The organism is Streptomyces sp. PA03-3a, from assembly GCF_033792735.1.
Classification (GTDB): domain Bacteria; phylum Actinomycetota; class Actinomycetes; order Streptomycetales; family Streptomycetaceae; genus Actinacidiphila.
Genome location: NZ_JARAVM010000041.1, coordinates 1 through 53,848, shown reverse-complemented (window position 1 = coordinate 53,848; position 53,848 = coordinate 1). Strand labels below are relative to the sequence as shown.

The 53,848-nt window shown below is 71.7% G+C and carries 56 protein-coding genes and 7 pseudogenes (1 of these 63 cut by a window edge); 22 read left to right on the top strand and 41 right to left on the bottom strand.

Annotation, left to right across the window (positions count from 1 at the left end; all coding sequences use genetic code 11):
• A protein-coding gene (locus PV342_RS34815) for a hypothetical protein (protein ID WP_400806829.1) crosses the window boundary here: on the bottom strand, positions 1–52 show its 5' portion. It extends 329 nt beyond the left edge of the window; only the first 52 of its 381 coding nucleotides appear in the window; it begins with the start codon at positions 50–52; the stop codon falls past the left edge of the window.
• A gap of 129 nt (positions 53–181) precedes the next feature.
• On the opposite strand from PV342_RS34815, the gene PV342_RS34810 reads away from it, so the two are divergent.
• Entirely contained in the window at positions 182–1,366 is a 1,185-nt protein-coding gene (locus tag PV342_RS34810; protein WP_400806832.1) for an amidohydrolase, read from the top strand.
• A gap of 85 nt (positions 1,367–1,451) precedes the next feature.
• Complete coding sequence (locus tag PV342_RS34805) at positions 1,452–2,012, top strand: hemerythrin domain-containing protein (RefSeq protein ID WP_361012666.1); 561 nt, start codon at positions 1,452–1,454, stop codon at positions 2,010–2,012.
• A 208-nt stretch (positions 2,013–2,220) separates the two neighbouring features.
• Here the strand turns inward: PV342_RS34805 and PV342_RS34800 are convergent, their stop codons facing one another.
• Positions 2,221–3,186, bottom strand: coding sequence for an LLM class F420-dependent oxidoreductase (locus PV342_RS34800; RefSeq protein WP_500320188.1), 966 nt, complete (start codon positions 3,184–3,186; stop codon positions 2,221–2,223).
• Between the two features lie 173 nt (positions 3,187–3,359).
• Positions 3,360–3,533, bottom strand: a complete 174-nt coding sequence (locus tag PV342_RS34795) for a hypothetical protein (protein ID WP_500320186.1) — start codon at positions 3,531–3,533, stop codon at positions 3,360–3,362.
• A 374-nt stretch (positions 3,534–3,907) separates the two neighbouring features.
• On the opposite strand from PV342_RS34795, the pseudogene PV342_RS34790 reads away from it, so the two are divergent.
• Positions 3,908–4,066, top strand: a pseudogene (locus tag PV342_RS34790) (SDR family oxidoreductase); the annotation flags it as partial.
• A gap of 246 nt (positions 4,067–4,312) precedes the next feature.
• Positions 4,313–6,613 (top strand): catalase, encoded by a 2,301-nt coding sequence (locus PV342_RS34785; RefSeq protein ID WP_500320185.1) that lies wholly within the window; start codon positions 4,313–4,315, stop codon positions 6,611–6,613.
• 78 nt (positions 6,614–6,691) lie between these two features.
• On the opposite strand, the gene PV342_RS34780 is transcribed toward PV342_RS34785, so the two are convergent.
• The 5 genes and pseudogenes from PV342_RS34780 to PV342_RS34760 form a co-directional block, all read right to left on the bottom strand.
• Positions 6,692–7,036 carry a DUF3140 domain-containing protein gene (locus PV342_RS34780; protein WP_500320183.1) on the bottom strand — a complete coding sequence of 115 codons (345 nt, stop codon included), beginning with the start codon at positions 7,034–7,036 and terminating at the stop codon, positions 6,692–6,694.
• Between the two features lie 3 nt (positions 7,037–7,039).
• Positions 7,040–7,254 (bottom strand): annotated as a pseudogene (locus PV342_RS34775) (hypervirulence associated TUDOR domain-containing protein).
• Between the two features lie 207 nt (positions 7,255–7,461).
• Positions 7,462–7,857: a DUF2267 domain-containing protein gene (locus PV342_RS34770; RefSeq protein WP_361012171.1), complete on the bottom strand. Its 396-nt coding sequence runs from the start codon at positions 7,855–7,857 to the stop codon at positions 7,462–7,464.
• Between the two features lie 80 nt (positions 7,858–7,937).
• Positions 7,938–8,327 (bottom strand): DUF2267 domain-containing protein, encoded by a 390-nt coding sequence (locus tag PV342_RS34765; RefSeq protein ID WP_500320181.1) that lies wholly within the window; start codon positions 8,325–8,327, stop codon positions 7,938–7,940.
• A gap of 104 nt (positions 8,328–8,431) precedes the next feature.
• Complete coding sequence (locus tag PV342_RS34760; RefSeq protein WP_400808806.1) at positions 8,432–8,866, bottom strand: Hsp20/alpha crystallin family protein; 435 nt, start codon at positions 8,864–8,866, stop codon at positions 8,432–8,434.
• A 125-nt stretch (positions 8,867–8,991) separates the two neighbouring features.
• Between PV342_RS34760 and PV342_RS34755 the strand changes: the two genes are divergently transcribed.
• A complete protein-coding gene (locus PV342_RS34755; RefSeq protein ID WP_500320179.1) occupies positions 8,992–9,669 on the top strand; it encodes an HSP18 transcriptional regulator in 678 nt (225 codons plus the stop codon).
• 479 nt (positions 9,670–10,148) lie between these two features.
• Here the strand turns inward: PV342_RS34755 and PV342_RS34750 are convergent, their stop codons facing one another.
• A complete protein-coding gene (locus PV342_RS34750) occupies positions 10,149–10,526 on the bottom strand; it encodes a MerR family transcriptional regulator (protein ID WP_400806879.1) in 378 nt (125 codons plus the stop codon).
• 76 nt (positions 10,527–10,602) lie between these two features.
• Here PV342_RS34750 and PV342_RS34745 point away from each other — a divergent pair, with 76 nt between their 5' ends.
• Both PV342_RS34745 and PV342_RS34740 read left to right on the top strand, forming a co-directional pair.
• A complete protein-coding gene (locus PV342_RS34745; RefSeq protein ID WP_500320177.1) occupies positions 10,603–11,331 on the top strand; it encodes an SDR family oxidoreductase in 729 nt (242 codons plus the stop codon).
• Positions 11,332–13,002: 1,671 nt separating this feature from the next.
• Complete coding sequence (locus PV342_RS34740; RefSeq protein WP_400806886.1) at positions 13,003–13,644, top strand: carbonic anhydrase; 642 nt, start codon at positions 13,003–13,005, stop codon at positions 13,642–13,644.
• 217 nt (positions 13,645–13,861) lie between these two features.
• Here the strand turns inward: PV342_RS34740 and PV342_RS34735 are convergent, their stop codons facing one another.
• From PV342_RS34735 to PV342_RS34700, 8 genes are all read right to left on the bottom strand, one after another.
• A complete protein-coding gene (locus PV342_RS34735) occupies positions 13,862–14,092 on the bottom strand; it encodes a DUF6480 family protein (protein ID WP_386996668.1) in 231 nt (76 codons plus the stop codon).
• A gap of 95 nt (positions 14,093–14,187) precedes the next feature.
• Positions 14,188–14,820: a UdgX family uracil-DNA binding protein gene (locus PV342_RS34730; protein ID WP_386996671.1), complete on the bottom strand. Its 633-nt coding sequence runs from the start codon at positions 14,818–14,820 to the stop codon at positions 14,188–14,190.
• Positions 14,821–15,876: 1,056 nt separating this feature from the next.
• A complete protein-coding gene (locus PV342_RS34725) occupies positions 15,877–16,032 on the bottom strand; it encodes a DUF6131 family protein (RefSeq protein WP_018562256.1) in 156 nt (51 codons plus the stop codon).
• Between the two features lie 30 nt (positions 16,033–16,062).
• Positions 16,063–16,389 carry a plasmid stabilization protein gene (locus PV342_RS34720; RefSeq protein ID WP_361008022.1) on the bottom strand — a complete coding sequence of 109 codons (327 nt, stop codon included), beginning with the start codon at positions 16,387–16,389 and terminating at the stop codon, positions 16,063–16,065.
• 97 nt (positions 16,390–16,486) lie between these two features.
• Positions 16,487–16,963, bottom strand: a complete 477-nt coding sequence (locus PV342_RS34715; protein ID WP_361008020.1) for a hypothetical protein — start codon at positions 16,961–16,963, stop codon at positions 16,487–16,489.
• 19 nt (positions 16,964–16,982) lie between these two features.
• Positions 16,983–17,819, bottom strand: coding sequence for a Rieske (2Fe-2S) protein (locus tag PV342_RS34710; RefSeq protein ID WP_400806895.1), 837 nt, complete (start codon positions 17,817–17,819; stop codon positions 16,983–16,985).
• A 98-nt stretch (positions 17,820–17,917) separates the two neighbouring features.
• Positions 17,918–19,099, bottom strand: a complete 1,182-nt coding sequence (locus PV342_RS34705) for a PP2C family protein-serine/threonine phosphatase (protein WP_400806898.1) — start codon at positions 19,097–19,099, stop codon at positions 17,918–17,920.
• A 79-nt stretch (positions 19,100–19,178) separates the two neighbouring features.
• Positions 19,179–20,903: a PP2C family protein-serine/threonine phosphatase gene (locus PV342_RS34700; protein WP_500320173.1), complete on the bottom strand. Its 1,725-nt coding sequence runs from the start codon at positions 20,901–20,903 to the stop codon at positions 19,179–19,181.
• Between the two features lie 189 nt (positions 20,904–21,092).
• On the opposite strand from PV342_RS34700, the gene PV342_RS34695 reads away from it, so the two are divergent.
• Together PV342_RS34695 and PV342_RS34690 are read left to right on the top strand one after the other, a co-directional pair.
• Positions 21,093–21,749 (top strand): HemK2/MTQ2 family protein methyltransferase, encoded by a 657-nt coding sequence (locus PV342_RS34695; protein WP_400806904.1) that lies wholly within the window; start codon positions 21,093–21,095, stop codon positions 21,747–21,749.
• On the top strand, positions 21,730–21,954 hold the full coding sequence (locus PV342_RS34690; protein WP_386996685.1) for a CDGSH iron-sulfur domain-containing protein: 225 nt from the start codon (positions 21,730–21,732) through the stop codon (positions 21,952–21,954). The genes PV342_RS34695 and PV342_RS34690 overlap by 20 nt, the downstream gene beginning before the upstream one ends.
• Here the strand turns inward: PV342_RS34690 and PV342_RS34685 are convergent.
• A complete protein-coding gene (locus tag PV342_RS34685; protein WP_500320171.1) occupies positions 21,951–22,064 on the bottom strand; it encodes a sigma factor-like helix-turn-helix DNA-binding protein in 114 nt (37 codons plus the stop codon). The genes PV342_RS34690 and PV342_RS34685 overlap by 4 nt on opposite strands.
• Positions 22,065–22,808: 744 nt before the next feature.
• Between PV342_RS34685 and PV342_RS34680 the strand changes: the two are divergent.
• Positions 22,809–23,302, top strand: a pseudogene (locus PV342_RS34680) (flavodoxin family protein); the annotation flags it as partial.
• 9 nt (positions 23,303–23,311) lie between these two features.
• Here PV342_RS34680 and PV342_RS34675 read toward each other — a convergent pair.
• On the bottom strand, positions 23,312–24,502 hold the full coding sequence (locus tag PV342_RS34675; RefSeq protein WP_018562247.1) for a zinc-dependent alcohol dehydrogenase: 1,191 nt from the start codon (positions 24,500–24,502) through the stop codon (positions 23,312–23,314).
• A gap of 193 nt (positions 24,503–24,695) precedes the next feature.
• Here PV342_RS34675 and PV342_RS34670 point away from each other — a divergent pair.
• Positions 24,696–25,161 (top strand): annotated as a pseudogene (locus PV342_RS34670) (FAD-binding oxidoreductase); the annotation flags it as partial.
• 411 nt (positions 25,162–25,572) lie between these two features.
• The gene (locus PV342_RS34665) at positions 25,573–27,381 is read left to right on the top strand and encodes a thiamine pyrophosphate-requiring protein (RefSeq protein ID WP_500320216.1); all 1,809 of its coding nucleotides are present in this window, start codon (positions 25,573–25,575) and stop codon (positions 27,379–27,381) included.
• A 386-nt stretch (positions 27,382–27,767) separates the two neighbouring features.
• Here PV342_RS34665 and PV342_RS34660 read toward each other — a convergent pair whose 3' ends face one another.
• The 4 genes from PV342_RS34660 to PV342_RS34645 form a co-directional block, all read right to left on the bottom strand.
• Positions 27,768–28,772, bottom strand: coding sequence for an ABC-2 membrane transporter-related protein (locus PV342_RS34660; RefSeq protein WP_400806907.1), 1,005 nt, complete (start codon positions 28,770–28,772; stop codon positions 27,768–27,770).
• A complete protein-coding gene (locus PV342_RS34655; protein ID WP_400806909.1) occupies positions 28,769–29,689 on the bottom strand; it encodes an ABC transporter ATP-binding protein in 921 nt (306 codons plus the stop codon). The genes PV342_RS34660 and PV342_RS34655 overlap by 4 nt, the downstream gene beginning before the upstream one ends.
• Positions 29,690–29,730: 41 nt before the next feature.
• Entirely contained in the window at positions 29,731–29,991 is a 261-nt protein-coding gene (locus PV342_RS34650; RefSeq protein WP_400806911.1) for a hypothetical protein, read from the bottom strand.
• A gap of 489 nt (positions 29,992–30,480) precedes the next feature.
• On the bottom strand, positions 30,481–31,122 hold the full coding sequence (locus PV342_RS34645; protein ID WP_329189677.1) for a hemerythrin domain-containing protein: 642 nt from the start codon (positions 31,120–31,122) through the stop codon (positions 30,481–30,483).
• 72 nt (positions 31,123–31,194) lie between these two features.
• Here PV342_RS34645 and PV342_RS34640 point away from each other — a divergent pair, with 72 nt between their 5' ends.
• Entirely contained in the window at positions 31,195–31,818 is a 624-nt protein-coding gene (locus PV342_RS34640) for a TetR/AcrR family transcriptional regulator (protein ID WP_400806914.1), read from the top strand.
• A gap of 9 nt (positions 31,819–31,827) precedes the next feature.
• Here PV342_RS34640 and PV342_RS34635 read toward each other — a convergent pair whose 3' ends face one another.
• On the bottom strand, positions 31,828–32,694 hold the full coding sequence (locus PV342_RS34635) for a helix-turn-helix domain-containing protein (protein ID WP_400806917.1): 867 nt from the start codon (positions 32,692–32,694) through the stop codon (positions 31,828–31,830).
• 178 nt (positions 32,695–32,872) lie between these two features.
• Positions 32,873–33,106 (bottom strand): hypothetical protein, encoded by a 234-nt coding sequence (locus PV342_RS34630; RefSeq protein ID WP_400806919.1) that lies wholly within the window; start codon positions 33,104–33,106, stop codon positions 32,873–32,875.
• A gap of 889 nt (positions 33,107–33,995) precedes the next feature.
• Between PV342_RS34630 and PV342_RS34625 the strand changes: the two genes are divergently transcribed.
• Positions 33,996–35,060 carry an NAD(P)-dependent alcohol dehydrogenase gene (locus PV342_RS34625; RefSeq protein ID WP_500320214.1) on the top strand — a complete coding sequence of 355 codons (1,065 nt, stop codon included), beginning with the start codon at positions 33,996–33,998 and terminating at the stop codon, positions 35,058–35,060.
• 112 nt (positions 35,061–35,172) lie between these two features.
• Here PV342_RS34625 and PV342_RS34620 read toward each other — a convergent pair.
• Positions 35,173–36,470: pseudogene (locus tag PV342_RS34620) on the bottom strand (MFS transporter).
• 268 nt (positions 36,471–36,738) lie between these two features.
• Between PV342_RS34620 and PV342_RS34615 the strand changes: the two are divergent.
• Entirely contained in the window at positions 36,739–36,942 is a 204-nt protein-coding gene (locus PV342_RS34615; protein WP_400806926.1) for a hypothetical protein, read from the top strand.
• Positions 36,943–36,978: 36 nt separating this feature from the next.
• Here PV342_RS34615 and PV342_RS34610 read toward each other — a convergent pair whose 3' ends face one another.
• Both PV342_RS34610 and PV342_RS34605 read right to left on the bottom strand, forming a co-directional pair.
• Positions 36,979–37,194: a hypothetical protein gene (locus tag PV342_RS34610; RefSeq protein WP_400806928.1), complete on the bottom strand. Its 216-nt coding sequence runs from the start codon at positions 37,192–37,194 to the stop codon at positions 36,979–36,981.
• An 82-nt stretch (positions 37,195–37,276) separates the two neighbouring features.
• On the bottom strand, positions 37,277–37,660 hold the full coding sequence (locus PV342_RS34605) for a winged helix-turn-helix transcriptional regulator (RefSeq protein ID WP_400806931.1): 384 nt from the start codon (positions 37,658–37,660) through the stop codon (positions 37,277–37,279).
• 288 nt (positions 37,661–37,948) lie between these two features.
• Here PV342_RS34605 and PV342_RS34600 point away from each other — a divergent pair, with 288 nt between their 5' ends.
• Both PV342_RS34600 and PV342_RS34595 read left to right on the top strand, forming a co-directional pair.
• The gene (locus PV342_RS34600) at positions 37,949–39,643 is read left to right on the top strand and encodes a SpoIIE family protein phosphatase (protein WP_500320167.1); all 1,695 of its coding nucleotides are present in this window, start codon (positions 37,949–37,951) and stop codon (positions 39,641–39,643) included.
• A gap of 238 nt (positions 39,644–39,881) precedes the next feature.
• A complete protein-coding gene (locus tag PV342_RS34595; RefSeq protein WP_500320165.1) occupies positions 39,882–40,427 on the top strand; it encodes a hypothetical protein in 546 nt (181 codons plus the stop codon).
• A gap of 96 nt (positions 40,428–40,523) precedes the next feature.
• Here PV342_RS34595 and PV342_RS34590 read toward each other — a convergent pair whose 3' ends face one another.
• The 3 genes from PV342_RS34590 to PV342_RS34580 all read right to left on the bottom strand — a co-directional run bounded on the left by PV342_RS34590 (position 40,524) and on the right by PV342_RS34580 (position 43,137).
• Entirely contained in the window at positions 40,524–41,024 is a 501-nt protein-coding gene (locus tag PV342_RS34590) for an SPW repeat protein (RefSeq protein ID WP_400806940.1), read from the bottom strand.
• A 156-nt stretch (positions 41,025–41,180) separates the two neighbouring features.
• A complete protein-coding gene (locus tag PV342_RS34585; RefSeq protein WP_500320163.1) occupies positions 41,181–42,320 on the bottom strand; it encodes an SRPBCC family protein in 1,140 nt (379 codons plus the stop codon).
• Positions 42,321–42,324: 4 nt separating this feature from the next.
• Positions 42,325–43,137: a histone protein gene (locus tag PV342_RS34580; protein WP_500320161.1), complete on the bottom strand. Its 813-nt coding sequence runs from the start codon at positions 43,135–43,137 to the stop codon at positions 42,325–42,327.
• Between the two features lie 168 nt (positions 43,138–43,305).
• On the opposite strand from PV342_RS34580, the pseudogene trhA reads away from it, so the two are divergent.
• A pseudogene (gene trhA / locus PV342_RS34575) lies at positions 43,306–44,049 on the top strand (PAQR family membrane homeostasis protein TrhA); the annotation flags it as partial.
• 96 nt (positions 44,050–44,145) lie between these two features.
• Here trhA and PV342_RS34570 read toward each other — a convergent pair.
• The 5 genes from PV342_RS34570 to PV342_RS34550 form a co-directional block, all read right to left on the bottom strand.
• A complete protein-coding gene (locus PV342_RS34570; protein WP_500320160.1) occupies positions 44,146–44,754 on the bottom strand; it encodes an alkaline shock response membrane anchor protein AmaP in 609 nt (202 codons plus the stop codon).
• 19 nt (positions 44,755–44,773) lie between these two features.
• Complete coding sequence (locus PV342_RS34565; protein ID WP_500320158.1) at positions 44,774–45,262, bottom strand: DUF6286 domain-containing protein; 489 nt, start codon at positions 45,260–45,262, stop codon at positions 44,774–44,776.
• A gap of 244 nt (positions 45,263–45,506) precedes the next feature.
• The gene (locus PV342_RS34560) at positions 45,507–45,845 is read right to left on the bottom strand and encodes an Asp23/Gls24 family envelope stress response protein (RefSeq protein WP_500320156.1); all 339 of its coding nucleotides are present in this window, start codon (positions 45,843–45,845) and stop codon (positions 45,507–45,509) included.
• Positions 45,846–45,913: 68 nt separating this feature from the next.
• A complete protein-coding gene (locus PV342_RS34555; RefSeq protein WP_400806953.1) occupies positions 45,914–46,105 on the bottom strand; it encodes a hypothetical protein in 192 nt (63 codons plus the stop codon).
• A gap of 79 nt (positions 46,106–46,184) precedes the next feature.
• Positions 46,185–46,679 carry an Asp23/Gls24 family envelope stress response protein gene (locus PV342_RS34550; protein ID WP_386996732.1) on the bottom strand — a complete coding sequence of 165 codons (495 nt, stop codon included), beginning with the start codon at positions 46,677–46,679 and terminating at the stop codon, positions 46,185–46,187.
• A gap of 151 nt (positions 46,680–46,830) precedes the next feature.
• On the opposite strand from PV342_RS34550, the gene PV342_RS34545 reads away from it, so the two are divergent.
• The 3 genes from PV342_RS34545 to PV342_RS34535 all read left to right on the top strand — a co-directional run bounded on the left by PV342_RS34545 (position 46,831) and on the right by PV342_RS34535 (position 48,481).
• Positions 46,831–47,463: an RNA polymerase sigma factor gene (locus tag PV342_RS34545; RefSeq protein ID WP_400806956.1), complete on the top strand. Its 633-nt coding sequence runs from the start codon at positions 46,831–46,833 to the stop codon at positions 47,461–47,463.
• Entirely contained in the window at positions 47,454–48,113 is a 660-nt protein-coding gene (locus PV342_RS34540) for an Asp23/Gls24 family envelope stress response protein (RefSeq protein ID WP_400806959.1), read from the top strand. Before PV342_RS34545 ends, PV342_RS34540 begins: the two co-directional genes overlap by 10 nt.
• A 239-nt stretch (positions 48,114–48,352) precedes the next feature.
• Positions 48,353–48,481 (top strand): hypothetical protein, encoded by a 129-nt coding sequence (locus tag PV342_RS34535; protein ID WP_386996736.1) that lies wholly within the window; start codon positions 48,353–48,355, stop codon positions 48,479–48,481.
• A 153-nt stretch (positions 48,482–48,634) separates the two neighbouring features.
• Here the strand turns inward: PV342_RS34535 and PV342_RS34530 are convergent, their stop codons facing one another.
• Both PV342_RS34530 and PV342_RS34525 read right to left on the bottom strand, forming a co-directional pair.
• Entirely contained in the window at positions 48,635–49,036 is a 402-nt protein-coding gene (locus PV342_RS34530) for a hypothetical protein (protein WP_500320155.1), read from the bottom strand.
• 315 nt (positions 49,037–49,351) lie between these two features.
• A complete protein-coding gene (locus PV342_RS34525) occupies positions 49,352–50,395 on the bottom strand; it encodes an iron-containing redox enzyme family protein (protein ID WP_500320154.1) in 1,044 nt (347 codons plus the stop codon).
• A gap of 100 nt (positions 50,396–50,495) precedes the next feature.
• Here PV342_RS34525 and PV342_RS34520 point away from each other — a divergent pair.
• Positions 50,496–50,654: pseudogene (locus PV342_RS34520) on the top strand (HAD family hydrolase); the annotation flags it as partial.
• Positions 50,655–50,818: 164 nt separating this feature from the next.
• Here the strand turns inward: PV342_RS34520 and PV342_RS34515 are convergent.
• The 3 genes from PV342_RS34515 to PV342_RS34505 form a co-directional block, all read right to left on the bottom strand.
• Positions 50,819–51,730, bottom strand: a complete 912-nt coding sequence (locus PV342_RS34515) for an endonuclease/exonuclease/phosphatase family protein (RefSeq protein ID WP_500320212.1) — start codon at positions 51,728–51,730, stop codon at positions 50,819–50,821.
• A gap of 82 nt (positions 51,731–51,812) precedes the next feature.
• Positions 51,813–52,931, bottom strand: a complete 1,119-nt coding sequence (locus PV342_RS34510) for a D-alanyl-D-alanine carboxypeptidase family protein (RefSeq protein ID WP_500320152.1) — start codon at positions 52,929–52,931, stop codon at positions 51,813–51,815.
• Positions 52,932–53,102: 171 nt separating this feature from the next.
• A partial coding sequence (locus PV342_RS34505) for a sensor histidine kinase (RefSeq protein WP_500320151.1) occupies positions 53,103–53,848 on the bottom strand: 746 nt, incomplete at its 5' end.

Below are 53,848 nucleotides of genomic sequence, written 5' to 3'. Positions count from 1 at the left end.
CCTTGTGGCGGCTGGGGCCCTCACCGTGCGGAGGATGCTGCTTCTTCGCCATGACACTCCCCTTCCCAAACATTACTTATCGCGCATTTCCCGCCTTTGTGGGCGCGTTCCCTGGCACCGGCGGCTCATGCCTGACGCGGTGGCCGGACGGGTAGGCGACGGCACATCCAGGAGGTCTCCGATGGACGAGCAATGGGAACAGGTGTACGCACGCGTCACGGAGCAGCTCACCGCCCGCGCCGAAACCCTGTGGGAGGTGGCGGCAACGCTCCATGCGGACCCGGAACCGGCGTTCGCGGAGGAAAGGGCGGCCCGGCTGCTGACCGGCCACCTGGAAAGCGAGGGCTTCACCGTGCGGCGCGGGGTGGCGGGTCTTCCGACGGCCTTCGTCGCGACCGCCGGCGACGGTGGCCGCCCGCGGGTGGCCCTGCTGCTGGAGTACGACGCGCTGCCCGGGCTCGGGCACGCCTGCGGCCACAATCTGATCGCCGCGGCCGGGCTCGGGGCGGGTCTCGCGCTCCGCGCCGCCGTGCCGGACGTGGGCGGGTCACTGCTCGTTGTGGGCACCCCGGCCGAGGAGCGCGGCGGAGGCAAGGTCGTCATGGCGGAGGCGGGCGTCTTCGACGGGGTGGACGCGGCCCTGATGTTCCACCCCGGCGTGCACAGCTGGTCGTGGGCACCGCTGACGGCCTCGGCCCAGATCCGTGTCGCCTTCCACGGCCGGGCCGCCCATCCCACCGGCAATCCGACCGAGGGGATCGACGCACTCGCCGCGCTGATCCAGTTCTTCAACACCCTGGCCGTGCTCGGCCGGCATCTGCCCGCCGGCTCGCACGTCCAGGGCATCGTCACCGAGGGCGGCAAGGTCACCAACGTCATCCCCGAGTACGCGGAAGGACTCTTCGGCCTGCGCGGGGCCACCACGGCCGCCCGGGACGAGCTCGCGGAACGCCTGTCCGACTGCGCGCAGGGCGTGGCCCGGGCCACCGGCGCCCGGGCGGAGGCCTCCCGCGTCGACGCCGGGTACGACCACTTCCGCAACAACGCCGTCCTGTCGTCGCGGTTCACCGCTCATCTGGCCCGGGCAGGCGTGCAGGCCGGCGAGCCGGTGCCGAGCGTATATCTGGGTTCCTCGGACGTCGGCACGGTCAGCAACCTCCTGCCGACCATCCATCCGTTCGTGGCGATCATGGACGGCGACGGCTCCGACCACACCCCGCAGTTCGCGGCCGCCGCGGCCGGCCCCCGGGCCCGCGAGGCCATGCTCGCCGCCGCCCAGGCACTGGCCTGCACCGCCGCCGACGCACTGGTCGATCCCGGCGTCACCGCCGCGGCCTGGGCGGAGCATCGTCATCCGGATGACTGACGGAAGAGGGGCGTGCCCCGCCTGGGACAGGGAAGCCGCCCGGGGAGAGGCCCTCCATCGCAGACCGCACGGAAGGAGTCACGTGATGGGACACGGCGGAAACGTCATCGCAGAGCTCACGGCAGACCACCGCGAGGTGGAGGAGTACTTCGCCCGTCTGCGGGCCCTGCCCGCGGGCGACAAGGAACGCAGGAACGTGCTGGACGAGGTCACCATCGAGCTGGTGCGGCATTCGGTGGCCGAGGAGATGTACCTCTACCCGGCCGTCCGGGAGCACCTGCCCGGAGGGGACGCCCTGGCCGACAAGGAGATCGAGGAGCACGCCGAGGTGGAGCAGGTCCTGAAGGACCTGGAGGACGTCGACATCGACGACGCCCGCTTCGACCAACTGGTGGGCAAGCTCATCACCGACGTGACGGAGCACGTCCAGGAGGAGGAGCGGCAGTTGTTCCCGAGCCTGGCGCAGGCCTGCTCGCCCGAGCAGCTCAATGACCTCGGGGACAAGGTACGCAGGGCCAAGAAGATCGCCCCGACCCGGCCGCACCCCAGCGCACCGGACACCCCGCCCGGCAACAAGCTCCTGGCGCCGGGTGCCGGTCTGGTGGACCGGGCCCGCGACTTCGTCACCGGCCGCGGCAAGTCCTGACACGGCCGGCCACTCCTGGGCCGCTCGGACGGGATGCCGTCCGAGCGGCCCAGGGCCTTACGTGCGCCTGCGGGCGAGTGAGGTCACATGGGTCCCAGAGGTCCCATGAGCCTCGTCCACCCTGGCGGCCCTGGACGTGTGATCGTCCGGGCGCCGCCCCCTCGGCGGAGGAGATGCGGCGCCGCGTCCCTGCGCGAGGCGGCCGGCGTCAGAGGTCGCGCAGCGCCGGCAGGAGGGTCTTCTCGGCCCAGGCCAGGAAGGCCGGCTGTGTGCCGCCGCCGACCTGGACGAGCGCGATCTCGGTGAAGCCCGCCTCCACGTAAGGGCGGACCGCCTCCGCGAAGGCCTCCGGGTCGTCCCCGCAAGGGATGGACTCCGCGACGTCCTCCGGACGAACGCTCTCGGTGGCCGATGCGAACGCCGCGGTGCCGGGCAGTTCGGAGTTGACCTTCCATCCGCCTGCGAACCAGCGGAACTGCTCATGCGCCCGGCGCACGGCGGTGTCCCGGTCGGGGTCGTAGGACACCGGCAGTTGCCCGACCCGCGGTTTGCCCGCGCCGCCGTGCTCGTCGAAGGCGCTCACCAGGTCCGCGTCCGGCTCCGTGGCGATCATCAGGTCGGCGAGGCGGCCCGCGAGTTCACAGGACTGCGTGCCGGACACCGCGACCCCGATCGGCGGCGGCCGGTCGGGCAGATCCCACAACTTCGCCGACTCCACGTCGAAGTGCTCGCCGCGGTGGTTGACGTAACCCCCGCCGAACAGGGCCCGGATGATCTCGACGGCCTCGGCCAGCATCTTCTGCCGGACGTCGGCGGCGGGCCATCCGCCGCCCACCACGTGCTCGTTGAGGTTCTCGCCCGACCCCAGCCCGAGCCGGAACCGGCCGTCGGACAGCAACTGCATCGTCGCCGCCTTCTGCGCGACGACGGCAGGGTGGTAACGGACGGTCGGACAGGTCACGTACGTCATCAGAGGAATCCGCGAGGTGGCCTGCGCGGCCGCGCCCAGCACGCTCCAGGCGTAGGGGGCGTGGCCCTGCTCGTCCAGCCACGGGAAGTAGTGGTCGGAGGTCACCGAGAAGTCGAAGCCGGCCTCCTCGGCCCTCACCACGTGGTCTACCAACTCCTTCGGCCCTGCCTGCTCGGTCATCATCGTGTATCCGAATTGCGTCATATGAGGCGGCTGCCCGGTCGGTCGAGCTGAAAACGGCCTCGCGCGCTGGTGTGCGACGGCGCATCGGGGGCAGCCGGAAGATGCGGCGAGGCAGACCGCATGGCGGGTGAATGCCCCGGACGCCGGGCCCCCCTCCCGGCGTCCGGGATACCCCACCTTCGGGTCGCCCGCTCTCAATCGGGCGGCTCTTGCGGCGGCACGTCACGTGGTGCCTCGGGGACGTCGCTCTCCGAACGCCCTCGTTCTGCGGCGCCGGAGTCGGGTCCGCGGCCCTGCCGCGGGTCCTGGCGGTCCTCGGCGGGCGGCGTCGTACGTCGCGCCTCGTCGGCTTCTTCGTTGCGCTTCATGCTCTTCTCCTTCGCCGTGGAGTCAGTCCCGCTCCGGAGTCTTGGGCGGCCCTGCGGGCGGACCGTCGGCGCCCTTGTCGTCCTCGTCCCGCCGGGCGCGTTCCCGTGGCTCGGCAGGCGGTGACGGTGCCAGGGGTGTCCCGGGGATCAGGTTCTCCGGCGACGTGGCGTCGGGCTCTTCGTCCCTGTTCCGGTCGGGTGCTCGGTGACGCTCTGGTGTGTCCATGGCTTTCGGCTGCCCTGCGGGGCAGCGGTCATACCTGCGCCGGGCGCGGGACGCCGCCGGGAACCCGAGGATGCCGCACGGCACCGTCGAACGCGAAAGGCGGCGGCCCCTGTCAGGGATCCAGCGGCCCGGTCATCCCTGAGCAGGGCGGCGCCCAGGGCCAAGGGGCGCGTCCGCGCCGGACGCGGTATGCGGCGGCTCCGGCCGCTACGTCACCGGCGCCTCCTGGTCGGTCGACGGGGGGATGCTGCGGATGGGACCCATGGCCGGCTCCCATCTCAGGGACGACGCGTGGCGGCGCCCCTGAGGTGCCGCGCGGTGCGGCAGGCCGAAAGCGGCGCAGCCGTCTCCCATGGCGGACCTCACGGAGCGCGCCTCTGTCGGCGTCATCCGGTGCGGGGTCTCCCCCGGCGCCGGCGTCGCGCGGCCGACGAGCAGTCGGGGTGACATCCGCCGCGAACGGCGGACATCCGTCAGGGTCCCGTTTGTCCTCAGGTGACACCGGTTACCCGCAGGCGACAGGGTTTCCCCGAGGACGAAGCAGGAGAGTGCCATGGCCAACGAGCCAGGCCCGGTGAAGAAGATCGTCGACAAGGTCACGGACTTGGCCGCCGAGCTCACCCCGGCCGGGCGTGCGGAGATCCCGGGCGTGCCGGGCAGCATGCCACCCACGGTGGACGAACCGGTGGAGCCGCATCAGCCGCTGCCGTCCAAACCCGACCAGAGCGTACCCACGCCGCTCAGCGCGACGGGCCGCCCGGACGGCCCGTCCAAGACCGTCCGGGCTCAGGACGGGGCGTTCCTCACCACGGCGCAGGGCGCGCGACTGCCGGACACCGACCACTCGCTCAAGGCGGGACCGCGTGGTCCGGTGCTGCTGCAGGACCATCATCTGCGCGAGAAGGTCATGCACTTCGACCACGAGCGGATCCCGGAGCGCGTGGTGCACGCCCGGGGAGCGGCCGCCCACGGCGTCTTCCGCGGTTACGGCACGGCGGCCGAGGTCTGCAAGGCAGCCTTCCTCGCGAAGGACGTCGACACGCCGGTCTTCGTGCGGTTTTCCACGGTCCTTGGTTCGCGCGGCTCCGCCGACACCGTGCGCGACACCCGCGGGTTCGCCACCAAGTTCTACACGTCCGAGGGCGTGTTCGACCTGGTCGGCAACAACATCCCGGTGTTCTTCATCCAGGACGCGATCAAGTTTCCGGACATCATCCATGCAGGCAAGCCCCACCCGGACCGGGAGATCCCACAGGCGCAGAGCGCCCACGACACCTTCTGGGACTTCGTCTCACTGCACACCGAGGCCACGCACCACACGCTGTGGAACATGTCCGACCGCGGCATCCCGCGTTCCTTCCGCACCATGGAGGGGTTCGGCGTCCATACCTTCCGCCTGGTCAGCGCCACCGGCGCCACCACCCTCGTGAAGTTCCACTGGAAGCCCAAGGCCGGCGTGCACTCCCTGGTGTGGGAGGAGGCACAGATGATCAGCGGCATGGACCCGGACTTCCACCGCCGCGACCTGGCCGACGCCATCGAGGCGGGTGCCTTCCCGCAATGGGAGCTGGGCATCCAGACCTTCCCCGACACCCCGGAACAGACATTCCAGGGAATCGATCTGCTGGACCCGACGAAGATCGTCCCAGAGGAGCTGGCACCGGTGCAGCCCGTCGGGCTGCTCACCCTCAACGCCAACCCCACCAACTTCTTCGCCGAGACCGAGCAGGTCGCCTTCCACGTCGGCCACCTGGTTCCCGGCATCGACATCACCGACGACGCGCTGCTGGCCGGACGTCTCTTCTCCTACCTCGACACCCAGATCACCCGGCTGGGCGGACCCAACTTCCCGCAGATCCCGATCAATCGGCCGCACGCCGCGGTCAACGACATGCTGCGGGACGGATTCCACCAGGACGCGGTGCACACCGGCGTCGCCCCGTACAAGCCCAACTCCCTGGACGGCGGTTGCCCGTTCTTCGCCGGCGCCGGGGACCACGCCTACATCGAGCACCCCGTCCCCGTCGCACCGGCTACGAAGGTGCGCGAGGCCTCGGCCTCGTTCGACGACCACTTCAGCCAGGCCCGGTTGTTCTGGCTGAGCATGAGTCCGGCAGAGCGCGAGCACATCATCGCGGCCTACACCTTCGAGTTGGGCAAGTGCTACGAGCAGGCCGTCAAGGAGCGCGCCCTCCTGGTGCTGGCGAACATCGATCCGTATCTGTGCCTACAGGTCGCCCAGGGACTGGGTCTGCCCACCCCGCAGGCCACGGAGCCGCTCGCCGACGCACAACCGAGTCCCGCGCTGTCCCAGGTCGGCCACACCTGGCCGACGGCCGGGCGCGTCATCGGCATCGTCACGGACGGCACCGGCGACCTGGGCGCGCTGGACACCGTCCGCCGCTCGGTGCTGGCGAACGACATGGTTCCGTTGGTCGTCGCACCCACGGGCGGCACGCTCACCGCCGAGGGCGCCGATCCGGTCACCGTGCAGCGCAGTTTCGCCACCGCGCGCTCCGTGGAGTTCGACGCCGTGCTGCTGGCCGGAACACCCGGACCCGCCGCCGACGCCCAGGGCGGCCGTGACGCCAAGGCGGGAGCCCCTGCTCTCGCCGCAGCGCCTATCGACCCCCGCATCGTGCTGATGCTGCAGGAGGCCTACCGGCACGCGAAACCGATCGGGGGCTGGGACGACGCGGCTTCCGCCCTGCAGGCGGCCGGCATCCCCGACAATGCGCTCGGCGTCGTGACCGGCTCCGACGGCGAGGGGGTGCTGCGCGAGGTCACCGCGCTGCTGGGCACTCACCGCGTGTGGGACCGGTTCCCCGCTCCGGCGGAGAGCGGCGGGGTGTGAGCGGTTGCCTCGGGTCACGAGGGTGGGTCGCCTCAGCCGGTTCCCGCCGGCCGAGGTGGCCCGTCCTCGGCGGACCGGTCAGTTCAGCGGATCGTGCCCCCAGTTCATCAGCGAGTACCGCCACCGGGTGTCCGTCACGTCGCCGCCGGGACGCTGCTTGACGTGACGGTGGACATAGCCGACGACCTTGCGCATGTGCGCGAGGTCGCCGTCGCTCAGGTCGCCCCTCTTGGTACGCAGTAGCCCGACGATCCGCCGGCCCGATGCGTGCCCGACGCTTTCGCCTCCGTCGTCGCTCTGACCTACGCTCTTCGACTCTTCGGTGGCGAGCCACTTCTCGAGCCGGGCCGCAGTCATGTTGACCGCCTCTTCGAAGGCGTCCACCGTTCGGTCCCGGTCAGCGTGCTTCTGCGCCTGGGCCATGGCTCATCCCTCCTTGCCGAGCGCTCCGGGCTTGTGCACCGCGGAGCGACCGCTCTTGTCGCTCTCCACCTCGTACTGCGGTTCCTCGCTCGACGCGTCGACGGTCCGGCCCGCTGCCCGGGTCCGTTTCGGATCTTCTTCTTGACCTTTCCCGTCACCTTCTGGCCGTGGCTCTTCCAGGACACTTCGTCGCCCCTGCCGAGATTCCGTTCGCTCATGGCATCCTCCTCGGCTGTCGCCCCCGCCACTGGTGCGCCTGCCCACGCCACTACGCACGATTCGCCGTGATTGACCATGTTCGGGCATGGTGACCGACAGGCGCGCCTCGGTCACTCCCGGAGTGAGTTGCTCGAGTGGCGACCCTGGAGAGTGCGGCGGTGGTCGCGGGCCTGACCGGGCGCGACTGGCTCACACCCGGCCACGCCCTACCCTGTCGGCATCAGTTCGGCGCGGCCGAAGAGCAAACCGTAGCCGCTGGGCAGCTGTGCGAGGATCCGGCTGACGAGGTCCTCCCCGGCCAGGCGCGCGAGTACCGCGAAGACGGTCCCGGCGTCCCATCGTGCGGTGGCCGGCGTTCCGCCGGTGCGGCCGGCCAGGTCGCTGACGAAGTCGAAACCGGTGAGCGGTTCCGGCCGGGGGACTTGGGCGGTGAACTCGAGCGCGGCCTCGACGGGAAGCCGGGCGGCGAGGGCAACGCGTTCATCGCCGATCAGCTGTCGTCCCAGTCCGGCCAGCACCTCTTGAACGGCCTGCTCGGCCCGGTCACGGGTGGGGTATGCGCCTTCGTAGCGGACGTGCTCGACCATCGCATCGAACGTCATCGCCGTGGCGTGCATCGGAGTGCCTTTCTCTCTCTGTGGTGCCGGGGGGCGGGAGGGTGCGCCCCGCCCCCGTCGTGAGGTCAGGTCGGCGCGAGGCGGCCGAACAGCAGGTCGTAGCCGGGCGGCAATTGCAGCAGGAGCCGTCGCAACAGGTCCGGTCCGGCCTCGTCGGCGGCCACGCTGAGGACCGCGCCGACATCCCACCTCGCGGTCTGTTCGGTCGCGCCGTCGATCCAGGCGGCGGTCGCCCGCACGAACCGCTCCGCGTCCAGCGGTTCGACGGCCTGAAGCGGGTTGAGCAGGATGAGTGCGTAGGTCTCGGGCAGCCGGGCGGCGAGTTCGGCGCGGTCCTCGCCGACCACGTGTGCACCGAGCAGTCCGAGGACCACGCGGGCTGCCCGGTCCGCCTCCTGCGGTGTGAGGTATTCGCCGCGTTCCTGGACCTGCGCCAGGAACGCTTGCGGTCGCATGGTCACAGTTCCCCCTTGGTCGATGCGGAGGACGGAACCGTGAAGGGAGGGGAACGTTCCGTCCTCCGCCGCCTGCGCCCCGGGTGGGTCTCCCGGCCCGGAGATCAGCCGCTGATCTGCCTGCGGTCGCCGGTGGACGTGATCGCGATCTTGCGGGGCTTGGCCCGCTCGGCGATCGGGATGCGCAGGGTCAGGACGCCTGCGTCGTAGTCCGCCTCGATGTGCTCGGTGTCCAGGGTGTCCGCGAGCATCAGCTGCCGGGAGAAGACACCGAGGGGCCGTTCGGACAGCTCCATCTGCACATCGTGGGCCTTGGCCACCGGGCGGCGCTCGGCCTTGACCGTCAGCATGTTGCGCTCGACGTCGATGTCGATCGCGTCCGGGATCACACCGGGGAGGTCCAGTGCGATCACGTAGTGCTCGCCCTCGCGGTAGGCGTCCATCGGCATCGCCTGGGGCCTCGACCAGGTGCCGGACGTGCCCAGCAGCTGCTGGGTCAGACGGTCCAGCTCACGGAACGGGTCGGTGCGCATCAACATCGTGAAACACCTCCAAGGGTTCGGGCAGTGACTGCCAATGCGCTTCACCTGATTCCCTTGTAGCATGTCGTCCAAGCGATGACAAATCTTGAGTCGTCAAACGGATGACGAAAGGAGCGGTCGTCATGGATGCCGACGAGCCCCGTGCGCCGAGGAACGCCGAGGACAACAGACCCGTACCGCTTCCGGCTGCTACGACCGCTCTCGGTGCCATCGATCAGGCCCTGCGCGAGGCCCGTGCCGCAGACACGAGACCGGCACCGGTCCACGATGACGACGTCGGTGAGGCGCTCGCCTCGCTGCTGCTTCTGCGGGAGGTGCGCGAGCAGCTCGCCGGCTGGGAGAGGGGCCTGATCGAAACCGCCCGAGCCGCCGGCGCCAGCTGGGCGGACCTCGCCGGCCCCCTCGGGGTCGCCAGTCGTCAGGCCGCCGAACGCCGCTACCTGCGACTGCAGCCGGGAGCAGCGGGAAGCACTGGCGAGGATCGCGTCAAAGCCACCCGCGACCGCCGCGCCGCCGACCGCACCGTCACTGCCTGGGCGCGCGACAATGCCGCAGACCTGCGCCGCCTGGCCGCTCACGTCACCGGGCTGGCCGATCTTCCGCCCGGCGCCCGCTCGGCCATCGCCGACATCGACGAAGCTCTCGCCCACAACGACGCGGCGCGCCTGATGGCACCTCTCGCGGCCACCTGCCACCACCTGCAGCCCGGGCATCCGGAGGTCGCCGCGCGCGTCGACGCTGTCACACGGCACGCTGAGCGGCTGCGTCAGGAAAGCGACCAGCGGCGCGGCGGCGACTGACCCTCGGAAAATCCACCGGCTGACGGCTCCCAGCCCGCACCCGCGACGAGGTCGACCTCGTGGTGGTCACGGCGAAGGTCCCCCACCGGTCGCTGGTGAACACGGCTCTGCGGGCGAACGCCGGCACCAGCCTGCGCCGCCGGCCGAGCAGCCCGGTCGTCGTCCCCAGGACGTTGGCGGATCAAGACGCTCGCCGGCCGCGCGGGCACGGGCGTGACGAGGTTGCGGCTGCTGACCGGTGAAGAGCTGCTCCCACCGGGCGCGATGGGCAGCCCTTGGCGGCTCGTGGCCGGCGACTGCCCGCCGCCACGCGGCCCGCTTCGACCTGAAAGACCTGCAGAACCGGACCACCGCGCTGGTCTGCGCCCTGCCCGACACCGAAACCGCGTCGGCCGCCCGATGACGGTTCCCCCACGACGACTCAGCGCCGGGCCGGACAGCGAGGTCAGATCGCTGGGGAGACGCCTGGCCGACCGCGCCTACGGGTGTGTGTCCGTGACAGCGATGACCTCGTCGAGGCGGTCCAGGGCGGCCTGCAGGTCGCCGATCTTGCCTCGGATGCGCTCGCGCTCGGCGCGCAGCATGGCTCGTTGTTCGGCATCGGTGTGCCCGGAGACCCAGCACGGAAGGAGTTCGGTGATCCTTCGGCTGGTCAGGCCGGCGGCGAACATCTGCTGGAAGAAGCGGACCAGAACGATGGCGTCCTGCCGGTACAGGCGCTGGCCGGACGGGCTGCGCTCCGCGATGAGCAGCCCCTGCTGCTCGTAGTAGCGCACGGCGCGGACCGAGACTCCGGCACCCCGTGCCACCTCGCCGATGCGGATCAGCCGCTCGGCCGCGGTCCCTGTGGCAGTCATGGTGATTCCTCTCACCCCTGGCTCTGACGACCAGCACTTGCCTCTGACGTCAACGTCAGGTTTTAGCGTACCGGGCATGGACATCAACAACTCCGTCGCCCTTGTCACCGGAGCCAACCGCGGCCTGGGCCGCGCTTTCGGCCAGCGCCTGCTCGAACGGGGCGCCCGCAAGGTCTACGCGACGGCCCGCCGACCGGAGACCGTCAACCTGCCCGGGGTCGAGGTGCTGCCCCTCGACATCACCGATCCCGCATCCGTGAGGGCCGCCGCCGAGGCCGCCTCGGACGTCTCGCTGCTCGTCAACAACGCGGGCATCTCGACGGGGACCGACCTGGTGACCGGTTCGCTGGACGCGGTGCGGCACGAACTGGAGACCAACATGTTCGGCCACCTGGGAATGATCCGGGAGTTCGCCCCGACGCTCGCCAAGAACGGCGGGGGTGCGATCGTCAACGTCCTCTCCGCCATGTCGTGGTTCGGGAGTAAGGGTGCCAATGCCTACCACCTGACCAAGGCCGCCGCCTGGGCCATGACCAACGGCGTCCGACTGGAGCTCGCCGAGCAGGGCACGCTCGTCACGGCGGTGCACCTCGGCCTGGCCGACACCGACATGGCCGCGGGCTGGCCCGTGGCCAAGATCGCTCCGTCGGACCTGGCCGACGCGGCGCTCGACGGTGTCCAGGCGAATTCCGCCGAGGTCCTCGCCGACCAGTGGAGCCGGGACGTCAAGTCCCGTCTGCCGCTGACGCCGGAAGAGTTCGACGCCGCGATGGGCCGCGCCCTGGCGGCGCTGATGACGGCCTGAGGAGCCCCGCGGGCCGCACGGACTTCGGTCGGCTGCCTCTCGGCCTCGGCCGGTGCCGCCCTGCTGTCCGGGCGGCTCTGCCGCCCAATCCCGGGGATGCCCCCCGTCACACCGCCGTAGGGGGTGTGACGGAGGGCATCCGAATGATGATCTTGGGCGAGCGCAGCGACGACGACTCCCTCGAAATACTGACAGCGAGGTCCGGCGACGGCGCCAGGCTGTCCACCTGCGGGGCTGCTCGCGAGCAGCCCGATGACCGGCTGGCGGGTTCTGGCAACAGCCGGGCCGCACTGTCGTGGCAGCCGAGTTCGAGGTAGCGGGTGCTCCAGGAGCCGAGGTCGGGCGTAGTGGCAAGGTCGCTGCAGTCAGAGCTCGTTGCCGTGACCGGCCGCGCGGCCGGTCAGCGGCTGCGGGTGCGGGTGCGGCCAGGCGTGCGGCTCGCGGGCCGCACGCCCCAGGCGCCACCGGCCGCCGACGGACCTGAGCAAACCCGAGCTCGCGTCCGTGCCACAGATGCGACACGGGTCGAGCCCGCCCGGCTGGGGCCCGGGCCTCGCGGAGTACTCACACGACCAGCCGGGCGGACGCTGGGCGGCCCCGCCGCGAACCAGGGGAAGGACTCGGCAGGACCGCGACGGCGAGCCCGTCCGGCCGGCCGCGAGGACCACTCGCATAGCCGGGCGGGCAAGTGCGGCCCTGCCCTGGGGGCAGCTTTGGCAAGCGGTGGACAGGGCCACGTCTCCAGCATGCGCCTGCAGCCGGAACATGGCGAGGCCTCCACCGCGCCCCCAGACGATCGAAGCGTCCTTCATCTCCCGGTAAGTCCACCGACGGGTGGAGGCGCGTCGTGCGGGACCGGCCCTCCAGGATGCAGGCCCGTACGGCGCCTTGCGCGCTGAGCATGTGCAGCATGTGGGCGAAAATGAGCCGGGCCCCCGCCGCTCGCACGACGGAGGCCCGGCTCTCGGATGAGGGGCGTCGGGGGGATGAACGATCCCTCATGCACTGCACCAGCCTGGTCACTGTGGGACGCCGGCACTAGCCAGGCGGTGCACACGGGTGACGAGCGGCGCCGCCGCAGCGGCCGGGTCTCGTTGCAGCGGGCCCGCGGCCGTGGGCGACCCCGCCCTGTGGGCTGAATCTCGTTCCGCTTGGACGGGGTCGCACTTCCACACTGCGCTTCGATCGCCCGAGGAGCATCCTGGGGCGGTCGAGCCCGCATAGTCGTGATGCCGCCCTACGGCACCAGCGGTCGGGCCGTCCGCGCGGACGACGCTGTGGCCGCAGCCTCCCGCAGGGACCCACAGGCGGGTGCCCGGCTCAGCGACGAACCGGGGACCACCGTGACCAGCACCGCTTACCCGGTCCACCAGGGGAAATCCGAAGCCTTCGCCCGGCTGATCGAACACGCTGCGGCAAAGACACCAGGAGTGAAGATCGAGCTCGCGGGGCCGGGCGCGTGCATCTCCTTCGACCCGACCGGAAGACCCTCCTGAACACCGGTGCCCGAAACGCGGACACCGCCGCGATCCCGGCTCGCGCCGCCAACGCCACGGTCACCGGCGTCCTCAGGCGGAGGCCGAGGCGGAGGCCGAGGCGGAGGGCGAATTCTGCAGCCCCATGCCGCGATGCTGCAATGCGACGGCGGGTACCGGCTCGTAGGCTGCCGCCATGACCACGATCCCGACCGCGATGCCTCACGACGCCTTCGCTCTCCTACTGGAAGGCAATCAGCGCTTCGTCACCGGCGCCCCCGAGCACCCCAATCAGGACGCCGCCCGTCGCACTGAGACCGCCCCCGCCCAACAGCCTTTCGCCGTGATGTTCGGGTGCTCCGACTCACGGCTGGCAGCCGAGATCATCTTCGACCGAGGCCTGGGCGACCTGTTCGTGGTCCGCACCGCGGGTCACGTCATGGGCGCGGAGGTGATGGGCAGCATCGAGTACGGCGTGGGCGTTCTGGGCTGTCCTCTGGTCGTGGTGCTCGGGCACGACTCGTGCGGGGCTGTCGGCGCCGCGTGCGCCGCGCTGGAGGACGGCATGTCACCAGCCGGGTACATCAGGGACGTCGTCGAGCGGGTGACACCCAGCGTGCTGGCGGCACGAGCCGCGGGACGGGTCGAGCCGGAGGAGATCCTCGCCGAGCACGTCAGGCACACCGTCGACCTGCTCCTGGACCGCTCCCGGGTACTCGCCGAGAAGGTCTCGGCCGGGCAGGCCGCCGTGGTGGGCCTTTGCTACCGCCTTGCCGACGGCAGCGCGAAGCTGGTCGCGGCCCGCGGCCTCGACGTGGCGGTCCCCGCCCTGCCCTGACCGAGGCCGCCGGCGCTGCCGTGGACTGACCGGTCCTGACCGGCTGGGGCTGCCGTCGGGCACCCGATGGAGAAGAGCTGGTCTCCGCCACACCACCACGGGCGGAGACCAGCTCAACCGGAAGAGGGCCGCGAGAGGCTATTACGACCCTCGGGACTGCTGCCCTGCTCCCTCCAGCATGGGTCACCCTCGGTCCGGAGGCGCCCCTGAGGTCCGGCTACGACGACAGGGCGACGATCATGGCGATGACCCCGGCGAGGAAGATCGCGACGACGCCCAGTATGAGCACCAGGGGTGCGAACCCCCACGCATTGTGGAGTTCCGGGCGCTCGGGGACGGAGATCCCTTCGGTGGTGCTGCTCTCCGCCGGAGGCGTCTCCGTTGGCGGCACCTTGTGCTCGATGCCGCTGTAGGGGGCGGAACGGTTGCCTGCGTGCGGCGTACTCATGGCGCACCTCCCTGGGGAACGTGGTCAGTGCATCTGCTCTGTGACTTCCCGCGTGGGGTCCCGGAAAACGGAGTTCCGCCGTCCGGGCGCCCGGGTCAGCCGATGGCGTCGGCGACCACGCGCAGGTCCGCGACCAGCCCGGCGTACATCTCCTCGCGGTTCTCGCCTGCCCGCAGCACGGCCGAGGGGTGCACGGTGGCGAGGACGTGGGCGCCGTCCAGGGAGACACCGGGCGTGAGGAGCTTCCCGCGCTGCCTGGTGACCCGGAACTCGGGCCCCATCAGAGCCTTCGCCGCGGTCGCACCGAGCGCGACGACGATCCTCGGGGTGATCCGTTCCAGTTCGGCGTACAGCCACGGCTTGCAGGCGGCGACCTCGCGCAGCGTCGGCTGCTTGTGGATCCGCCGCTTGCCACGCTCGGAAACGGTGAACTTGAAGTGCTTGACGGCGTTGGTGACGTAGGCGTCGGCGGGATCGATGCCGGCCTCCTCCATCGCCTTGTCCAAGACCTTTCCGGCCGGGCCGACGAAGGGGCGGCCCTGCCGGTCCTCCTGGTCTCCCGGCTGCTCACCGACCAGGACGACACTCGCAGAGGGTTCCCCCTGGCCGAAGACCGTTTGAGTCGCGTCCGCGTACAACGGGCACCCCCGGCAGCCCGCGGCGGCACTGCTGAGGGCGGCGAGGTCCGCGTCCTCGGGGACGTAGGGCGAGGCGTCGTATTCCGCCATGCCGAACGCCTACCCCTGCGTCCCGGTACGAAGCTCCCCGGCCGGGTAGCCGCACCCCCTGACGGAACGACGACACGCCATGACGGTCGTGGTGACCGGGGCGAGCGGGGTGTCGGCACGGTCCCCGCGGCCCGCGGGGACCGTGTCGCGATGCTGGCCCGCGGCCACGCCGGACTGGCCGCGGCGGCCGACGACGTGGTGCGGGCCGGCGGTGAGGCTCCGACCGTGCCGGTCGACGTGTCCGACGGCGACGCGGTGGAGGCGGCCCGCGTCCCCCGTCGAGGAAGCGTTCGGCCCCAGTCGACGTGTGGGTGAACAGCGCTTTCACCGGAATCTTCGCGCCCTTCACCGCGATCGCACCGGACGAGTTCCGGCGGGTCACCGAGGTCACTTATCTGGGCTGTATGCACGGCACGCAGGCTGCGCTGCGGCGCATGATTGGTGGGCTCCACGCCGGCCTACCGCGGCATCCCCCTGCAGTCGGCTACTGCGGTGCCAAGCACGCCATCCAGGGCTGGAACGAGTCGCTGCGCTCTGCTGCACTCCGGCTCCCAGGTGCGTACGCCGATGGTGCAACTGCCGGCGCTCGACACCCCGCAGTTCGACTGGGTACTCAGCCGGCTGCCACACCGGGCCCAGCCCGTGCCGCCGATCTACCGGCCGGAGGTGGCTGCCGGGCGATCGTCCACGCCGCGGACCACCCCCGTAGGCGCGAGTACTGGGTCGGAGGGACCACCGCGGCGACGCTGCTGGCCAACGCGGTCGCGCCGGGCCTCTTGGACAGGTACCTGGCTCGTACCGGCTTCAGCTCGCAGCAGACCGCCGAGGAGCGCGATCCCGGGGCTCCGATGAACCTGTGGTCACCGGCCGACGGTCCCGAGGGACACGATTTCGGCGCGCACGGCCGCTTCGGGGGAGCAGGCACACTCGCGGAGCGCTCAGTCGTGGGCCTCGCGTCACCACACGGCCGTGGGGGCCGCGGCAGTGGCCGCCGCGGCCGCCGTGGCGGTCGCGCGCGGCCTCCGCGATGCCTGACCGAGTGGGTCGCCGCGCGACCTACCAGTAGTGCCGTCGTCCGCCGACGGAGTGCCCCACGGCGCCCAACACCCAGAGCACGAGGCCGATGACGACCAGGATCAGTCCGATGGTCCAGAGGATCGAGATCCCGGCGAGGAAGCCGATGATCAGAAGGATGATGCCGAGAATGACCATGATGTCCTCCGCTGGTCGGCCCGCGTGCGGTCAGCTGCCGCCGAGGGCGCGTTGGAGTTCGGCCTTGTTCATGTGCGAGCGGCCGTCGACGTTGCGGCGTTTGGCCTCGGCGTAGAGCTGCTCGTAAGTGGGTCCCTGCGAGCCCTTGCCGGAGCGCTGCCCGCCGCGCTTGCCCGAGGACATGTCCTGGGTGGAGCTGCGACTGGCGGTCTTCGACTCGCCCGCGCGGGCGCGTGCCTTGTTGACCGTGCGGGCGGCGATCTCCTCGGCCCGCTTCTCGCTCTCGCCCCGGTCCTTCGCGCTCTCCTTGATGTGCTCGTACTGCCGCTCGCGCTTGCGGCTCGATCCTGCGGGCATTTCCTTCACCCCATTTGCTCGGCTTGGTCCTGAGGGACGGGTACCCCGTACCGGCGGATCATCACCAGGTTCACCACGATGACCCTCGTCGGGCCGGTCAGCCCAGGCCCGCGCCGACGGCGTCGCGTCGCACGGTCTCGACCGTGTCGATCTGCTCCTGCGCGCGGTCCAGCAGCGCCCGCAGCCGGTCCTCGTCGAGCTCCATCTTGGGCGTGAGCGTCAGAAGCGACTGCCACAGAAGGCTCTTGCCCTCGATGCCCAGGCGCAGTGCCTCGAGTTCGATGACCGTGCTCAGGCCGGAGCGACGGGTGACCCGTCCGTTGAGCTTGAGCAGGCGTGCCTTCTCGGCGAGCCACCCCGCGTAGACCTTGTGCCGGCGTGCCGGTACGTCGAGGTCGGCCATCAGGTCGAGGAGGCTCTGCCGGTCCTCTTCGATCTCGTCGGCCAAGCGTCGCAGCTCGCCGGCGTGCGGAGAGGAGCGGTGGTGCTCGGCGAGGTGGCGGGAGATCAGTTGACCGGTGGTGGAACCGGCCAGATGGTCGTTCATGTAGATCTCGAGGGCTTCGTGACTCACGGCGGCTCCTCCTCGTCGCTCACTCCCGGTCCAGCCGGACCTCCACGTGACCGTCCGGGGATATCCGGCAGTCGAAGCGGGGCTGCGGCGCGGTCGCCGGGCCCTGGATGTTGGCTCCGTCCGAGAGGCGGAACTGACTGCCGTGCCACGGGCATTCGAGGCAGCCCTCGAGGACCTTGCCCTCGTGCAGGGGGCCGTCCATGTGGTTGCAGCGACCGGCCAGGGCGTGGAACCGCCCGTCGTACTCCCGGACCACGACCACCGACACCTCGTCTGCCATCCGCCGGACCGGTTCGCCGACAGGGAAGTCCTCCGGCACCCCGATGCGGTGCCAGCCCGGCTCCACCAGCACGGGCACCGCCTCCGCGTGGTTCATTCCCGCACCCTGCCGGTACGCGAGGTGGCCGCCGAGCACACCGCCCATCGTGGCAAGTGACATACCGCCGAAGCCCAGGGCCCGGCCGAGCACGGGGCGTCCCTTGATGCGGTACACGAGCGAGGCCGCGTAGGCGCTGACGGCGGCGATGTTGGCGGTCGCGTGGACCAGGCCCACGCGGGCCTGGCGGGGGCGTTGCTCCGCCCAGTCCACCCAGCCGGCGAGGGCCGCGGGCCCGGCGGCGACCAGGCCCACCGCTACCAGACGGCGCGCGGCGCGGCTCTCGCCGGGGAGCAGGTCGAGGATCCCGGCGCAGGTCCAGGCGCCGATCGGCACCTGCACCAGCACCGGGTGCACGGGGTGGCCGAGCCACAGGCCGCGCAACACGTCTCGCCCCCGGCCCAGGGGTACCGCGCGCACGACCTTCCGGGCGCCGGCGGCGAGTCCGTCGAGCCACGCCTGCCCTTCCAGGGTGTCCATCGCAGCGGGGATGGGACCGTTGGGGGAGCTTTGCTTCGTAAGCCTTGTAAGCCTCATGTTGAGCGGCTTTCCTTCACACTCCAGGGCAAACCCGGCGCTCATCGCTCTCCGGGCCGGGGCGTCTGCGCACGCCAGTCGAGGCACACGACCGTGGCGTCGTCCTGGAGATGACCGTGGCAGGCCACGGACACGGCGGAGGTCATCACCTGGACCACTTCGCGGGGGTGCTCGGCGGCGGAGTCACGCAGCACGGCGGGCAGGTCCACGCTGCGGGCCTCGCGCTCCTGCATGCCGTCGGTGTAGAGCACCAGCCGGTCGCCGGGTCGCAGGTCGACGTCCTGGACGCGGAAGGGCGGCGCGGAGGGGACGCCGAAGGGGAGGTTGATCCGCAGGTCGAGTTCCTCCACGGTGCCGTCACGCAGACGCAGTGGCCAGGGGTGTCCGGCGTTGACCAGTCGGCAGCCGGTCCCGTCCACGGCGATGCGGAGGAGTTGCCCGGTGGCGTGGCCGTGGCTGCCGTGCTCGAGGAGCGCCGTGTGCATTTCCAGGGCCTGTTCGGCGAGGTCGTGCCCGGCGCGGCGGGCACGGCGCGAGGCGTTCACGAGGACGGTGGCCAGCAGGGCGGACTCGACGTCGTGGCCCATGGCGTCGGTGATGGACAGGTGCAGCGTGTCGTGGTCGACGGTGTAGTCGTAGGTGTCGCCGCCGACGGAGTCCGCCGGCACCAGTGCCGCGGCGACGGTGAACTCGTCCGCCTCGCATGATGCGGCGGACGGCAGCAGCCCGCGCTGGATCTCGGCGGCCAGGGTGAGCGGTGTCGTGCGCTTGCCCCAGTGGTAGAGATCGGTGAACCGGCGGTCGGTGACGACGATGTAGGCCAGCGCGTGCGCGGCGTCGGCGACCTGGGCCAGCACCTCGTCGGTGCCGTCGGGCAGGGTCAGCTCCAGCACGCCGATGGTGTCGCCGCGGTTGGTGACGGGCGCGACCACCCGCTGCCCGGCCCCGTCGACGGGTGCCCGCATCACCCGCTGGCTGCGCAGGACGTCGTGGTAGATGCTGCCGTGCAGGGGGATCTGCTCGGCGCTGGTGCCGCCCCGTGAGGCGACATCCTCGCTCACCCGCACCATCTTCTGGCCGATGACGTCGGGGAGCAGGAACGACACCGATCCGGCTCCGAACCGCTCCCTGAGATTGCGCGCCACGACGTCCAGGGACCGCATCGGCGCGGCCGCCTCAGCCGCCGCGAGGACGTCGTCGAGTCCGAACTGGTCATTCGACACGGTGGCCTCCCTCGCTCCCTGCGCTCCTTCCCCGGAGCGCGGAGATGTCACCCGGCCGTGGACGGGAAGGAGCGACCGGTCAGTCCGCGGGGTCGGGCGTGCGCAGGGCGAGGAAGGCGACGTCGTCGTCGTTGTCCGTGGGCCGTGCCCGGTCCAGCAGCGCGTCGCTGAACGGGTCCAGGGGGCGCCGGGCGAGGGAGGCCGCGTGTTTGCGGAGCCGGTCCAGGCCGTCGTCGATGGAGTGCCGGGTGGATTCGACCAGTCCGTCGGTGTAGAGCACGAGGGTGGACCGCGGGGGCAGGGTGACGACGGCGTCCTCGCGTGGCCTGGTGGTGCCGGTGCCGAGCAGGATGCCGTGGCCACCGGTGAGGAAGCGCGTGCGTCCGTCGTGGTCCACCAGCAGCGGCGGCGGATGTCCGGCGTTGGTCCACCGCAGGCGCCACAGACCGTCGTCCCCGCTGGTGAGCCGCGCGAGGAGCACCGTCGCCATCGGCACCTCGGCGATGTGCATGACGGCCTGGTCGAGCTGGCTGACGACGTCGCTGGGCGCCTCGGGGTGCGACCAGGCGAAGGCGCGCAGCATGTTGCGGATCTGGGCCATGCCGCCGGCGGCGTCGAGGTCGTGTCCCACGACGTCGCCGATGGCGAGCGCGGTGGCCCCGTCCATGAGTGGGAAGGCGTCGTACCAGTCACCGCCGACCTGTGAGGCCTGGGGGGCGGCCACGTACCGGGCCGTCATATGCAGCCCGGGGATCGTGGGCATCTGCGGCAGCAGGTGGCGTTGCATCGTCTCGGAGACCTTGCGCTGCCGCTGGTAGAGGCGGGCGTTGTCGAGCGCGAGGCCCGCCCGGCGGGTCACGTCCTCCAGCAGCGACAGGTCGGAGGCGGTGAAGGTGTCCGGGCGCGCGGCCCGCCCGAGTGTGAGCGCTCCGAGCACGTCCCGCAGACCGCGGATCGGGGCGATGGCCGCGGAGTGCATGCCGGTCTCCTCGAAGAGCCGGTGCTGTTCCACGGCGATGCCCGAGTCCGGTGGGCCGTGGTACGTCGACGGTGTGGCGATGGTGGAGGCCGCGCCGCGCAGCGCGCGGGACAGCGGCATCGGGGAGTCCTGCGGCAGCGGCGGCATCGGCCCCTGCAGGTCCGATCGCTCTACGAGGCCACCGTCCGCGTACTGCACGACCAAGGCGCGCCGCACCTCGTCGTTCTCCGTGAGCAGGTCGACGACGGCCCAGTCGGCGAGCAACGGGACGGTCAGCGCAGCCAGGCGGTGCAAAGCCTCGACCACGTCCAGGGTCGAGGTGAGCTGAGTGGTCGTCTCTGCCAGCAGCGCGAGGCGGTCCAGTTCCGTCAGGGCCCTGGGAGACTCGTCCGCGTTCTCCGGGTGCTCCGTGACCTCGTGTCGCCGGTAGAGCATCACGAGGGCTCCGAGCCCTCCCGGGCCGAGGTCGTAGGGGGTCAGGAACCAGGAAAGCCCGAGAAGGCTGCCGTCGCCTCGGGCGAACCACCCCACCTCGCTGTGCCCAGTGCGCTGTCCGAGGAGGGCGTCGCGCATCTCGCAGCGGGACCGGTCCAGAGTGCGGCCGTGGCTGTCACGGTGCAGCAGGTCGTGGGCGTCATGACCGAGGAGATCCGGACCGGACCGCCCCAGAAGGCTTTCCGCTGCGGCGTTGACCGCGATGATCAATCCCTCGCCGTCCACCACATAGGCAGGCGCCATCACGCCTTCCAGCAGGCCGCCCGGCAGGGTGACGGACAGCGCCCGGGATCCGGCTGGGGATCCCGCTTCCGGTACGACGGCGTCCATGCTCTCCCGTCCTCAGGTGCGACCTCGGGCTCTTGGACTACCCCTGGAGCAGGATCCCATGCCGGGAGGAATGCGGACCCTGGGCCACGCTCTCCGCAGGGCCCTTGTCCGCCATGGGGTGCCAGGCCGGGCCATCGGTCGAATCGGGAGAATCACGTTAGTCGGCGCGTCGTGGGGTAGCAGGGCTCTATGTGGCTTTTGTGCCCGCCGGGTGTCTACCACCCCCAGGACGACACGCTTCTGCTGGAGGACGCGCTGAAGCGGGAGCCCCTCGCAGCCGATGCCGATGTCCTCGACCTGGGGACGGGCGCGGGCGCGCTGGCGCTGACGGCCGCCGAACGCGGCGCCGGCCGGGTGACGGCCGTCGACGCCTCCGTGGGAGCCGTGCTCACGACGCGGCTCAACGCCCGCCTCAACCGTCTGCGCGTCAGGGTGCTGCGCGGCGACCTCACCGCACCCGTCACGGATCGCCGCTTCGACCTGATCATGGCCAACCCGCCGTACGTGCCGTCGCCGCGGGCGCGTCCGCCCAGCCGGGGCCGTTCCGTGGCGTGGGACGCGGGGCCGGACGGCCGGGTGCTGCTGGACCGGATCTGCTCCGACGCACCGCCGCTGCTCACACCGGGAGGCGTGCTGCTGCTCGTCCATTCGGGCCTCTGCGGGGCAGAACGCACGCTGGGACGACTGCGGCGCGCGGGACTGCGGGCGGTGGTCACCGATCGCCGGTACATCCCGTTCGGGCCGGTACTGCGCGGCAGGTCGGCGTGGCTGGAGGCGCGGGGGCTCATAGCCCCGGGCGAGGAGAAGGAAGAGCTGGTGGTGATCCGTGCCGAACGTGGACGATGAACCGTCTCCGACGCGTGTGACGCTCACCCGTGACGGCCCGATTTTGATCGAGGGGCCCGTGGAGGTCGTCCTGGACGACGGCCGCGTGGTGCGTTCCGACCGTTTCGTCGTGGCCATCTGCGCCTGCCGGCGCAGCCGGAAGTACCCGTGGTGCGACACCAGTCATCGTCGGCGCACCCCCGCTTCCGCAGCCCGCAAGGGTTAGGCGTCGCCCGCGTCGAGGCGGCTGCGCAGGCGCGCCAAGAGCCTGGTGAGCAACCGCGACACGTGCATCTGGCTGACCCCGAGGGCGTCGCCTGTCTGCGACTGCGTCATCTCCTGACGAACCGCATCTGCAGCAGGCACCGGTCGCGTTGGTCGAGGCCTGCGGTGACCGGCCGGAGGGCGAGAAGGTCTCCACGCCTTCGACGGCGGGGTCGGTGGCACGAAGACGTCCGCTATCGCCCCGTTGTCCTCGTCGTCGGGATCGAGGGCGCTGTCCAGCGACGCCGCGGTGCAACCGCTGACGGCCATACGCCCGAAGAAGGTCTTCGACAACTCCCGGGCCTCCCGCGGCCCGACCTTCTTCGCCTCCTCCAGCGGGCGCAGCCCGTCCCCGGCGGGGCTCGCGAGGTCCGCCTCCGGTGCGGTGCCCTCCGCATCGGCCGGACGAACGGCGACATGCCCTCGCCCTTTGGTGCAGCTCTGCTCGCGGACGCCTTCGGGGTACCCCGTGCGGCCCGTCCGAACCGGGCCTCAGGCGCGATGGTCGGCCAGGTTTACCGCACTCGCAGGCTTCAGTGCGAGCAGCCCGCGGGCGCACAATTCCCGCACGACGAGGGACAGCACGTCACTCTCGTCCAGCCCCCGCTCCCACCACGCTTCCGGGCCGGGTAGGGCTTGGGCTTCCACGTATGACACGTCCCGTGGTCGCGGGACACGGACTGCCTGTTCACGAAGACTCTTGGGGCACTACCGCGATATCGGCACCGGGACCGCCTCCTTGATGGGACATCCGGGTGATAGGGCCGGAACGCTCAGTCCTCGGCGAAGCGGGACCGGGCCCACAGCGGCAACACGGACTGCGTCCGCGCCGTCGACCTGCACGTCAAACCGGGGGTCACCAGCGACGAAGGTGACGGCGACGGCCAGCCGGAGATCCACGAGAAGTTGCTGTCCCCGGAGAGTCTCATCATGGCCTCGCCGACGTGGCTGGGCAGGCCGTCATCGATCGCCCAGCGCGTGCTGGAACGCATGGAGCCATGCTGTCCGAGACCGACGAGCACGATCGGCCGGAGGCCTACAACCGCGTGGCCGGCGTCGTGGTGACCGGCAACGAGGACGGCGCCCACCACGTCATCAGCGAGATCTCCGGAGCCCTCGGCGACATCGGCTACACCGTCCCGGGCCAGGCCTGGACGTACTGGCACCTCGGCCCAGGCGCCGGCCCCGACCACCTCGACGACGAGCGCGGTCACGACTGGTCGCACAGGACGGGCCGCGCCATGGCGGCGAACCTGTACGGCGTGGCCCGGGCCCTGGCGGCCACGCCCCTCGGCGCGCCGCCTGGGTGATCGCGGGCGTCACGGGACCATGAGGACCTTGATGGCGCCGTCGGCCTTCTTCTGGAACATGTCGTAGGCCTGCGGGGCCTGCTCCAGCGGGACGTGGTGCGTGGCGAAGCCGTCCACGCCGAGCGGGTCCTCGTCGGTCAGCAGCGGGAGGATCTCGTCGCTCCAGCGCCGGACGTTCGCCTGGCCCATGCGCAGCTGGATCTGCTTGTCGAACAGCGTCAGCATCGGCATCGGGTCGGTCATGCCGCCGTAGACGCCGGTGACCGAGATCGTGCCGCCTCGCCGGACCAGCTCGATGGCCAGGTGCAAGGCCCCGAGGCGGTCGACTCCCGCGGTCTGCATCAGCTTGGCGGCCCAGGCACGCGGGAGCAGGCCGGCGGACTGCTGGACCAGCTTGCCGACGGTGCTGCCGTGCGCCTCGGTGCCCACGGCGTCGATGACGGCGTCCGGGCCGCGGCCGTCGGTGGCGTCCCGGACGGCCTTCACGAGTTCGTCCTGGTCTTTGTACTCGTCGAGGCTGAAGACCTGGGCACCGTCGCGGCGCGCCCGGGTCAGCCGCTCCGGAACGTGGTCGATGCCGATGACCGTACCCGCGCCCAGGTGACGCGCGACGCGGCAGCACATGTCGCCGATCGGTCCCAGGCCCAGGACGGCCACGCTGCCGCCCTTCGGGACGTCGGCGTACTTCACCGCCTGCCAGGCCGTGGGCAGGACGTCGGAGAGGTAGACGAACCGGTCGTCGGCCGGGCCGTCCGGGACCTTGATCGGTCCGAACTGGGCCTGCGGGACACGCAGGTACTCGGCCTGAGCGCCGGGGACGCTGCCGTACAACTTGGTGTACCCGAACAGCTCCGCACCGCTTCCGTACTCGGTGACCTGGGTCGTCTCGCACTGCGTCGGCAGCCCCTCGCGGCACATGTAGCAGGTGCCGCAGGCGATCTGGAACGGCACCACCACCCGGTCACCGGGAGCGAGGTTGTCCACTTCGGAACCGACTTCCTCGACGATGCCCATGGGTTCGTGCCCGAGGATGTCGCCGGGAGTCATGAACGGGGCGAGGACCTCGTAGAGGTGCAGGTCAGAGCCGCACAGTCCGGTGGACGTGATGCGCACCAGCGCGTCAGTGGGCTCTTCGATCCGGGGGTCGGGCACGGTGTCGACCCGTACGTCGTGCTTGCCGTGCCACACGGTGGCCCGCATGGTCGATCACTTCCTCGCTGTTTGTCTTTCGCGACAGGACCATCGGGTACCCGTGGCCACGCCGGTGAACCGCCCGTCCGCACGCTCGTCCGGTCGGTCCGTGCCCGGGGGCACGTTAGAGATCGGACGGTCCGGGAACGCGTGACTGGGGCACCCGACCGTGTCACCGACGAGCAGAGGGCGGATGACGCAGATGGCTCGCGACGCAGACAGCGCCGAGGCCCGCGGGTCCGGGGCCGATCCGGTCGGACCGGATCCGAGCGGCCTGAAGCGCGCGCTCCGCGACCGGGTCGACGGTGAGGTGCGCTTCGACGCGGGCAGCCGGGGTGCGTACGCCACCGACGGGTCGAACCACCGCCAGGTGCCGATCGGCGTGGTGGTCCCCCGGGACCTGGACGCCGGGGCCGCGGCGGTCGAGGTGCGCGCCCGGTTCGGGGCGCCGGTACTCTCCCGAGGCGGCGGTACGAGCCTGGGCGGCCAGTGCACGAACACAGCGGTCGTGACCGGCTGGACCGAGTACTGCCACCACCTCCTGTCCGTCGACGCCGAGCGCAGGACGTGCTCGGTGGAGCCCGGCATCGTGCTGGACGAGTTGAACCGGCGGTCCCGGGTACGGTCTGAGATTCGGGCCGAAGCCCTCGACGCACAGCCACTGCGCGCCGGTCCGCGGGTACGCGACGAGGGGTGCCGCGGGCCGGCGGGCGACATCGGGTTCGCCTGCGGTCATGACGAAGTCTCCATGGCCGTGGGCGAACAGGGGGTGCTGCCGGCCGTGCGCCGTGCTCCCGCCGGCACCCTCGTCCTCGCCGACGGGTTCAGCCGCCGTACCCAGATCGAGCAGGGCGGAACGGGCCGGCGCGCCGTGCACCTGGCGGAAGCGCCGGCTTTCGCCCTTGACGGGCCGGTGCCCGGCGACCGGCCGGAGCGGCTCGCGGAGCGCCCGGACGCCTCGCCGCGGGACGGCCGACTGCCGGCCGCGGCAGGCGCTCTCGCCTCTGCCGCCGCGCTCGCGACCGCCGTCGCACCGCGCCACCGACCACGTGGAAACCGAACAGGAAGGTGAGTCCCCCGTGTCCCTCAAGGTCTCCGACTACGTTCTGCGGCGACTGCGGGAATGGGACGTCGACCATGTCTTCGCCTACCCGGGTGACGGCATCAACGGACTGCTCGCCGCCTGGGGGCGGGCGGACGACAAGCCACGGTTCGTCCAGGCCCGCCACGAGGAGATGGCCGCCTTCCAGGCGGTGGGCTACGCCAAGTTCTCCGGCAGGGTCGGCGTCTGCGCGGCCACCTCGGGGCCCGGCGCCATCCACCTGCTCAACGGCCTGTACGACGCGAAGCTCGACCACGTACCGGTGGTGGCGATCGTGGGGCAGACCAACCGCAGCGCCATGGGCGGCTCCTACCAGCAGGAGGTTGATCTGCTGAGCCTGTTCAAGGACGTCGCCTCGGAGTACGTGGAGATGGTGACGGTTCCCGAGCAGCTGCCCAACGTCATCGACCGGGCCATGCGGGTGGCCGCCGCGAAGCGCACCGTCACAGCCGTGATCATCCCGGCCGACGTCCAGGAGCTCGACTACTCCCCGCCGCAGCACGCGTTCAAGATGGTGCCCTCCAGCCTGGGCATGCCCTCCTTCGCCCCGGTGCCCGGCGATGCCGATCTGGACCGGGCGGCCGAGGTGCTCAACGCGGGCGAGAAGGTGGCGGTGCTCATCGGTCAAGGGGCGCGCGGCGCACGGCCGGAGGTGGAGCGACTGGCCGACACGCTCGGCGCCGGTGTGGCCAAGGCACTGCTCGGCAAGGACGCGCTCTCCGACGAACTTCCGTACGTCACCGGGGCCATCGGCCTGCTGGGCACCCGGCCGAGCTACGAGCTGATGCGGGACTGCGACACCCTGCTGGTCATCGGGTCCAGCTTCCCGTACACGCAGTTCCTGCCGGAGTTCGGCAAGGCCCGCGCGGTGCAGATCGACATCGACCCGTTCATGGTGGGCCTGCGCTACCCGTTCGAGGTGAACCTGGTCGGCGACGCCAAGTCGACCCTGACGCGGCTGCTGCCCCGGCTGGAGCGCAAGAAGCACGGCAGTTGGCGGAAGAAGATCGAGAAGGACACGGCGCGCTGGTGGGAGGTGATGGAGCGCCGCGCCGGCGTCGAGGCGGACCCGATCAACCCGGAACACGTCGTGCACGCCCTGGACGCGCTGCTGCCCGAGGACGTCATCCTGGCCGCCGACTCCGGTTCCGCCGCCAACTGGTACGCCCGGCACCTGCGGATGCGCGGCGGCATGCGCGGTTCCCTGTCCGGCACGCTCGCCACCATGGGGCCCGGTGTGCCGTATGTGATCGGCGCGAAGTTCGCCCATCCCGACCGGCCGGCGATCGCCCTGGTCGGTGACGGCGCGATGCAGATGAACGGGATGGCCGAACTCATCACCGCTGCCAAGTACTACCGGGACTGGTCCGATCCGCGGATGGTCGTCGCCGTCCTCAACAACGGCGACCTCAACCAGGTGACGTGGGAGATGCGCGCCATGTCCGGCGCCCCGCAGTTCCTGCCCTCGCAGGACCTGCCGGACGTCGCCTACGCCGACTTCGCGCGCTCCATCGGCCTGGACGGCCTGCGCGTCGAGAAGCCGGGCGAGGTCGAGGACGCCTGGCGGCGGGCGCTGGCCGCGGACCGTCCCTTCGTCCTCGACTTCCGCACCGACCCCGCCGTCCCGCCGATCCCGCCGCACGCCACGCTCGACCAGATCGAGGCCGCGGCGGCGGCCGTCCTCAAGGGGGACTCCGACCGGGACGCGATGGTCCGGCAGGGCTTCAAGGCGAAGGTGCAGGAGATGCTGCCCGGTCGTGGGCGCCGGGAGCACGGCGAGCACTGAGCCCGATCGCCGTGGCCGACGCCCCTCCCTGCGCACGGCGACGAACCGCCGGTGCGGGTCCCGGTCCATCGAGTCGGCCCCGGTGCGTGACGACGGGGCGGGGCACCCGCGGACCGCGCCGGGAGGAGGCCGCCGTACCGTGCGGACGCCGTCCGTCCCCGCCGTGCCCGGCGCGAGGGCGGTGGCACGGCCCGGTACCCGGTTGCCGCCGGTGATCACCGCGATCGTGTTCACGCTCATGTCCAGCTCTCCTGATTCCTCGTTCCGCGGTGCGGAGCCCGGTCGGGCCCCGCACCGCTCACCACCAGGTTCGGCGTGGACGCCGCGCCGATGAAGGCCTCACCGATCCAGGGAGGACGGTCCCCCTCTGGGCCCGGCCTCGGTGATCAGGCCGGGTTCCGGCGGGTCCACCACACGGACAGCGCGAGGAGCACGACACCCAGCGCCAGGCACAGGCCCGTCGCCGTCCACTGCAGCGGCCAGAGGTCCGAGGCGGGGTGGAACTCCGCCCAGTGGCCGGTGACGCCGTGGGAGGCGAGGCACTGCTTGATGTTCCCGGAGGCGTAGCAGTCCCAGGCCTCGGACACCCGGTGCCCGTCCTTGGACAGCGGGCCGTCCGCCAACTGCCAGGCGCCGTCGGGGACCGGAGGTTCATCGGTGTGCTGCGCGTACCCCGTGCGGATGGGCCACAGGTGCGGACGGACCGCCTCGAGGAGGGCGAACAGCCCGGCGCCGGCGACGAGGGTGGCGCCCATGGCCAGGACGGTGCGGCGCAGGACGAGACCCAGGGTCGCCCCCAGGAGGTAGAGCAGGACGCTCAGGCCGACGACGACGGGCCCCACCCCGTAGAACGGGTACCACTCGTGCCAGGCGAACATCGGCCCCATCACCTCGGCCACCGGATGCCACCACCAGGTCATCGCGGCCGCGATGACACCGCTGACGACGACCGTCATGGCGAGCGGCACACCCAGCTTCGCCGCGAACCAGCGCATGCGGGTCACGGACTGGGTGGCCGCCGTCCGGTACGTCCCCGACTCCAGCTCCTGCGCGAGCTGCGGCCCGCCCAGGAAGAGGCCGAAGAGGAACGGGAGCAGCAGCATGGCCTGGAGCGGCCGCCGCATCGGGAACTGGTACTGCTGCCCGAACCTGTTGAGGCGGCTGAAGCAGCCTTCGGTGAGCTGATGGCCCCGGCAGGCGTCCAGGTGCTGCGCGGTGACGGCTGCGGCCGCGTGCTGGTGCTGTACGAGGGCGTAGCCGGCGACCGCCGCCGCGACCGCCAGTCCGATCCAGAAGGCGGTGCGGTTCTGCCGCCAGATCAGCCACGTCAGTCCGCGCAGTCGCGGACCGCGGCGAACGGCGGTGCGGCCGCGGGTGGTCGCGGTGCTCATGCCGCCACCACCTCCATGCCGCCGTCGACCCGCGCGCTCGGGGTGAGGAGTGCGGGCGCCTCGGGCGCGCGCAGATAGCCGAGGACCAGTTCCTCCAGAGTGGGGACGCGGTGGCCGGCGTCGGACGGGGACGCGTGGGAGGTGCGGACGAGCGAGCTGTGGCCGCCCTCGCCGCCGGAGCTCGCGATGACCTGGTGGCCGTCCGGGACGGGCTCCTGCCGGTCGGGCAGGGTGATCTGCCGGTGCTCGGCGAGGAGGAGGTCCACCTCGCCGGCCAGCCGGACCGTGCCGTTGTTGACGAGCACGAGGTAGTCGCAGGCGCTCTCCAGCTCGGAGACCAGGTGCGAGGACATCACCACGGTCGAGCCGTGCCGCCGGGCCTCGGCCTGGAGGATGTCGTTCATCTGATGGCGCACCAGGGGGTCGAGGTCGGCCATCGGCTCGTCCAGGAGCATCAGTCGGGGGCGCTTGCCCAGCGCGAGGGCGAAGGCGACGCGGGTGGCCTGTCCGCCGGAGAGGGTGCCTACCCGGGCGTTCATGGGGACCTGGCCGGCGTCGATGACGGACTCGGCGGTCTCCTGGTGCCAGGTGGGGTTGAGCTCCTGGCCCATGCGCAGGATCTCGCTGACGCGGAACCGGGGGTAGAGGGCCTTCTGCTGGCTGAGGAACGCGGTGCTCTGGCGGGCCTGGATGCTGCCGGGGCGGTGCCCGGACAGTGTGATCGTGCCGGTGGTCGGGGTGATCAGGTCGGCGGCCATGGACAGCAGGGTGGTCTTGCCCGCGCCGTTGGGGCCGACGAGCGCGCAGACGCGGCCGGCGGGAAGACGGAAGGAGGTGTCGCGCAGCGCCCACCCGCGGCGGTAGCGCCGGCCCAGCCCGACGGTCTCGATGGCGGGGACGTTGGGGGAATCGGTCATGACGTGATGGCCCGTGTGATCTTCCTGTGCGTGTGCGTCGTTCACCGGTCCTGGGCGGCGGGAGCCGTGCCGTGACGGAGGCGCCAGAAGAGGGTGAGCAGCGCGGCGCCCACGACGAGGAGGATCAGGTGGGGCAGTCCTGGGACGGCCTGGCCGGCGCCCCACACCGCAAGGTGGGCGAGGATGCGCTCGGTGAGCGGCACACCGCCCAGCAGGAGGAGTACGACGCCGGCGAGGCCGGCGAGGAGCTGTGCGGGGCGCTGGACGAGCGGAACGGATTCCGTACGCGGGGTGGGGTTCATGTCACCGAAGTTATGGCGCGGGCCTGTCGCCGGTCTTCGGCGGAAAGTCTGTGTTCCGCGGGTGACGAAAGTCGCGGCGGGAGGCGCCGCCTATACCTTCGTCTATGGTTTCGCGGCGCCCACCGGCCCGCGCCGCACGGGCCTGCGCTCCCCGGGGTGCTCCCGGGACGGTCACCTGCCCCGGCGTGTGCCGGGCGCGCCTCGGGCGCACCCTGGAGATGCGGCCCCGCTCCGGCTTGCCGAATCCGCCCTCGGAGCGGGGCCGCTTGCCTCCTGGACGCCCGGGCTGGGACACACGGCCGGTGCCCGTACCGCGGACGGCGGACCCGGAGGGCACGGCGCACCGGCTGTGGGTACGGTCGGTCGGGCAGACGAGGCGGTCCCCGATCGCCTTCTCACTCGCCTGACGACTCCGTGAGGGCACCCGGCGCCTCCCGCCGGGGCGCGATGCGGCTCGCGCACCCCGACGGGAGTCCGGGACACCAGGGGTCAGGCCTCGGCGCCGCGCAGGGTCCGGAGGTCGTCCGCGGCCTGCGCGCGCATGGCGGGCAGGAGCGGCAGCACCGGCTCGGGCAGGGCCGCGAGCATGAGCGCGACCTCCTCGGGGGTGCCCACCTCGTCGAGGAAGCCGATCATCAGGTGGCCGGCGACGGGCGGCGTGGTGGCGATCACCCGCTGGGAGAAGTCCGCCCAGTACTCGGGCGTGACGTGCTCGCGCAGGGCGGGGAAGAGGACGGGCTCTTCGTGCGCCAGGTGGCTGTGCACGGTGTCGCGTACCGCGACGGCCGCCTCGTGGAGCGCGGGCCTGCCTGCCTCGGCGTCACCGCTCAGCACGACGGCGGCGAGCGCGTCGAGGGCCTCGTCCAGTCGCTCGTGTTCCGCGCTGAGCTCCCCCAGCGCGTCGGCGGCGGCCGGCGACGTCGCGACGATCCGCGGCCACAGGTCCTCGTCCTCGGTCTCGTGGTGGTGGCGCAGGTTCACCACCAGGAAGTCCCGCAGCTGGGCCAGCGTGCCCAGGGGCGCGGAGGGGCGGAGGGCCGCCTCCGCCAGCAGCGCGGTGGCCACGCGGTGGACTTCGTGGGCGAGCCGGGTCTCGACGACGGACATGGGCTCGTGCGGGGAGTGGTTCATGAAACGGAACATATTCATTAGAGGTAATTACTGTCAATATAATCACTTACGGTGGAGAGGTATGCTGCGTCGGTGACGAGCCGGAAGTACCACTCCCCCCTCCGCGCACATTCGGCGGCCGCTACGCGCGAAGCGATCCTGGGCAGCGCGCAGGCGCTCTTCCTGGCACGGGGGTACGCCGGGGTGACCATCGGGGAGATCGCGGAGGCGGGGAAGGTCGCCGTGCCCACGGTGTACAGCAGCGTGGGGAACAAGCCGAAGATCCTGGCGGCCCTGCTGGAGCCCGCCCTCACGGACCCCGCCATCGCCGAAGCGCTCGCCGCGGTCGAGCACAGCGACGACCCGCGCGCCGTGATCACGCTGACCGCCGAGGGCACCCGGCTCACGCACGAACGCCACTGGGATCTGGTGTACGGGCTCTTCTACCGGAATCCGCCGGGGGAACCGGCCGTCAAAGCGGTGCTGGACAGGGGGGCGGACGACTACGTCCAGGCCCTGACCAGGGTCGCGGACCGCCTCGCGGCGCTCGGCGCGCTGCGCCCGGACGTCAGCCGCACCGAGGCCGTCGACCTGCTGTGGTTCCACCTCGGCCCGCACGCCTGGAGCACGCTCGTCGGTGAACGCGGCTGGGCCTTCGACCGTGCGCAGAGCTGGATCGCGCGTGCCGCCTGCCGCGAGCTGCTCCGGGAGTCCTGAGGCGGCCGTTCAGTCCACGGGAGTCGTGGAGAGCGACCGGTCCGCGGCCCAGGAGGCGAGGATGCGCAACCCGTCGTGGGTGGGCGAGCCGACCTCGGCGGTCCAGATCACGAGCTTCTGGTCGGGGTCGGTGGTGGCGGTCAGCGTGTCCCAGTCCAAGGACAGTTCACCGGCCACCGGATGGTCGAGGACCTTGGTCCCCACCGTGAGCGCGGCGACGTGGTGGCCGGCCCACCACGAACAGAAGTCGTGGTCCTGCGCGGACAGTTCCCCGACGAGCGCGGTCAGCCCGGGATCGCTCGGATACTTGGCCGCCTCCATGCGCAACTGGGCCACGCAGGAGCGGGCGATGGTCCCCCAGTCGGTGTACAGCGTCCGCATGGCGGGGTCCGTGAACAGGATCCGGGGGTAGTTCCGGTGCTTCTCCGGAATCCTCCCGAAGTCGGTGATGAGCGCCGCCGCGAGCACGTTCCAGGCGATGACGTCCATGCGCCGCCCGAGCACCATGGCGGGGGTGGCCGGGAGGTCGTCCAGGAGGCGCCGCAACTGCGGCTGGACCTTCTGGCGGGTTCGGCGGCGGGGGCGCGCGGTCTCCTTCCCCGCGAGGCCGAAGAGGTAGTCGCGCTGGTCCTCGTCGAGGTGGAGGGCCTCGGAGAGCGCGTCCAGGACCGGGGCGGACGCATGCATCCGGCCCTGCTCCAGGCGCGTGTAGTAGTCGGTGGAGATCGCCGCCAGCCGGGCGACCTCCTCCCTTCGCAGTCCGCTCACCCGGCGGTTTCCGGCGCCGTCGGGCAGGCCGACCGTCCGGGGGCTGAGCTCGGCGCGGCGTGCCTTGAGGAACGCACCCAACTCTTCGAGCTGTGCGTCGGGGGCCATGTGTCCAGTGTGGCACCGCCGCCGCCACCGCTCAGGGGGCCGGTTCCCTCCCAGGGGGTGTCGCACATGCGGTGCGACGTCGTCCAGGCGGGCCCGGCCCTGCACCGGCACGCCGTCGGCCGGGCACCGCACGTCACCGCGGTCCGGGTACGCGCGGCCACCGGGCGCGGGCTCCGGGTCACAGACCGGCGTCCGCCAGGATGCGGTGCATCCGGTCGAGCGGCAGGGCGGGGTTGGCCGCGGCCGAGTCGGCGACCTCGGGGGCCGGGTCGCTGAGCAGTCGTTCCAGCAACGCGAGCGTGACGCCGGGGTGCCCCGCGACCCCGCGGCGCAGGTAGGACTCCTCGGCGGCGGCGAGCCGTTCCAACGCGGGTACGGGGAGTCCGGGGTCCTCCAGGGCGACGCGGCGCACGCGCGGATCCGCTTCCTCGGCGAACGAACACAGCTTGTGGCGGGGAAAGTTGGGGTGCTCGACGAGGGCGGCCGTCCGTGATCGCCGTGGGCGCGTACCAGCCGCTCCAGGACCTCGACCGCGCGACCGCGGCGCGCACCTTGGGGTCCGGCGCGGCGGCGAGTGCCGTCCGGGGCCGGCCGTAGGCCTCCTCGATGCCCTCGATGCCGATCGGCGCCTCGTTCTCCACCATGGAGCGGACGAAGTCGGCGGGCGCGTCACGGATCGCCGGATCGGGATGCCCCTCGATCCTGCGGAGCATGCCCGGCGAGAGCCGGTCCGCGCGGAGCAGGAAGGCGCTGTCGCCACCGCCGTACGTCAGCAGGGCCTCGACGACCGCGTCCGGCAGCCGCCCACGACGCAGATGGATCCCGTGCCGGCCGTGGTCGTGCGCGGCCAGGCGCACCAGGACGTCGTCGGGGGCCGCGGGATTGCGTCCGAGACCGAAGAGTCGGGGGTGTGTGAGGCTGGTGATGCGCCCAACCTAGCGACGCGGCAACGGCTTTCCGTCGGCCGGCGCGGCGAGGACGGCCTCCGCCTGCCGCAGGATCCCGCGCGCGAAGTCACCGGCGGGGAGGACGTCGTGGACGAGCCCGGCCGACTGCCCCGTGAACGGCAGGTACTCGTCCCCCCGCCCGCGGCGGATCGCCGCCAGCAGGCGCGGTACGGCCTCCCCGGGGTCGACCCGCCCGGGGTGGTCGCGGAGGGTGTCGGCGAATTCCGTACGCAGGGCGGGAGGACGCGGTCGCTGTTGAGCGCCTTGACGGCGTCCACCACGTCCGCGCCGACGATCCGCTGCTTCCAGTCCTGGGAGACGTTCATCTCGGTGGACGCGAGGAACCGCGTGCCCATCGACACGCCCTGGGCGCCCAGGGCCGCCCTCGCCGCCGCCGGTCCCGGCGCGCCGCTGGAGCTCACCACCGTCGAGCGCCGTGAGCCGGGACCCCACGACGTCGTCATCGACATCGCCCACACCGGCATCTGCCACACCGACATCGCCCTCCTGCGCAACCACTGGATGGAGGGCCTGTTCCCCATGGTCCCGGGCCACGAGATCACCGGGACGGTCGTCGCGGCCGGCCCCGGCGCGACCCGCCACGCGGTCGGTGACCGGGTGGGCGTCGGCTGCTACGTCGACTCCTGCCGCGCGTGCGAGAACTGCCTCGCCGGCCAGGAGCAGCACTGCCTGAAGGGCGAGGTCCTCACCTTCGGCGCGCTGGACTACGACAGGCGGCCCACCTTCGGCGGCTACAGCCGCAGGATCGTCGTGGACGAGAACTACGTGCTCCGCATCCCGGTCGGCCTCGGCCTGGACGTCGCCGCCCCGCTGCTCTGCGCCGGGGTGACGATGTACGCGCCCCTGCGCCGCTGGGGCGCGGGGCCCGGCAGGAAGGTCGCCGTCGTCGGCATGGGCGGCCTCGGACACATCGGCGTGAAGATGGCGCACGCGATGGGCGCCGAGGTCACCGTCCTCGGCCGGAGCCCGTCCAAGCGCGAGGACGGACTGCGGTTCGGCGCCGACGCCTACGTGTCCACGGGGGACGCTTCCTGGTTCCGGGACCACGGGCGGAGCTTCGACCTGATCGTCAACACCGTGTCGGGCGGCATCGACACCAACGCCTGTCTCCGCCTCCTGCGTCTCGACGGCGTGCTGGTCAACGCCGGTGTCACCGCCGAGGCCGCCACGTTCCAGGGCATGCTGCTCGGCGACCCGCGCCGGATCATCACCTCGACGAAGAACGGCGGAATCCGCGAGACCCAGGAGATGCTGGAGTTCTGCGCGCGGCACGGCATCGTCGCGGACATCGAGACCGTGCCGGCGGACCGGGTCGACACCGCCCTCGACCGCCTGGAGCGCGGCGACGTGCGCTACCGCTTCGTGATCGACGTCTCCACCCTCGGTCAGGCCGGTTAGGGGCGAATCCGATGGCCCAGGTGGGCGGCCTCGCCAGGCACGGCGCCCCCTGATCGGTACCGACTGCACCGGAACCTTCCGTCAGGACACGGCCGGCCGGTTGCTGGAACGCTCATCCGTCGACGACCGGTCCTGTGCCCGCTGCCCGTGCGGCTTCAAGTGGCTCGGTGACATCCGGGACAGACCGGCGCGACAGGTCAAGCGCTGTCGCGGCGGACAGCACGACGGGGGCGGCGGCAACGGCGAAGCACACCGCCAGGGGCATACGCCCCACCAGCAGTCCGGCCGCGGCTGTCCCTCCCGTCGAACCGGCGTTGAAGGCGGTGTTGACCCACGCGCCTGCTGTGGTGCGGGCACCCGGACCGGCACACTCGTCGGCGATCAGATACGCCGTCGCGATGGCCGGGGCCACGAACAGCCCGCCCAGCGCCACCCAGGCGATGAGCACATAGGGATGAGGTGAGAGGCCGGTCACCGCCAGAACGAGCCCCAGGGCGAGCGCCAGCGATGACAGCCGGAACCGGCTTGAGGCGCGCCACTGGACGGAGCCGTAGACGAGGCCGCCGACGGCGCTGCCGGCGGACAGCGCCGCCAGGACCCAGGGCACCACGTGGGAGGCGTGACGTTCGTCGGCGAAGGCGATCACAAGGAGATCCAGCGCCCCAAGGCTCGTACCGAGCCCGGCAGTCACGGCGATCGCCTGCCCCAGCCCGGGGGTGCCCCCCTGCCGGCCGGGGGTCACACCCGGGGGAACGTTCCCGGACGGTGCCGCTGACGCCGCAGCGGCCTTGCCCCGGTACCCCAGACTGCGGGCCGCCGGGGACGCCGCCAGCATCAGTGCCCCGCCCATACGAGGGCGGCGCTCACGGCAAGACCCACCCACGGCGCGGCAACTTTCACCAGCACGCCCACCAGCAGCGGCCCGGTCACGAACAGAAGCTCCTCGGCCACACCGTCCAAGCTGTACGCGCGTTGCAGCAGCCCCCGGTCGGGGACCAGGGCGCTCCACAACCTCCTCATCACCGGACCGAGCGGTGGCGCACTGGCACCGGCGGCTCCGGCAAGGACGCCCAGGAGGACTCCCGACGCGCCTTCCCTTGCTGTCGCGAGGGCCAGCCCGGTCAGCAGCACCGCGTAGACGGCGGCCATGGGAGGCAGTACCCGGCGCGGCCCGTACCGGTCGACCAGACCGGCGCGGGCAGGGGAGAGAAAGACGCTGGTCAGCCCGAACACAGCCATGACACCGCCTGCCACGGCGTAGGAGGCGGTGGCCTCCTTGACCGCCAGAACGAGGGACAGCGAGACCATTCCGTAGGAGAGGCGGCCCAACAGCGCGGCACCGAACGTGCGGCAGGCATGGGGGGTACGCAGCACGGCCGCATACGACGGGGCGGCGACAGACGAAGACATGATCATGTTCCTCGGAGAAGACAGCGCCGGACTCGCGGCGCTCACGCGTACACGGGCAGCGAGGACCGCGCCCAGCGGGGCGCGGCGGCACTGACTCCTATGCACGCGAGAGGAACATGCGGGCGAACATAGCAGTGCGGCAGCCGAACGGGCTATCGGCCGGCGAAAGTGGCGGGAAGCGACCGGTCTGCCGACGCCGGCGAAACGCCAGGCCGGTAAGCGGCCCGCCCGCGATGCGTCCTCGCCGGTGACTGGGCAGGCTGGGAGCATGCGCACCGAGGGGCCGCCGGTGGTCGTGGAACCCCCGGTCGACGGCCGAAGGGTCGTGATCCGGGGCGACTACTTCGGCACCGCGCACTGCCTGGCGGATCTGCTGCGGTTCCTGTGGCTCGCCGGGTACGACGCCGGCACGGTCAGCCTCACCGACCCCGGGCAGGTGGAGTGGCGCGGGGGCGGCCCGGAGGCGTGGTGAACGCCGCCGGCGGACGGGCTCAGCGGGGCGACGGGCTCAGCGGGGCGAGACGTAGCGGGAGCCGGGGCGCAGGCGTACGGCTCTGACGCGTTCCGGGGCGGTGATCCGGCCGTCCTGGCAATCGGGACAGAGTTCGTGCCGGCCCTGGTCGGTGACGACGGTCCCCCAGCCGAAGCACGGTCGGCATTCGCGGGCCAGGTCGACGTTCGCGCGGGGAGTGGGGCTGGGGATTCCCTCGGCTCCTCGGATCATGTGGCACCCCTCTGTGCTACCTCCGGAGATTTTGCGTGGTTATTACCCATTCGATAGGACATACACCCATTCCGGGCTGTTTTTATCCGACGCGGCGCCGTCGGCGCGCGCTCCACTGCGCCAGCGGCTGCAGGGCCGCGATGAGCGCCTGGCCGTCGGGGGCGAGCTCGTAGCGGACCTGCACGGGGGTGCTGGGGATGACCGACCGCGCGATGAGACCCTCGGCCTCGAGCTCGCTCAGGCGTTGCGCGAGCAGCCGGTCGGAGATGCCGGCGATGACGGCGCGGTACTCCCCGAAGCGGCGCGCGCCACGCGACGCCGCGAACAGGATCGCCCCCGTCCAGCGACGGCCGACGAGTTCGACCGCGCCCTGGAAACTCGGGCACGCCTCGTCGTGGACCGAGCCTCGCTCCAGGCGGAGTGCCGGCGGCCGGGGGGTGGTCGTCTCGTGGGATCCCGTGGTCATTCCTCGGAGCGTAGCGATGGGCGGCCGCGGGGGCGGGCACCGCACCTGGTCCTGCCGGTACCAGGACAGGTTTCCCCTGGCAGCCGGGGACGGGCGGGCGGCCGCCGTGGTCGCGATGGAGCGAAGGGCGCCGCCCGTGGACCGAAGGATCGGGAGGCCGGCGTTCGGTCGTGTCGGCCACGGTCGGGTTCTCACAGGCGAGAGCATGGGGAGTCGGTCGCCGTCGGCACGGTGTCCTCGGTACGGGCCGACGCTCTGCGGCGAACAGGGGCGATCTTGGAGGGCACGGTGTCGGACGATGCCGACGCGGGTCGGCGGTGGGCAGCCCAGCCTGGTTTCTGGCGGCAGGTCGTCGAGCAGTTGGGGGCGTCACTGGTCGTGCTCGGACCTTCCAGGCGCGTCGTCGCGGCCAACCCGGCCGCCGAACGGCTGCTGAGCCGCGCCGCCGACGCGATGGTCGGCGAGGACTTCCACGGCCTCGTGCACCGGCACGCGGACCGCGAACGTCCCGGCATCCGGTGCAGGTTGCTCGAAGCACTGACCCACGCCGGTGAGGCCCACTCGGACAGCGACAGGTATCTGTGCGGTGACGGCAAGCTGGTCGAGGTGTCCTGGTCCGCCGCACCCGTGACCGACGGCGCCTCGTTCGAGGGGACCGCGATGCTGTTCGCCGGCCTCTCCGACGACCGGACTGAACGTACCGAGCACATGGAGGCGCTGGAGGGCCTGACCGGCCGGCTCACACTGGTCGCGGAGATCACGGCGGTACTCGGCCAGACCCTTGAGACGGACGAGGCGCTCACGCGCCTCGGGCGCCTTCTGGTCCCCGGACTCGCCGACTGGGTGGCGGTCGACCTGCTCGTCGGCGACGACGAGACGCACCGGGTGGCGGTCACCGGGCCCGACGGCCGCGACCGTGGGCAGGAGGGCTGGCGCGCCCGCCTTCCCTTCTCGGGCGAGTCCCGTTCCCCACTGGTCCAGGCCGTGCGCGGGGCGGTGCCCGTCCTGCAGGAGCAAGCGGGTACGCCCGCACGGCCGGACTCGCCGCTGGCCGCCCTGCACAACGGCTTCCTTCAGTCGGTGAGTGCGGCATCGGCGCTCACCGTGCCGCTGGGCTCGGGAAGGCGTTCCACCGGAGCACTGACCCTGGTCCGCACCGACCCCGCCTTCCCCTTCGGCAACGACGACCTGCAGGTCGTCGTTGACATCGGCCGCCGGGTCGGCCAAGTCCTGGACAATACCCGCCGGTTCGGCCGTCAGCGGGACGTCGCCGAGGCCATGCAGCGGAACCTGCTCACGCCCCTGCCCGAGTCAGGACGGCTGCTCATGGCCGCCCGCTACCAGCCCGCACCCGCCGCGTCCCAGGTCGGTGGCGACTGGTACGACGCGTTCCAGCTCAAGGACGGCGTGACCGCGCTGGTCATCGGCGACGTCGTCGGCCACGACCTGACGGCCGCGGCGGGCATGGCCCAACTGCGGGGAATACTGCGATCCCTGGCCTGGGATCGCACCGAACCCCCCAGTGCGGTCGTCGACCGCCTCGACGACGCCATGCCCGTGATCACCACCGTCCCCATGGCTACCCTCGTCCTGGCCCGCGTCGAGGGCCCCCGCGACGGCCCCTGGACCCTGCGCTGGACCAACGCCGGACATCCTCCGCCACTGCTGCTCACCCCGGACGGCTACGGGCGGTACCTCGACGACGCACGAGGTCCGCTGCTGGGCGCCCGTATCGGCACCAGCGACCGCCGGCCCGACGCCACCACACCCCTGCCGCCGGGGTCCACGCTGCTGCTCTACACCGACGGCCTCATCGAACTGCCGGGCGCCGACATCGACACCGGCCTCAGCCGCCTGCGCCGCAACGCCCTGGCACTCGCCGAGGAGCCCCTGGACGAGTTCTGCGACCAGCTCCTGACCCGCATGCCCCCCGGCAACGTCGACGACATCGCCCTCCTCGCCCTGCGTCTGCCCCCGCCATGAGAGCCGGCCGCGGGTGCCGGGCGTCCGGCATCACCCCTTCGGCTACCCGGCGTGCGCGATCGGGCACTGAAAGTGATCCTTGCTGTGGGTTCGACGTCCCTCGTGACGGTCCCCGCCGCTTACTGCGGGGTGGGCGGCACGGGCCGCCTGCAGAGAACCCATACCTGGAGGTGACGTGTTGTACCGAATAACCAGGCCCATGTCATCGGCACAGCGACGCTACGGCCGAGTCCGCGTGATGACGATCGCCGCGAGCGCCGCACTCGCGTCCTGCTTCGTGACGGGCACGGCGTTCTCCGCGTCCGCGGACGGCGGCACCACGGCGGCGGCCGAGACCGCGCAGGACGTCCAGCAGCGGTCCGTGCACCCGTGCTACCAGTACCCGACGTACCCCAACTACCCCAACTACTGCCTGAACCGTCCGGGCATCCCCGGCCCTCCCGGACCGCAGGGACCGGCCGGTCCCGCGGGTCCCGCCGGCCAGACCGGGCCCGCCGGGCCTGCCGGACCCCAGGGCCCGGCCGGCCCTCCGGGTACCGGTGGCGGGCTCTCCGGGGCCCACACCCTGGTCGCCACGTTCACGGCGGACGGCGCCGACCACACGCTGTCCTGCCCCGCGGGCGAGCTGGCCATCGGCGGAGGATTCCAGGTCACCAGGGCCACGATCGTGACCAGTGTCCCGTTCGCGAACCCGTCCACAGGGTGGACGGTGAACGCGGTGCCGGCCGGACTGGCCCCCAACACCGTGACCGCGGTCGTCGCTTGCGCGCTCGCGACGCCCTGACCTGAGCCGACCGAGCCCGGCGCACCGTGCGGTGCGCCGGGACGGCGCCTGGTCACGGGGGCGAGAAGCCTCGCCGGCCGGGCGCGATATGCCCCGCTACGTCCTGGGCAGACCCCCCGCCGAGTCCGGCGAACCCCGACGCTTCCGCAGGGCGCTGTCCGGACGGAGCGACGCCGTCGCGAGAGCCAGAATCAGTCCGATCACGCCGACGATGACGTTGTTGGTGATGGTGCGGGTGGTACTGACGTTGCCCGTGACACACCATGGCGAGATGATCACCCACACGGCGATGATCGCTGCCACCCAGGCCCTGGAGTGGGTCCGCTCGAAGCCGCGCCCCACGCCTCCCATGAGCAGGGCATACGCGATACCGGCGACGAGGTTGCTGACGGCTATCGTCGACAGCGCGTTGAAGCCGAACAGTGCGTTGAAGCCCACGATCCACGGTGAAGCGGCCAGGTATATGCCGGTGAGCAGGCCCATCGCCTCTATGGCCTGGCCGCGATTGGTCGCCGTCGCGCGCTCGTAATCCGCACGAAGTTCCAGCAGGTCGGGGTGCTGTTCAATGCCGGGTTGCGTCCGGGACATACGGACCATCTCCGTTCATTTCGAACATTCTCCCTATCCCATACCCGGATGCGCCCATCCGAGTCCGGTCTTCTTCGACGGCACGACGGCCGCACAGCGGCGGGGCGTCAAAGGCATCGAGGGGACCCGGTCCGGCGGTCCTGAACCCGCAGCCGGTTGCCGGCTTCACCGCCGCCCACGGCCTCCACGCGCCTGCCTGGAGGAGCGATCGGGCCCTCGGTCCTCGTCCTCCTCGTCTTCGTCCTCCTCGTCTTCGTCCTCCCCCTCCTCGTCCTCGTCCTCGTCCTCGTCCTCGTCCTCGGGGTACTCTTCGTCCCCCTCTGCGCCCTCTTCCTCTTCGCCCTCTTCGTCCTCTTCGTCTTCCTCGGGGTACTCCTCTTCCTCCCCCTCCGGGTACTCCTCCTCCCCTTCCTCTTCGTCCTCCGGGTACTCGTCCTCCGCGTCCTCGTCAGGCTCCTCCGAGCCTTCCTCTTCGGCAGCCTGCTCTTCCTCCTCGACGGCTTCCTCGTGCGTGCGGACCACTTCGCCGTCGCGAATCTCCCCGCGCCAGCCGTCAGCTTCCTCGTCGGTAAGGGTCACGTAGCGCAGGAAGTGCTTGAAATCCAGGCGTAGACGACGCCCCTGGGCGCGCCAGATGTTTCCGGTCTTCTCGAAGAAGCCAGAGGGGTAGTACTCGACCACGAGCACGATACGGGTGAGGCTGGGCGCCAGTTCGTGGAAGCTCACGCAACCGCGTGTCGTGCCCTTGGCTCCCTCCGAGGTCCACACGATGCGTTCGTCCGGCACCTGCTCCTGCGTCGTGGCCTTCCACCCTCGTGTCGACGGTCCTACTTTGACCTTCCAGTCGCTGTCCGTGTCCTTGCCGCGTGACGCGCTGCGGACGCCCTTGGTGAAGGTGCTGAACTTCTCATACTGGGTCCAGTGGTCGTAGGCGAAACGCAGCGGCACACCCACGTCCTGCGCCTCGATGATGTTCATGACCTTGGACGTGCCGGACTTCCGGCCCTTGCCGCCTCCACCGCCGAAGGCCTCCTTGACCTTGCCGACGACGCTGTCCTTGACGCTTTTCGCCTTCTCGCCGATCAACGCCTTGAGCGGTGAATCGCCTTGGAGCATCCGCAGACCCGCCTTGGGGAGCACGCCGCCCCCGTCCGCCACACCTTGGAGCCCGCTGGTGACGTCGCCGAGCTTGTCGCTGGCCTTGTCCGCCAGATTCTGTACCTGCGCTCCCAGGAAATTCGTGAACGCGCCGCGCAACTGGTCAAGCCCCGAACCCTGTTCGCCTCCGCCTGTCGTGCCGGCCATGGGCCTACCTCCGCCGTGTGGATGCCTTCTTGGCCGCCGTCTTCTTGGCCGCCGTCCTCTTGGCCGCCGTCCTCTTGGCCGCCGTCTTCTTGGCTGGCGCCGTCCTCTTGGCAGGCGCGGAGGACTTCCTCGCCGCTACCGTCCTCTTCGCAGGCGGCGTCTTCTTCGCGGGCTCCGTCCTCTTCCCCGTTGTTCCCTTGGCCGATGCCTTGCGGGGAGCCGCCTTGGCGGGGCGGCGAGTTCCCCCCTGGCCGCGCGCACCCTCATCCCGGCCCTCGTCCGCCTTGCGGGCTGTCCTGCGGCGCCTGGGCTCAGGCTTCTCCGGCTCCTCCTCTGCTTCCTCTTCCTCTTCCTCTTCTTCCTCTTCCTCTTGTTCCTCGTCTTCGTCTTCGGGCTCCTCTTCGTCCTCGTATTCGCCTTCCTCTTCTTCCTCGCCTTCCGGCTCCTCTTCCTCCTCGTGTTCTTCCTGCGGTTCTTCCTCGTCCTCCGGCTCCTCCTCCTTGCGCTTTCCTATGCGCTCAGTGCGCGCTTGCAAGGAATCGGCGAACTCGGAGAGCTTGCGGTCGGCAACCGCACCCATCGCCTGACGGCCGGCTTTCAAAGCCTCGCCTCGTAGCTGCTCACTGAGTTCTTCGAATTGAGGAAGTTCGCGCAGCCTCTTGACCCCTTCCGTCAGCAACTGTTGGGGTTCGAGGCCGACTCGGCGTCCGGCCAGGTAGGTCGCGATGCCGAAGGCCAGCCGCCCCTTCTTGGTGCGGCCGAGGATGTAGCCTCCGGCGACCGCGACAGCAAGAGCGACTTTTGGTACGTCATTCATCAAGTGTCCCTTCGAGAGGGTGACCGAGCTGGTGTTCCGGCCCGGCGCCCGACGGCGTCGGATACGCGGGCTCGCTCCGTCAGGGCGAAGCGTCTGAAGGGGGTAGCGGGCAGTGGCCGCGCTGCTCGCTCCGCTATCTCCAGTCTGGGTTGTTACGTCAGCAGGCGCATGCGGAGAGCGGAACCTTATGGGGGCGGCCAAAACATCCCGGCACGACACCCAGGTGATCACGGTGCCCCATCGACGGCGGGGCCCCAACGATCTCTCCCGCCTCGCCACCTCATGCGCCGGTGTGAGCCGGCTCCCAGCATGGGAAATATGTGCGCAGATGACGTCCAGCGACCGCTGATGCGGCCGGACTTCACGACCGACGCCATGCCCACCGGCGCAGTTCCTGCTCACAGCGCAGACGAAACGCATGAACGAGCGGCCGGCCTCGCCGAGGCAACCAGAAGGGGAGCCGCAGGAGCCGCCCACCAGGTTGGCGAGATGGCCGGGGCCGCCGCCGAGGCCATGGAGTCGTTGAAACCGCGGCTGCGTGGATGGTTGCACGCGGGCATGCTTCCGGCCTCGATCATCGCGGGTATCACACTGATCTGCCTCGCGCGCACGACCCCGACGGCACTGGCCTGTGGAATCTACTCCGCCTCCGCGTGGCTGCTGTTCGGCACCAGTGCTGTCTACCACCGCGGCACCTGGGGTCCTCGCGGGGAGACGGTCCTGCGTCGCCTCGACCACGCCAACATCTTCGTGGTCATCGCCGGCACATACACGCCCCTGGCCGTGGCCCTTCTTCCCCAGCGCAGACAAGCCGTCCTGCTGGGTCTCATGTGGGCCGGCGCCGTCGCCGGAGTCGCCTTCCGGGTGTTGTGGGTGGGAGCTCCCCGCTGGCTGTCCACGCCTTGCTACCTCGCGCTCGGCTGGTCCGGCGCCTTCCTCCTACCGGACTTCACTCACGTCGGCGGGGCGGTGGGCCTTGTCAGCTGCGCTGCGTCCGATGACGGCGCCCTATTCGACACGGCGCGCCTTGTGCCTGCCGACGTCGAAGCGCGCCCGGACGGGCAGTTCGCTCAACCCCGTGCTTTCGCGTGCGTGCGCCACGGGGCCGTGGCACAGTGCCCGCAGGACCGGGGCGGGTGTGGCGTGATCCGTCAGCGTGACAGCCAGGTCGAGCCGTGGGTGCACCGGGCGTCCGGTCATATGGGCGCCCGCCCGCCCGACGCCGGGCAGAGCGCTTGCTTCGGCGGCCACGGCGTGGCTGAGGGCGTGCCCCCGCAGTTCGACACCGTCTGGCGGTGGCGTTCCGCCCAGGTGCACCGAGGTGGGACGCTGGCGAGTGAACTGGGCGAGCAGCCACAGGAGGGCCAGAGCAGTCAGCACGGTGAGGCCGGCGATGACGGCCGGCCACCACCACCAGCCCTGGTCGCTCCACCGGATCCGGTCGGCGTTGCTGAGCAGCACCTCATGGTGCGAGGTCAGCGGCCAGCCGGCGGGCGGAATCACATGAAGCCGGCGGTAGAGGTCGAGAGCTGCCGCGAGGACCAGCAGCCCGCCACCCAGCAGCACCAGGCCGCTGATCGCCAGGAGGAGGCGGTTGAGCGTGGATCGGCCGTTCATGGGACGCTCCCGGGGCGGGTCAACGGGTGTGTTGTCGTAGGCGGATCGCCAGGCGTGGGGCATGTGCCAGAGCGAGTTCGCGGCACTGCTCCTGCAAGGCCTGGGTGAGGTCGTCGTGGACGGTCGCCGGGTCGCGGAAGCGGACGTCCGCTCGGGCGATCACGCGCCGGCGTCCGACCCGGACCTTGGCTCGGCCTACGCCGGAGACCCGCATCGCGGTATCGCGCAACACCAGTTCGGCACCCCGGCGGTCCAGCCAGGCCCGCAGTCCGGCACAGCCGTCGGGTGCCCGCAGCGGCAGCAGTCGGCGCAGGCCGGGGGTGAGTGCGAGGAAGAGCAACCACAGGCCGACGACGACGGCGACGGCCGCGCCGATCAGCATCCACAGGTCGTCGACCGGGCGACTGGCCAACTCGTCGGCGAGGCCGGTGCGCCAAGCCCCGGCGCGCTGTCCGGCACGCACAGCGATCACGTCGTACAGCGTCACCCCGAAGGCGCAGAGTGCCACCAGGGCCACCACGGCGGCCGGAATGCGGCGTGCCGACCACAGGCGAGGGGACCTCGCCCCGAGGCCGTCGCCCGCCGTGGACCTCGCCTCGGGATCTCGGATGCCGGGCCGGCCCGAGACTGGGGCCCTTTCGCTCCTGGGTGGCGATGCGTGGCGACCGAGCGGTGCGGTGCCGGATGGGAGAGACATGGGGGCTCCTTGTTCCTTCGTCGGTGCGTGACGATCGGCTGGTCCGCGGCGGGAGTCACCGAACCCGGTCCGGTCCGCCGACAGTGGCCAGGCGCCGAATGGTCAGCGTGACGTCACGGACGTCCAGACCGGTCAGTTGGGCCACCCGCTCGCCGACTTCACGCTGCAGTTGCCGGCAGGTGACGGCGATGTCGGCGGGGTACGGAAGGTCCACCGACAGCGCCAGTTGTGCGGTCCCTCCGTACGTGGTCACACGCGCCCCCGGCGCGGCCAGATCCGTGCGCGAATGCCTCGGCCCGAGGAGCCGGCGCAGCGCCGCACCGGCTACCCGGACGGCGATGCGGGCCACGACCCGGTCGGGTATCACCGTCGCGCCACGTGCGGCCGGCGCCACACGGCCGTCGTCGTCCGCATGCCCACCGGGGGGACGGCCGGCCGGTCCTGCGGGACGGGCGGCGGTGTTCACCGTGTCCGCCGAGCGGACGTGTCCCGCTGCCGCCGGGTGAACACGTCGGCGTCGCCTTGCAGGACGAGGCCGACGCCCAACCCCACGGCGCCCAGGACCGCTACGAGGAGGAAGGCCCAGAACCCGCCGAAGTAGCCGGCGAATCCCAGTGCGATTCCGGCTGCCAGACCCGCTGTCGCTGTGTTCATGACTCACTCACCTCTCCCACCTGCGTGTGCCGCCGCCTCCGGTTGGCTTCGTGTCCGGTGGGAGGCGCACTGACGGAGGTCATCGGACGCGGCCCTCGTCCGGTTCGGTTACGCCTTCCTCTTCCTCGTCGGGCAGCTTCACGTCGTCGACGACGAGGTTCACCTCGACGACCTCGAGGCCGGTCATGCGTTCCACGGCGGAGATGACGCTCACGCGGACCTCCGCTGCCACGTCGGGAATCGCGTAGCCGTACTCGACGACGACATCGAGGTCCAGCGCGGCCTGGCTCTCGCCGACCTCGACCTTCACCCCGCGGCTGACGCTGCCGGTCCCGCCGCCGGGGACGCGTTCGCGCATGGCGCCCATGGCCCGGGCCATGCCCGCGCCGAGGTTGTGGATCCCGGGGACCTCGCGGGCCGCGGTTCCCGCGATCTTGGCCACGACGCCGTCGGCGATAGTGGTCTGGCCCCGCGTTTCGGGGGAGGTGTTCGCGCCGGTCGGCCCCTTCAGCATCGTCCCGGTCCCGGCGGAGCCGTCCTGTCCGGTGAAGGGGCGGTCGGTGGTGTCCGTCATGGCAGTCGCCTCGATCGGTTGCTGCGGGCACCGTTCAGGGCCCGTCAAAGAGTTGGACACGTCCGGGAGGCAATTCGTCATGCACATCCACGAACCGGCATCACATGCCTGAAGCCGGGCAGGCGTAACACCGCAGGGAGGAGGCGCGGTCATGACGCAGAGCGTCGGCACTTCCCCACGGCGAGCGACCGCTCGCGGTACGTCCGCGGGCCCCGTTGTCCCGGGCCTGGCCGACGGCCTGCCGTCCGCGTCGGACGATCTGCTGGCGACCCGCGCCGGCGAAGGGGACGAGGAGGCCTTCGCGATCCTGGTGCGGCGCCACAGCCGCCCTCTGCTGACGCTGGCATTCCACACGCTGGGGAACCTGCAGGACGCCGAGGACGCCGTCCAGGACGCTTTCATCAGCGCCTGGCGGCGCCTGCCCGATTTCCGTCACGGCTCGGCGTTCAGGACCTGGATGTACCGCATCACCGTCAACCGCTGCCTCAATTCCCTGCGCCACCGTCCGGCCCCGGTACCGTTGAACCGGGTGGCCGAACGCGCCGCCCCTGGTCTGCGGAGTTCGCCGGCGCGGGCGGCCGAACAGGAAGCCCTCACCGACGCTCTGGCCGGCGCGCTCGGCGCCCTGGAACCGCAGCAGCGCATCTGCTGGATCCTTCGGGAACTGCAGGGGCTTCCCTACGCGGAAATCGCCCACGCCACCGGCACCACCGAGCAGACGGTCCGCGGGCGACTGTACCGAGCACGACGAACCCTGAAGGAGGCGCTGGGCCCATGGCGCTAGACGACCATCCCCCCCGGCCTCCGGCGGACGGCTGCCCTCTCGACGAGGTCCGCCGTCGCACCGGCGACGAAGTGCTCACCTGTGGGCGCACTCTCAGCCACGCCTGGGATCAGGCCGCGAACGCCGGTCCGCCCGTGGACCCCCACCTCGCCGAGTGCCCGTACTGCCGCGATGCCGTGGAGGGACTGGCCGCACTGGCCAGGGCGACTCAGGCGCTGCGGGAACAGGAACCACCCAGCACGCAAATGATCATCTCCCGCGTCATGGACATGGTCCGGAAAGAGGTACGGCTGGGGCCGATGCTGCCGCTGGGCGACCCCACGCGCACCCTGCGGATCGCCGTACGCACCGCGGCCGGCGTGCTGCGCAGCGCGGCTGACTCGGTACTCGGCGTCACGACCGCCAGTTGCCGTCTGACCCGAGGCGACGAGCGGACGGGCATACGCGTGAGCATCACTCTGGCCGCGGCTCTGAACCGCCCCCTGCCCGAGACGGCCGCACTGGTGCGCCGCGCGGTACGGGACGCCGCCGATGACGCGCTGGGCCTGCTGGCGGCCGCGGTGGACGTCACGGTGATCGACGTACACCACGCAGCATGGTCGCCGAGCAGGCCGGAGCCCGCGCACGGCGGGCCGGGGGCCACCGCATGACGGGCTGCGACCCTGCCGACCTGCGCCGGAGCGCCGCTGAAGCCGCCCTCGGGGTCGACGGGGTACTCGGCTTGCAGCCCACTCTCGCCAGCCGTCTCGCGCGAGCCGCTACACGCCCGGTTCAGGGAGCGGCGGACAACAGAGCCTCCCCGCTGTCGGGCATTCGCGTCGCGCGTTGCCCGGACGGCTCGGGCTGGCAGGTGGAGATACGCTGTGTCGTCGCGGAGGGTCACCGGGCCGTGGATGTCGCCCGCGCGGTCCACGACCGGGCCCGGGCCTCACTCATGCCGCTCGTCACGGCCCACGAGACCGGCAAGGCCCTCACCGTGACCGTCACCATCACCCGGATCGCACGGACACCCGCGTGATCGGGTCCGGAGGGCGGCGGTCGCCGGCGGGCTCCTCCAGGACGCGCCCCGTTCCCGGCCGAACGCGAACCCGCACCCCGCCGCGCGGATGATCGCGGTCCGGGGTCGACGGGCCCGCGTCCGTCACCGTGACACCGAAGCGGCTCCGCGAGCCTACGGATTCCTCTCCCTCTTCCCTCGCGAAGGACCGCCGGACGGGTCCTGCGGGTCCACCGCGGTGGATTCCGAGGCGTCTTCAGTCCCGCTGGGACGGCCCGAGGGGCCCCGCGGTCCCGTGTCCTGGATGCCCTTCTTGCCGGACTTCCCAGACCGCTCCTCACCACTGCGGGAGATGTCCTCCACGGGTGAGCCCTGCAACGAGTCCTCTATGTCCCGCTGACTCGGCTCGCGGTTCTTCCCGCCCGGCGCATAGGTGTCCGGATGGAAGGAGCGATGCGCGCTCGGGTTCTCCTCCTGGTGGGTCGCGTCCACGTCCTGCGCCCATCCGTGCTGGTCATCGCCCTCGAACCGGCTCGTGTCCGCACCCTGTCGGCCTTGGCTGTGCTTCTTCCCCATGACGGCCTTCCTTCATCACCCCCCCCCGAGGAGCGATTTGCCCCTCTTCGAGCCCATGCCCAATATTCGACACTCGAACGGGCAGGCATGCGGCCGGTGTGCTGCATCCGCGGAGCACCGATGACGGAATGCCGCCGGCCGGGAGCGGTACGGGTCGGCCCCCCGAAGGGTGCCGACATCACCCTGCGTGATGTCGATGCTCACCTCTGGACCTCCTGGAACGCGCGGAAGCCCTGGGTGGCGGTGTTCGGGACGTGGGCGAAGACGTCGCCGCCGCCGGCACAAATCCTCGACGTCGGGACGGCGATCGGCCCTTCAGCGCGGGCCAGGACACCCGCGAACCGATTCGCGCAGCGACGAGCGCCCGTCGCGCCACGCGTCCAGCAGACGGTCCTCCAGACGCCGGTCCAGGAGCCCGGCGGCCCGGATCCCGAACACGACATCCGGCGTGAGGCCCGGCTCACGCCTGATCAGGTCACCGACGACGTCGCGGCGCATGACCTGCTCGTGCACGGCGTCAGCCTCGATGTGCTCGCTGTAGAAGTACCGGCACGCGGGGCCTCCGCCGAGGCGGTCGACGGCCTGCACCAGTCGGCGGGCGCTCGGCGCGGTGGTGATCTCCCCCGCGGCGAAGTGTCCGACGAGTGCGCCACGCAAGCGGCGGTGCAGGCCCAGGTGGGACATCAGGTTCACGGTGGCCAAGGTGGCCGCCGGAACCCTGTCCACGTAGTGCCCGTACGCGGGGTCGAGGCCCGCGTCGCCCATGAGGTCGGCGAAGAGTTGCGCGTGGACGCGCTCGCCACGTCCGGCGCCGAATTCGTCGTATTCGACGGCGACGAGCGCGGCCTTGGCCCGGCCGCTCAGTCGCGGGATGACCCACGCCTGCGGATCCGCCTCTTTCAGTTGGTACACCGACCGGTGGACGAAGTACTCGCGCATCTGCTCCCAGGTGCCTTCGTCCCGCAGGTGGCGCGACACGCTGTCCGCGTCCGTGTGCTCGGTCAGCAGCGCGTCGAGCTCCGCGTCGAGCGCAGCCCGGTCGTCGGCTCCGGTCGTGTCCGCGCGCACCGCCGTTTCGAAGGCGGTCTCCATGGCTGCCCGGAGCCGCAGCAGGTCCGGGTCCCACTCCCACACGGGGTCGACTCCCGCGAGTCCGCGGTAGTGCAGCTCATAGCAGACGTGCAGGGCGAGCTGCAGATCTTCGCCGTACGGATCGGCGTGCTCCGAGACGGCAGCCGGCGCGGGCAACCGCGACGGGGGAGGCCCGGTGGTCAGCGCGCTCAGGATCGCTGCGGACAGCGGCCCACGCGCCGCAGGGGCCGCGGGTTCTTGGCTCGGGTCGAGGGCAACGGTCACCATCGTCTCCCTCCGCGGGTCGGATCACGGGTCACCTGCCCAGGGCTGCGCTCCCCATGCGCCGGGTACCGCCCGGGTTCGGCCGCCCACCAGCCGGTGCGCGCTCGCCGCGATGCGGGCCGCCCTCGACGCCGACGGCGCCATCGCGGACGCCACCGGCAAGGGCGACGTCTCCGCGAGCAAACCGGCGCCGGACCTGGTCGCGCAGGCCCTGGAACGGGCGGGCGTACCCGCGGACCAGGCTGTGTTCGTGGGAGACACGACATGCCGGCCTCCCTCGACAGCAGCCTCGTTTGGCGATGACCTCGCTCGTCCATCCCCGTCCGCCCGGCCGCGGTCGCCCTGAGGGGCTCCGACGCGGCCAGGACGATCCGGCTCCCCGTACCGGGTGGCGACAAGGCCGTGCCCGCCTGTTTGACGCGTCCCCTACAACCGGATCGACGCCGCGACCGGCAGATGGTCGCTGCCGGTGGCCGGGAGGGTCCAGGCCGACCGGGGTTCCATGCCGCGCACCAGGATGTGGTCGATCCGGGCCACGGGAAAGGACGCCGGCCAGCTCAGACCGAAGCCGGCGCCCGACTCCGCCTGGGCCGAGCGCAGTTGCGAGGTGACCGCGGACAGGGCCCCGTCGTCCGTGGTGCCGTTGAAGTCGCCCATGAGCAGGGTGCGGGGCAGGGGTTCGGCGCGCAGGGCGGCGGCCAGGGCGCGCGCGGCGGTGTCCCGTCTGCCCGTGCCGAAGCCGTACAGCGGAGTGAACCGGACGGACAGCAGGTGTACGACGTAGACGGCGACGGGCCCCTTGGGGGTGCGGACGGTGGCACGCAGGGCGCGCGGCCACGGCGCGATGTCGACCGTCCGGGCGTCGGCGAGCGGGTAGCGGCTCCACAGGCCGACCGTGCCCCGCACCGAGTGGTAGGGGTGGCCGGCGCGCAGCGCGGCGCCGTACGCCGGTGCGTTGTCGCCCAGTTCCTCGATGGCCACCAGGTCGGCACCGGAGGCCGCCAGGGCACGGGCGGTGCGCGCCGGGTCCGGGTTCTCCTCGTTGGCGTTGTGCGTCACCACGGTCAGGTCCCCGCCGGAGGCCCGTCTGTCGGCCAGTGTGCCCCCGAAGAGCGAGCACCAGACGACGGCGGGCAGCAGAACGGCGACGGCCGCGGTCGCCGAGCGCCGCAGCAGCGCGCACAGCAGCAACAGCGGGACGGCCAGGCCGGACCAGGGCAGGAAGGTCTCGACGAGGCTGCCCAGGTGGCCTGCCCCGTCGGGGATGCGGGCGTGACCGAGCGTCAGCAGTGCCTCCGCCGCCGCGAGGGCGGCCGGGATGCGTCCCCGTCGCCAGATGCCGGCGCACCTGGCGGGAAGCGGTTCGCGAGCCGGTGCCGGCGTGGCGCCGGGAGTGCGCGGGAGAGTGGTCACGGCCGGCTCACCGGTCCCCGGACAGGGCGGCGGCCGCGGTCGCGGTTCCGGTCCCGGCAACCCACCGGCGTACGCCCTCCACCAGGGTGTGGCCGGCGCCGAGCGCGGCGTTCAGGCCCTCCTGCGGACTGGTGCCCGGACGCTGGTGGAGGACGACGCCGAGGGCGAGATGGCCGTGTCCGTGCCGGTCGGGTGCGGTGGCCGCCCACATCAGGGCGCCGCCGGCGGGGGTGCTGGAGCCGGTCTTGAGCCCGACCACACCGGACGTGCCGAGCAGGGTGTTGGTGTTGAGAACGGAGCCGGGCACACCGGGCACGGTGGTGCTCGGCTGGGCGACGACCGCTCTGAAGACCGGGTCGCGCATGACCTGCCGCGCCAGCTTGAGCTGGTCGCCGGAGGTGCTGGTGGTCGTGGACTCGATGCCGCTGGCGCCGGTGTAGGTGGTCCGGTCCATGCCGAGTTCCTCGGCGGCCCTGTTCATCTTGGCGACGAACGCCTCCTGCGAGCCCGCGTCCCAACGGGCCAGCAGCCGGGCGACGTTGTTGCCGGAGGGGATCAGCATCAGCTCCAGCAGTCGCCGTTCGCCCAGTCGCTGCCCCAGCCGCAGCGGCACGGTCGACTCCACACCGGACACGGACTCGTCCGCGGCCTGCTGGTCGACGGTGATCCGGGGGCCGGACGCGCCGCCGCGCAGCGGATGGTCGCGCAGGATCACGTACGCGGTCATCACCTTGGTGACGCTGGCGATCGGCACCGGGTTCTGCGCGCCCCGGTCGCCGAGGTCACCGCGGTCACCGAGCCCCTCCACCAGCACGCTGGCCTGCCCCTGGCGGGGCCAGGGCAGCGACACCGGCGGGCGGTGCCCCGGCTGTCCGCCGTGGTGGCCGCTCCTCCCGGAAGCACCGTCCGCGTCGCCGCCGTCGTCCGTGAGGACGACCACTGCGCCCAGGGCGATCAGGGTGACCAGGGCGGCGGCACCGGCCGCGACCGATACGGGGACGCGCCGGGAGCGGCGTGTACGGCTCGGCGGATTCCACGGTCCGGCGAGCGGCTGCTGCTGCGGCTGCGGCTGCGAACGGCCTGTGCCGGGTGTGCCGGGCTCGCGGGGCTCAGAGACCGGGTGCATGGACGGGGCACCTCCACGGGGTTCACGGCGTGGCTCTCACGCACACCGCCCACCGTGGGGCTCTCTGATGTCGGGCCGGCCGAGGCCGTGTCGCCGCGGGCGCTCGGCCGGTCATCCGTCGTGTATCAACGCCGCCGTGTGTCAACACCGCCGCGCCTGCCCCGCGGTGGCTCAGTCGGCCACGGGCAGCCGGAGCGTCGCGACGGCCCCGCCGTCGGAGGCGTTGGCGAAGGACAGCGACGCGCCGACGACGCGGGCCTGGCCGAGCGCGATGGTCAGCCCGAGGCCGTGGCCGCGCCCGCGCTCCGACGCTCCGGTGCGGAACCGCCGGGGCCCGTCCGCGAGTAGCTCGCGCGGGAAGCCCGGACCGTGGTCCCGTACGGTCACGGTGGTGCCCGTCACCGCGACCTCGACGGGCGCGCCTCCGTGCCGGTGGGCGTTGAGGACGAGGTTGGCCACGATCCGGTCGACCCGGCGCGGGTCGGTCCTGGCGGACCCGGCGCCGTCCGGCGTGAACCGCGCCGGAAGTCCGGTGCGGGCCAGCGATTCCTCGACGACCTCGGCCAGCGGGACCGGTCTGAGTTCGGCGCGTTCGGCGCCCGCGTCCAGCCGGGAGATCTCCAGCAGGTCCTCCACCAGGACCCGCAGCACCCCCACCCGGTCGCGGACGAGGTCGGTGGCCTCCCCATCGGGCAGCAGCCCGCTCGCGGTGACCAGGCCCATCAGCGGGGTGCGCAGTTCGTGGGCGACGTCGGCGGTGAAGCGCTGCTCGGCCGCCAGGCGCCCGAGCAGGCTGTCCGCCATGGAGTCCACGGTGGCGGAGATCTCGGTGATCTCGTCGCCGCGACCGCCGCGGTCGCCGCGGTCGGCGCGGTCGGCGCGGTCGGCGCGGTCGGCGCGGTCGGCGCGGTCGGCGC

What these genes read in the sequence shown, in the direction of transcription:
- PV342_RS34755 (WP_500320179.1), top strand. Translation starts at nt 8,992, where the DNA reads ATGGATGCCGACGAGCCCCGTGCGCCGAGGAACGCCGAGGACAACAGA.
- PV342_RS34795 (WP_500320186.1), bottom strand. Translation starts at nt 3,533, where the DNA reads ATGAAGCGCAACGAAGAAGCCGACGAGGCGCGACGTACGACGCCGCCC.
- PV342_RS34785 (WP_500320185.1), top strand. Translation starts at nt 4,313, where the DNA reads ATGGCCAACGAGCCAGGCCCGGTGAAGAAGATCGTCGACAAGGTCACG.
- PV342_RS34590 (WP_400806940.1), bottom strand. Translation starts at nt 41,024, where the DNA reads ATGGTCCGTATGTCCCGGACGCAACCCGGCATTGAACAGCACCCCGAC.
- PV342_RS34695 (WP_400806904.1), top strand. Translation starts at nt 21,093, where the DNA reads ATGTGGCTTTTGTGCCCGCCGGGTGTCTACCACCCCCAGGACGACACG.
- PV342_RS34655 (WP_400806909.1), bottom strand. Translation starts at nt 29,689, where the DNA reads ATGACCGATTCCCCCAACGTCCCCGCCATCGAGACCGTCGGGCTGGGC.
- PV342_RS34750 (WP_400806879.1), bottom strand. Translation starts at nt 10,526, where the DNA reads ATGACTGCCACAGGGACCGCGGCCGAGCGGCTGATCCGCATCGGCGAG.
- PV342_RS34770 (WP_361012171.1), bottom strand. Translation starts at nt 7,857, where the DNA reads ATGACGTTCGATGCGATGGTCGAGCACGTCCGCTACGAAGGCGCATAC.
- PV342_RS34685 (WP_500320171.1), bottom strand. Translation starts at nt 22,064, where the DNA reads ATGACGCAGTCGCAGACAGGCGACGCCCTCGGGGTCAGCCAGATGCAC.
- PV342_RS34570 (WP_500320160.1), bottom strand. Translation starts at nt 44,754, where the DNA reads ATGAACGGCCGATCCACGCTCAACCGCCTCCTCCTGGCGATCAGCGGC.
- PV342_RS34510 (WP_500320152.1), bottom strand. Translation starts at nt 52,931, where the DNA reads ATGCACCCGGTCTCTGAGCCCCGCGAGCCCGGCACACCCGGCACAGGC.
- PV342_RS34730 (WP_386996671.1), bottom strand. Translation starts at nt 14,820, where the DNA reads ATGGCGGAATACGACGCCTCGCCCTACGTCCCCGAGGACGCGGACCTC.
- PV342_RS34735 (WP_386996668.1), bottom strand. Translation starts at nt 14,092, where the DNA reads ATGAGTACGCCGCACGCAGGCAACCGTTCCGCCCCCTACAGCGGCATC.
- PV342_RS34545 (WP_400806956.1), top strand. Translation starts at nt 46,831, where the DNA reads ATGACGCAGAGCGTCGGCACTTCCCCACGGCGAGCGACCGCTCGCGGT.
- PV342_RS34585 (WP_500320163.1), bottom strand. Translation starts at nt 42,320, where the DNA reads ATGGCCGGCACGACAGGCGGAGGCGAACAGGGTTCGGGGCTTGACCAG.
- PV342_RS34615 (WP_400806926.1), top strand. Translation starts at nt 36,739, where the DNA reads ATGCGCACCGAGGGGCCGCCGGTGGTCGTGGAACCCCCGGTCGACGGC.
- PV342_RS34525 (WP_500320154.1), bottom strand. Translation starts at nt 50,395, where the DNA reads ATGGTGACCGTTGCCCTCGACCCGAGCCAAGAACCCGCGGCCCCTGCG.
- PV342_RS34555 (WP_400806953.1), bottom strand. Translation starts at nt 46,105, where the DNA reads ATGAACACAGCGACAGCGGGTCTGGCAGCCGGAATCGCACTGGGATTC.
- PV342_RS34725 (WP_018562256.1), bottom strand. Translation starts at nt 16,032, where the DNA reads ATGGTCATTCTCGGCATCATCCTTCTGATCATCGGCTTCCTCGCCGGG.
- PV342_RS34805 (WP_361012666.1), top strand. Translation starts at nt 1,452, where the DNA reads ATGGGACACGGCGGAAACGTCATCGCAGAGCTCACGGCAGACCACCGC.
- PV342_RS34800 (WP_500320188.1), bottom strand. Translation starts at nt 3,186, where the DNA reads ATGACGCAATTCGGATACACGATGATGACCGAGCAGGCAGGGCCGAAG.
- PV342_RS34810 (WP_400806832.1), top strand. Translation starts at nt 182, where the DNA reads ATGGACGAGCAATGGGAACAGGTGTACGCACGCGTCACGGAGCAGCTC.
- PV342_RS34740 (WP_400806886.1), top strand. Translation starts at nt 13,003, where the DNA reads ATGACCACGATCCCGACCGCGATGCCTCACGACGCCTTCGCTCTCCTA.
- PV342_RS34530 (WP_500320155.1), bottom strand. Translation starts at nt 49,036, where the DNA reads ATGGGGAAGAAGCACAGCCAAGGCCGACAGGGTGCGGACACGAGCCGG.
- PV342_RS34780 (WP_500320183.1), bottom strand. Translation starts at nt 7,036, where the DNA reads ATGGCCCAGGCGCAGAAGCACGCTGACCGGGACCGAACGGTGGACGCC.
- PV342_RS34605 (WP_400806931.1), bottom strand. Translation starts at nt 37,660, where the DNA reads ATGACCACGGGATCCCACGAGACGACCACCCCCCGGCCGCCGGCACTC.
- PV342_RS34745 (WP_500320177.1), top strand. Translation starts at nt 10,603, where the DNA reads ATGGACATCAACAACTCCGTCGCCCTTGTCACCGGAGCCAACCGCGGC.
- PV342_RS34595 (WP_500320165.1), top strand. Translation starts at nt 39,882, where the DNA reads ATGACGATCGCCGCGAGCGCCGCACTCGCGTCCTGCTTCGTGACGGGC.
- PV342_RS34660 (WP_400806907.1), bottom strand. Translation starts at nt 28,772, where the DNA reads ATGAGCACCGCGACCACCCGCGGCCGCACCGCCGTTCGCCGCGGTCCG.
- PV342_RS34710 (WP_400806895.1), bottom strand. Translation starts at nt 17,819, where the DNA reads ATGGACACCCTGGAAGGGCAGGCGTGGCTCGACGGACTCGCCGCCGGC.
- PV342_RS34580 (WP_500320161.1), bottom strand. Translation starts at nt 43,137, where the DNA reads ATGAATGACGTACCAAAAGTCGCTCTTGCTGTCGCGGTCGCCGGAGGC.
- PV342_RS34765 (WP_500320181.1), bottom strand. Translation starts at nt 8,327, where the DNA reads ATGCGACCGCAAGCGTTCCTGGCGCAGGTCCAGGAACGCGGCGAATAC.
- PV342_RS34635 (WP_400806917.1), bottom strand. Translation starts at nt 32,694, where the DNA reads ATGGCCCCCGACGCACAGCTCGAAGAGTTGGGTGCGTTCCTCAAGGCA.
- PV342_RS34760 (WP_400808806.1), bottom strand. Translation starts at nt 8,866, where the DNA reads ATGTTGATGCGCACCGACCCGTTCCGTGAGCTGGACCGTCTGACCCAG.
- PV342_RS34540 (WP_400806959.1), top strand. Translation starts at nt 47,454, where the DNA reads ATGGCGCTAGACGACCATCCCCCCCGGCCTCCGGCGGACGGCTGCCCT.
- PV342_RS34650 (WP_400806911.1), bottom strand. Translation starts at nt 29,991, where the DNA reads ATGAACCCCACCCCGCGTACGGAATCCGTTCCGCTCGTCCAGCGCCCC.
- PV342_RS34700 (WP_500320173.1), bottom strand. Translation starts at nt 20,903, where the DNA reads ATGGACGCCGTCGTACCGGAAGCGGGATCCCCAGCCGGATCCCGGGCG.
- PV342_RS34720 (WP_361008022.1), bottom strand. Translation starts at nt 16,389, where the DNA reads ATGCCCGCAGGATCGAGCCGCAAGCGCGAGCGGCAGTACGAGCACATC.
- PV342_RS34645 (WP_329189677.1), bottom strand. Translation starts at nt 31,122, where the DNA reads ATGAACCACTCCCCGCACGAGCCCATGTCCGTCGTCGAGACCCGGCTC.
- PV342_RS34675 (WP_018562247.1), bottom strand. Translation starts at nt 24,502, where the DNA reads ATGCGGGCCACCGTGTGGCACGGCAAGCACGACGTACGGGTCGACACC.
- PV342_RS34550 (WP_386996732.1), bottom strand. Translation starts at nt 46,679, where the DNA reads ATGACGGACACCACCGACCGCCCCTTCACCGGACAGGACGGCTCCGCC.
- PV342_RS34610 (WP_400806928.1), bottom strand. Translation starts at nt 37,194, where the DNA reads ATGATCCGAGGAGCCGAGGGAATCCCCAGCCCCACTCCCCGCGCGAAC.